Source organism: Paenarthrobacter nicotinovorans (assembly GCF_007670255.1).
Classification (GTDB): domain Bacteria; phylum Actinomycetota; class Actinomycetes; order Actinomycetales; family Micrococcaceae; genus Arthrobacter; species Arthrobacter nicotinovorans_B.
This window is the reverse complement of sequence record NZ_SZVS01000004.1, coordinates 1-55,598: the sequence shown is the minus strand read 5'-3', so window position 1 is coordinate 55,598 and position 55,598 is coordinate 1. Positions and strand designations below refer to the sequence as shown.

Annotated in this window: 54 protein-coding genes (1 of these 54 running past the window's edge); 28 read left to right on the top strand and 26 right to left on the bottom strand. The window is 62.9% G+C overall.

Translation table 11 applies throughout. The features are described 5' to 3' along the window. The 3 genes from FDP28_RS07410 to FDP28_RS07400 form a co-directional block, all read right to left on the bottom strand. Positions 1-1,102, bottom strand: the 5' portion of a protein-coding gene (locus tag FDP28_RS07410; RefSeq protein WP_144660072.1) for a VanZ family protein. The gene continues 20 nt to the left of window position 1, outside the view; 1,102 of the gene's 1,122 nt are visible here — the first part of the coding sequence; the start codon lies at positions 1,100-1,102; its stop codon lies off the left edge, out of view. 113 nt (positions 1,103-1,215) lie between these two features. Beyond that, positions 1,216-1,767 carry a dihydrofolate reductase family protein gene (locus FDP28_RS07405; protein WP_144660071.1) on the bottom strand — a complete coding sequence of 184 codons (552 nt, stop codon included), beginning with the start codon at positions 1,765-1,767 and terminating at the stop codon, positions 1,216-1,218. A gap of 11 nt (positions 1,768-1,778) precedes the next feature. Next, entirely contained in the window at positions 1,779-2,087 is a 309-nt protein-coding gene (locus FDP28_RS07400; protein WP_260842381.1) for a hypothetical protein, read from the bottom strand. Between the two features lie 56 nt (positions 2,088-2,143). On the opposite strand from FDP28_RS07400, the gene FDP28_RS07395 reads away from it, so the two are divergent. Continuing rightward, positions 2,144-4,156: an FG-GAP repeat domain-containing protein gene (locus FDP28_RS07395; protein ID WP_260842380.1), complete on the top strand. Its 2,013-nt coding sequence runs from the start codon at positions 2,144-2,146 to the stop codon at positions 4,154-4,156. Positions 4,157-4,251: 95 nt separating this feature from the next. Here the strand turns inward: FDP28_RS07395 and FDP28_RS07390 are convergent, their stop codons facing one another. The 11 genes from FDP28_RS07390 to FDP28_RS07340 all read right to left on the bottom strand — a co-directional run bounded on the left by FDP28_RS07390 (position 4,252) and on the right by FDP28_RS07340 (position 13,671). Continuing rightward, positions 4,252-4,818, bottom strand: coding sequence for a type 1 glutamine amidotransferase domain-containing protein (locus FDP28_RS07390; protein ID WP_144660069.1), 567 nt, complete (start codon positions 4,816-4,818; stop codon positions 4,252-4,254). 210 nt (positions 4,819-5,028) lie between these two features. After that, positions 5,029-5,826 carry a hypothetical protein gene (locus FDP28_RS07385; RefSeq protein WP_144660068.1) on the bottom strand — a complete coding sequence of 266 codons (798 nt, stop codon included), beginning with the start codon at positions 5,824-5,826 and terminating at the stop codon, positions 5,029-5,031. Beyond that, the gene (locus FDP28_RS07380) at positions 5,823-6,539 is read right to left on the bottom strand and encodes an ABC transporter ATP-binding protein (protein WP_144660067.1); all 717 of its coding nucleotides are present in this window, start codon (positions 6,537-6,539) and stop codon (positions 5,823-5,825) included. Before FDP28_RS07380 ends, FDP28_RS07385 begins: the two co-directional genes overlap by 4 nt. A 29-nt stretch (positions 6,540-6,568) precedes the next feature. Further along, complete coding sequence (locus FDP28_RS07375) at positions 6,569-7,390, bottom strand: hypothetical protein (protein ID WP_144660066.1); 822 nt, start codon at positions 7,388-7,390, stop codon at positions 6,569-6,571. A 65-nt stretch (positions 7,391-7,455) separates the two neighbouring features. Next, positions 7,456-8,109, bottom strand: a complete 654-nt coding sequence (locus tag FDP28_RS07370) for a response regulator transcription factor (protein ID WP_144660065.1) — start codon at positions 8,107-8,109, stop codon at positions 7,456-7,458. Further along, on the bottom strand, positions 8,106-9,260 hold the full coding sequence (locus tag FDP28_RS07365; protein WP_186313546.1) for a sensor histidine kinase: 1,155 nt from the start codon (positions 9,258-9,260) through the stop codon (positions 8,106-8,108). Before FDP28_RS07365 ends, FDP28_RS07370 begins: the two co-directional genes overlap by 4 nt. Next, positions 9,223-11,043 carry an ABC transporter ATP-binding protein gene (locus FDP28_RS07360; RefSeq protein WP_144660063.1) on the bottom strand — a complete coding sequence of 607 codons (1,821 nt, stop codon included), beginning with the start codon at positions 11,041-11,043 and terminating at the stop codon, positions 9,223-9,225. The genes FDP28_RS07365 and FDP28_RS07360 overlap by 38 nt, the downstream gene beginning before the upstream one ends. Continuing rightward, entirely contained in the window at positions 11,040-11,438 is a 399-nt protein-coding gene (locus tag FDP28_RS20975; RefSeq protein WP_397321051.1) for a lasso peptide biosynthesis B2 protein, read from the bottom strand. The genes FDP28_RS07360 and FDP28_RS20975 overlap by 4 nt, the downstream gene beginning before the upstream one ends. 29 nt (positions 11,439-11,467) lie before the next feature. Next, a complete protein-coding gene (locus tag FDP28_RS20970; protein WP_397321050.1) occupies positions 11,468-11,620 on the bottom strand; it encodes a PqqD family protein in 153 nt (50 codons plus the stop codon). A gap of 146 nt (positions 11,621-11,766) precedes the next feature. Next, a complete protein-coding gene (locus tag FDP28_RS07345) occupies positions 11,767-13,389 on the bottom strand; it encodes an asparagine synthase (protein WP_186313544.1) in 1,623 nt (540 codons plus the stop codon). Between the two features lie 144 nt (positions 13,390-13,533). After that, positions 13,534-13,671 (bottom strand): lasso RiPP family leader peptide-containing protein, encoded by a 138-nt coding sequence (locus tag FDP28_RS07340; protein WP_144660059.1) that lies wholly within the window; start codon positions 13,669-13,671, stop codon positions 13,534-13,536. Positions 13,672-13,922: 251 nt separating this feature from the next. Between FDP28_RS07340 and FDP28_RS07335 the strand changes: the two genes are divergently transcribed. Continuing rightward, positions 13,923-14,552 (top strand): recombinase family protein, encoded by a 630-nt coding sequence (locus FDP28_RS07335; RefSeq protein WP_260842378.1) that lies wholly within the window; start codon positions 13,923-13,925, stop codon positions 14,550-14,552. Positions 14,553-14,710: 158 nt separating this feature from the next. Here the strand turns inward: FDP28_RS07335 and FDP28_RS07330 are convergent, their stop codons facing one another. Next, entirely contained in the window at positions 14,711-16,063 is a 1,353-nt protein-coding gene (locus FDP28_RS07330) for a uracil-xanthine permease family protein (RefSeq protein ID WP_144660058.1), read from the bottom strand. An 82-nt stretch (positions 16,064-16,145) separates the two neighbouring features. Further along, positions 16,146-18,623, bottom strand: a complete 2,478-nt coding sequence (opgC, locus tag FDP28_RS07325) for an OpgC domain-containing protein (RefSeq protein WP_144660057.1) — start codon at positions 18,621-18,623, stop codon at positions 16,146-16,148. Between the two features lie 205 nt (positions 18,624-18,828). Between opgC and FDP28_RS07320 the strand changes: the two genes are divergently transcribed. Next, entirely contained in the window at positions 18,829-19,434 is a 606-nt protein-coding gene (locus FDP28_RS07320; RefSeq protein WP_144660056.1) for a malonic semialdehyde reductase, read from the top strand. A 147-nt stretch (positions 19,435-19,581) separates the two neighbouring features. Here the strand turns inward: FDP28_RS07320 and pgm are convergent, their stop codons facing one another. Beyond that, positions 19,582-21,243 carry a phosphoglucomutase (alpha-D-glucose-1,6-bisphosphate-dependent) gene (pgm, locus tag FDP28_RS07315; RefSeq protein WP_260842377.1) on the bottom strand — a complete coding sequence of 554 codons (1,662 nt, stop codon included), beginning with the start codon at positions 21,241-21,243 and terminating at the stop codon, positions 19,582-19,584. Between the two features lie 246 nt (positions 21,244-21,489). On the opposite strand from pgm, the gene FDP28_RS07310 reads away from it, so the two are divergent. Beyond that, positions 21,490-22,092: a DUF4190 domain-containing protein gene (locus FDP28_RS07310; RefSeq protein ID WP_144660054.1), complete on the top strand. Its 603-nt coding sequence runs from the start codon at positions 21,490-21,492 to the stop codon at positions 22,090-22,092. Positions 22,093-22,170: 78 nt separating this feature from the next. Here FDP28_RS07310 and FDP28_RS07305 read toward each other — a convergent pair whose 3' ends face one another. The 3 genes from FDP28_RS07305 to FDP28_RS07295 are packed head-to-tail and all read right to left on the bottom strand — an operon-like array spanning position 22,171 to position 25,896. After that, positions 22,171-23,670 carry a peptide MFS transporter gene (locus tag FDP28_RS07305; RefSeq protein ID WP_144660053.1) on the bottom strand — a complete coding sequence of 500 codons (1,500 nt, stop codon included), beginning with the start codon at positions 23,668-23,670 and terminating at the stop codon, positions 22,171-22,173. Between the two features lie 41 nt (positions 23,671-23,711). Next, positions 23,712-25,145: an amidase gene (locus tag FDP28_RS07300; RefSeq protein ID WP_144660745.1), complete on the bottom strand. Its 1,434-nt coding sequence runs from the start codon at positions 25,143-25,145 to the stop codon at positions 23,712-23,714. A gap of 7 nt (positions 25,146-25,152) precedes the next feature. Next, complete coding sequence (locus FDP28_RS07295) at positions 25,153-25,896, bottom strand: Type 1 glutamine amidotransferase-like domain-containing protein (protein ID WP_144660052.1); 744 nt, start codon at positions 25,894-25,896, stop codon at positions 25,153-25,155. A gap of 154 nt (positions 25,897-26,050) precedes the next feature. Between FDP28_RS07295 and FDP28_RS07290 the strand changes: the two genes are divergently transcribed. The 3 genes from FDP28_RS07290 (at position 26,051) to FDP28_RS07280 (ending at position 27,679) form a co-directional block, all read left to right on the top strand. Next, positions 26,051-26,377 carry a rhodanese-like domain-containing protein gene (locus tag FDP28_RS07290; protein ID WP_144660051.1) on the top strand — a complete coding sequence of 109 codons (327 nt, stop codon included), beginning with the start codon at positions 26,051-26,053 and terminating at the stop codon, positions 26,375-26,377. Positions 26,378-26,409: 32 nt separating this feature from the next. Beyond that, complete coding sequence (gene pheA, locus FDP28_RS07285; protein ID WP_144660050.1) at positions 26,410-27,342, top strand: prephenate dehydratase; 933 nt, start codon at positions 26,410-26,412, stop codon at positions 27,340-27,342. A gap of 106 nt (positions 27,343-27,448) precedes the next feature. Then, positions 27,449-27,679 (top strand): hypothetical protein, encoded by a 231-nt coding sequence (locus tag FDP28_RS07280; protein WP_144660049.1) that lies wholly within the window; start codon positions 27,449-27,451, stop codon positions 27,677-27,679. On the opposite strand, the gene FDP28_RS07275 is transcribed toward FDP28_RS07280, so the two are convergent. Beyond that, positions 27,676-28,737, bottom strand: coding sequence for a diacylglycerol/lipid kinase family protein (locus FDP28_RS07275; protein ID WP_144660048.1), 1,062 nt, complete (start codon positions 28,735-28,737; stop codon positions 27,676-27,678). The two genes, FDP28_RS07280 and FDP28_RS07275, sit on opposite strands and share 4 nt — an antisense overlap. A 32-nt stretch (positions 28,738-28,769) precedes the next feature. Here FDP28_RS07275 and serS point away from each other — a divergent pair, with 32 nt between their 5' ends. From serS to FDP28_RS07240, 6 genes are all read left to right on the top strand, one after another. Then, positions 28,770-30,050: a serine--tRNA ligase gene (gene serS / locus FDP28_RS07270; protein WP_144660047.1), complete on the top strand. Its 1,281-nt coding sequence runs from the start codon at positions 28,770-28,772 to the stop codon at positions 30,048-30,050. Between the two features lie 251 nt (positions 30,051-30,301). Beyond that, positions 30,302-32,485 carry an RNA polymerase recycling motor ATPase HelR gene (helR, locus tag FDP28_RS07265; protein WP_144660046.1) on the top strand — a complete coding sequence of 728 codons (2,184 nt, stop codon included), beginning with the start codon at positions 30,302-30,304 and terminating at the stop codon, positions 32,483-32,485. Between the two features lie 81 nt (positions 32,486-32,566). Then, on the top strand, positions 32,567-33,412 hold the full coding sequence (locus FDP28_RS07260; RefSeq protein WP_144660045.1) for an HAD family hydrolase: 846 nt from the start codon (positions 32,567-32,569) through the stop codon (positions 33,410-33,412). A gap of 288 nt (positions 33,413-33,700) precedes the next feature. Beyond that, the gene (locus tag FDP28_RS07255; RefSeq protein WP_260842376.1) at positions 33,701-34,018 is read left to right on the top strand and encodes a hypothetical protein; all 318 of its coding nucleotides are present in this window, start codon (positions 33,701-33,703) and stop codon (positions 34,016-34,018) included. Positions 34,019-34,063: 45 nt separating this feature from the next. Continuing rightward, on the top strand, positions 34,064-34,528 hold the full coding sequence (locus tag FDP28_RS07250; RefSeq protein ID WP_313955644.1) for a DUF5956 family protein: 465 nt from the start codon (positions 34,064-34,066) through the stop codon (positions 34,526-34,528). A gap of 733 nt (positions 34,529-35,261) precedes the next feature. Continuing rightward, positions 35,262-36,359 carry a hypothetical protein gene (locus FDP28_RS07240; RefSeq protein WP_144660043.1) on the top strand — a complete coding sequence of 366 codons (1,098 nt, stop codon included), beginning with the start codon at positions 35,262-35,264 and terminating at the stop codon, positions 36,357-36,359. Positions 36,360-36,424: 65 nt separating this feature from the next. On the opposite strand, the gene FDP28_RS07235 is transcribed toward FDP28_RS07240, so the two are convergent. After that, positions 36,425-36,868 (bottom strand): hypothetical protein, encoded by a 444-nt coding sequence (locus tag FDP28_RS07235; protein WP_144660042.1) that lies wholly within the window; start codon positions 36,866-36,868, stop codon positions 36,425-36,427. Positions 36,869-37,511: 643 nt separating this feature from the next. Here FDP28_RS07235 and FDP28_RS07230 point away from each other — a divergent pair. Further along, a complete protein-coding gene (locus tag FDP28_RS07230) occupies positions 37,512-38,351 on the top strand; it encodes a helix-turn-helix domain-containing protein (protein ID WP_144660041.1) in 840 nt (279 codons plus the stop codon). A 71-nt stretch (positions 38,352-38,422) separates the two neighbouring features. Beyond that, positions 38,423-38,818 (top strand): DUF1761 domain-containing protein, encoded by a 396-nt coding sequence (locus tag FDP28_RS07225; RefSeq protein WP_144660040.1) that lies wholly within the window; start codon positions 38,423-38,425, stop codon positions 38,816-38,818. 3 nt (positions 38,819-38,821) lie between these two features. On the opposite strand, the gene FDP28_RS07220 is transcribed toward FDP28_RS07225, so the two are convergent. Next, positions 38,822-39,562, bottom strand: coding sequence for a GAF and ANTAR domain-containing protein (locus FDP28_RS07220; protein WP_144660039.1), 741 nt, complete (start codon positions 39,560-39,562; stop codon positions 38,822-38,824). A 138-nt stretch (positions 39,563-39,700) separates the two neighbouring features. Between FDP28_RS07220 and FDP28_RS07215 the strand changes: the two genes are divergently transcribed. Continuing rightward, a complete protein-coding gene (locus tag FDP28_RS07215) occupies positions 39,701-40,474 on the top strand; it encodes a sigma-70 family RNA polymerase sigma factor (protein ID WP_144660038.1) in 774 nt (257 codons plus the stop codon). A gap of 1 nt (position 40,475) precedes the next feature. On the opposite strand, the gene FDP28_RS07210 is transcribed toward FDP28_RS07215, so the two are convergent. Next, on the bottom strand, positions 40,476-41,438 hold the full coding sequence (locus tag FDP28_RS07210; protein ID WP_144660037.1) for a glycosyltransferase family 9 protein: 963 nt from the start codon (positions 41,436-41,438) through the stop codon (positions 40,476-40,478). An 86-nt stretch (positions 41,439-41,524) separates the two neighbouring features. Here FDP28_RS07210 and FDP28_RS07205 point away from each other — a divergent pair, with 86 nt between their 5' ends. From FDP28_RS07205 to FDP28_RS07175, 7 genes are read left to right on the top strand one after another with little or no spacing between them, the layout of a single operon-like run. Next, positions 41,525-42,097 carry a D-glycero-alpha-D-manno-heptose-1,7-bisphosphate 7-phosphatase gene (locus FDP28_RS07205; protein ID WP_144660036.1) on the top strand — a complete coding sequence of 191 codons (573 nt, stop codon included), beginning with the start codon at positions 41,525-41,527 and terminating at the stop codon, positions 42,095-42,097. Beyond that, positions 42,094-43,182 (top strand): glycosyltransferase family 9 protein, encoded by a 1,089-nt coding sequence (locus FDP28_RS07200; RefSeq protein ID WP_144660035.1) that lies wholly within the window; start codon positions 42,094-42,096, stop codon positions 43,180-43,182. Before FDP28_RS07205 ends, FDP28_RS07200 begins: the two co-directional genes overlap by 4 nt. Continuing rightward, on the top strand, positions 43,179-44,213 hold the full coding sequence (locus tag FDP28_RS07195; protein WP_144660034.1) for a glycosyltransferase: 1,035 nt from the start codon (positions 43,179-43,181) through the stop codon (positions 44,211-44,213). Before FDP28_RS07200 ends, FDP28_RS07195 begins: the two co-directional genes overlap by 4 nt. Beyond that, positions 44,210-45,478 (top strand): glycosyltransferase, encoded by a 1,269-nt coding sequence (locus FDP28_RS07190; protein ID WP_144660033.1) that lies wholly within the window; start codon positions 44,210-44,212, stop codon positions 45,476-45,478. Before FDP28_RS07195 ends, FDP28_RS07190 begins: the two co-directional genes overlap by 4 nt. Further along, positions 45,475-46,170 carry a D-sedoheptulose-7-phosphate isomerase gene (locus FDP28_RS07185; RefSeq protein ID WP_144660032.1) on the top strand — a complete coding sequence of 232 codons (696 nt, stop codon included), beginning with the start codon at positions 45,475-45,477 and terminating at the stop codon, positions 46,168-46,170. Before FDP28_RS07190 ends, FDP28_RS07185 begins: the two co-directional genes overlap by 4 nt. Continuing rightward, positions 46,167-47,600 carry a PfkB family carbohydrate kinase gene (locus tag FDP28_RS07180; protein WP_144660031.1) on the top strand — a complete coding sequence of 478 codons (1,434 nt, stop codon included), beginning with the start codon at positions 46,167-46,169 and terminating at the stop codon, positions 47,598-47,600. Before FDP28_RS07185 ends, FDP28_RS07180 begins: the two co-directional genes overlap by 4 nt. Positions 47,601-47,629: 29 nt before the next feature. Then, positions 47,630-48,325, top strand: coding sequence for an SDR family oxidoreductase (locus FDP28_RS07175; RefSeq protein ID WP_144660030.1), 696 nt, complete (start codon positions 47,630-47,632; stop codon positions 48,323-48,325). Here FDP28_RS07175 and FDP28_RS07170 read toward each other — a convergent pair. Continuing rightward, positions 48,294-49,466, bottom strand: coding sequence for a glycosyltransferase family 9 protein (locus FDP28_RS07170; RefSeq protein WP_144660029.1), 1,173 nt, complete (start codon positions 49,464-49,466; stop codon positions 48,294-48,296). The two genes, FDP28_RS07175 and FDP28_RS07170, sit on opposite strands and share 32 nt — an antisense overlap. Positions 49,467-49,611: 145 nt before the next feature. Here FDP28_RS07170 and rfaE2 point away from each other — a divergent pair, with 145 nt between their 5' ends. Both rfaE2 and FDP28_RS07160 read left to right on the top strand, forming a co-directional pair. Beyond that, positions 49,612-51,153 carry a D-glycero-beta-D-manno-heptose 1-phosphate adenylyltransferase gene (gene rfaE2, locus FDP28_RS07165; RefSeq protein ID WP_144660028.1) on the top strand — a complete coding sequence of 514 codons (1,542 nt, stop codon included), beginning with the start codon at positions 49,612-49,614 and terminating at the stop codon, positions 51,151-51,153. An 11-nt stretch (positions 51,154-51,164) separates the two neighbouring features. Then, the gene (locus tag FDP28_RS07160) at positions 51,165-52,199 is read left to right on the top strand and encodes an NAD-dependent epimerase/dehydratase family protein (protein WP_144660027.1); all 1,035 of its coding nucleotides are present in this window, start codon (positions 51,165-51,167) and stop codon (positions 52,197-52,199) included. A 3-nt stretch (positions 52,200-52,202) separates the two neighbouring features. Here FDP28_RS07160 and FDP28_RS07155 read toward each other — a convergent pair whose 3' ends face one another. Beyond that, complete coding sequence (locus FDP28_RS07155) at positions 52,203-53,285, bottom strand: FUSC family protein (RefSeq protein ID WP_260842375.1); 1,083 nt, start codon at positions 53,283-53,285, stop codon at positions 52,203-52,205. A gap of 185 nt (positions 53,286-53,470) precedes the next feature. Between FDP28_RS07155 and FDP28_RS07150 the strand changes: the two genes are divergently transcribed. Genes FDP28_RS07150 through FDP28_RS07140 form a run of 3 tightly spaced genes read left to right on the top strand, consistent with a single transcriptional unit; the run spans position 53,471 to position 55,451 of the window. Continuing rightward, the gene (locus FDP28_RS07150) at positions 53,471-54,451 is read left to right on the top strand and encodes a hypothetical protein (RefSeq protein ID WP_186313543.1); all 981 of its coding nucleotides are present in this window, start codon (positions 53,471-53,473) and stop codon (positions 54,449-54,451) included. Further along, a complete protein-coding gene (locus FDP28_RS07145; RefSeq protein WP_144660025.1) occupies positions 54,448-54,879 on the top strand; it encodes a phage holin family protein in 432 nt (143 codons plus the stop codon). Before FDP28_RS07150 ends, FDP28_RS07145 begins: the two co-directional genes overlap by 4 nt. Then, positions 54,876-55,451, top strand: a complete 576-nt coding sequence (locus FDP28_RS07140; protein ID WP_144660024.1) for a DUF3618 domain-containing protein — start codon at positions 54,876-54,878, stop codon at positions 55,449-55,451. The genes FDP28_RS07145 and FDP28_RS07140 overlap by 4 nt, the downstream gene beginning before the upstream one ends. Positions 55,452-55,598: the final 147 nt, after the last annotated feature.

Here is a 55,598-nt window from a genome sequence, read left to right as displayed (position 1 = left end):
GGCCAGCCACCCGGCGTCGTGCGTCTTCGCGGGAATCAACCATCTGCGCGCCGGTGAGCACGGCCGACAGTCCCCGCGCTTTGGTCAGCGGGACGGCCACGAATGCAGCCAGGAGCAGGAGTGCGGTAAACGGGCCGAAGGCCGTCGCCGGCAACAGTGCGCCGAGGAACAACAACACCACATAGAGTCCGCCCGTGGCACTTGCCCGGAGCAATGGCCGACGGCGGGAAGCTGGCCACTGCGGTTGCAGCCACACCGCGCGCTGGCCGAGTGAGGCCCCCGAGCCGGCGAGGGCAGGCAGGTAGAAGACCAGAATGCCGGGAATGAGGTGCATGAGGACCAGGGAGATGGGGTCGTTTGCTCCGGGGAGGTCGGCGCCAAGCGTGAGTAGTCCGATCCTGTAGGTGACAACCAGCGCGAAGCCGAGGAACGTCACTGCTGCGTAGTCGATGATCATTCCCAGCCAGCGCCGCCAGACGGTGACGGGGCGGCTCTGGCCCCGGGCTGCCAGGAGCTCGCGGCGCTGGGGCATGAACCAAAGCACCAAGGGCGCGATAAGGGCGCCGATCAGGGCACCAAGGGTGTTGGTGATGAAGTCATCGACGTCAGCCAGGCGGTAGGCGCAGTCGTAGATGCCCCACAGGCCAGTGAATTGTGTGGCTTCAATGAGTGCCGAAGCCAATGCGCCGGTGATGGTGGAGACGGCGATGTTCCAGGAGAAGTAGCGCCGCGCTATGACGCCCCACGGGATGAACAGCACCACGTTGAAGACAACTTGGAGCGTCGCGCGGCTGGTCAGCGTCCCGGTGATCCCTAAGCCGGATGTTTCGCGCTGGATGTCGTCCACGAATTGGAACGGGACGGCTTGGAAGGCGCTGCCGCCAGGACCGCACTTCAAGAGGGTGGGGTCGGGCAGGGGCAGCAAGGTGTACGCGACCAGCGCGACGCCGTAGATGCTCAGTCCTGTGGCCCCCAGGAAGCGCCGCCACGTGAACCGGCCATACATTCTGTATTGGACTGCGACGATCGGCACCATGAAGACGCCAAAGAGCAGCACCCCTCCCAGCACACCCATGTATGCCGGCCACACCCATTCCCCCATGACTTCCTTTCACCCGGTGCCTTAATGGTCGCAGGGCTACGGGTGAAAATGCTCCGTCCGCGTGGTGATGTTGCTCGCGGCCGGCTCATGCCTGGGGTGGAGGGTGTGGCTGCTTAGTCCTTGCGGAGGCTGTAGGTGCTGACGACGTTGCCCTTGCTGGTGGCGTACTGGTCCTCCAGGACCAGCCGGTTCAGGGGGTCCCCGTCCTCGAAGAGCCGCCGACCTGTCCCGGCGATCACGGGGTGGGTCATCAAGGTCAGCTCATCCAGAATGCCTGCGAACAGTAGTTGGCGTACCAGGGAGATGCTTCCGCATACGGCGATCTCGCCGCCGTCGCGGTTCTTGAGCTCGGATACGAATTGCTCCACGTCGCCCTTGATCAGCTGCGAGTTCTGCCATTCCAAAGGCTCTGACAAGGTGCGGGAGGCGACGAACTTCTCGACAGGGTTGATGAAGGCGGCGAACTCATCGTCCTGGGTTGCGTTCGGCCAGTAGCTGGCCCACTCCTGGTAGCTGACCCGGCCCAGCACCACGGTATCCACGGTGTTGATCATCTTGTTCAGGCCCTTGCCCAGGTCCTCGTCGAAGCTGTCGAACTGGAACTTGAACGGGTCCTGGACCACGCCATCCACGGAGTGGAACAGTCCGGCGGTTACCTTGCGCATGGGTTCTCCTTCTAGGCTGCGGCCGTGGCGAGGCGACGACGGGACGGCAGTTCAGTGACGTTGCTCAATTCAGTGTTCAAGCGGACAGGAACTTCGAAGAGCTCAGCGTAGACCTGAAGCTCGCCGAGGGCGTCGGTATCAACGATGGCTTCGGAGAGGTCCATTTCGACGTTCAGGCCGCCGCCAAGGCTCTTGGTTCGCTGCACCACCGGGTAGAGGCCCTGCACGCTCGCGGTAGTGACGTGACCGGTTGCGGCTATCTGGATCTGTTCGCCATCAACGTCGACTCGAACTACTACGGAGAGCTTCTCGCTGGTCAATGTGCTGCCTTTCATCAGGTTGCTGCCACGCTGCAGCGCACCCCAGCGTATGTGTCATGTGTGACCTGCGCAACATTATGGCGCCGCGGCTGGGGTCGGCGGTGCAGTCACATAGCAGCCATTTCTGGGAGAAAGCTGTATCCTCAGCGAGAGGCCTCTATCAGGCCATCCAAAGCCTGAATATTGGGGGAGAAGTGCGCTCACGTGCTGCTGCCGGCGTGCCGGAAAAAATACGTTACCTTGGTTCTTCGTCGAGGCTGGTGGCCTCGACGCTGGCTTTGCTCCTTTTGATGGTTGCGCTGCCGGCTTCGCCCGCCAGTGCCGTGACGGTGGTGACGGAAGCCCCTAAGCTCACAGCCGTGGAGTTGGTCTCTGCGCCGACGCTTGCGCCTGGGCAAACCGCGAGGGTGCGGTTTACGCTGAGTCAGCCCGCGCAACGCGTTGAGTTCAACTACTACGATGAGTCGCTCTCGACCGCGCGCAAACTGACGTGGTCGGGGAACCCTGGAGTGGGCGCCTTTACGGCAGAAGCGACGGCAACTATCGGCGCTGACGACTATTACGACGGCCCGCAGAGGTTGTCTTCAGTCGCTGTCACATACCAACAGTCGGGCTGGGACTACCCGCTAACTACTCAATTCCTCCGTGACAGTAACAGAGAAGTCGTGACGGTAGACGGGCGAGGGGATCCGCGTCTTCAGCTGCTGGACTTTTCTGTGGCGAACCCGTCTCGTCTCTTGCTGGTGCCGCAGAACATCGTTCCGCCCAAGTTTGAGCCGAGGATGGATCGGGATTGGAATGGGGCGGTGGATGGAACGGTTTCTCCGGGTTCGTGGACGCCGGGAATCAAGCAGATCTGGATGCAATGGATTGTGGACGGCAGGGTCGTCGATTACGGCAGCTTTGAGGCAAATGAATCCTTTCCTGTGTGGACATTTTCAGGAGATCAGGGCAACCTCAAGGTACGTATTATCACTACCACGCCCGGTTACAAGTCGGTATCCGCAGATTCAGAGTCGCAGTTGTTCGTGACTGCCAACCGTTTCGCGATAACAGGCAAGCCGTGGATTGGTTCCACGCTGAATACTGACTTCGACATTGCGTCAATAAAAGGTATTCCTGTCGGGGCGTCTCCGAAAGTGGAAGTACTTTGGAGAAGCGAATCCACCTCTTATCTTCCGACGACGCTGGCGCTCGGCGAAGGCTACCGTCTCAAGGGGGCCGATGGCGGGGGAATTGTGAGAGCATCCGTCGTAGTTACTTTTGACGGCAAAGTGGTCGGTCGATTTTCAACGGATTCGAGTGCCTACGTAACCAACCCGACCCCGTCCCGGAATTATGTAAATCGGGAAGTCAGCGACTTTCTGATGGCCCGGACTACTGACGGCAGGCTCTGGATGTGGGGACGGCAATTCGGAGCGTTTCCCAAGGAGGTTGGCTCGGGTTGGAATGTCTTTGACAAGATCTTCTCGCCCGGAGACTTCAATGAGGATGGATACGCCGATGTACTCGCCCGGAAGCCCTCGGGGGAGCTGTGGATGTACCCCGCTGATGGTCAACATTGGTGGAAACCCGCGTCCCGTGTGGGGGTCGGTTGGCAAGGAATGACCGAACTGATCGCCCCTGGTGATTTTGATGAAGACGGCCACGATGACGTGCTGGCAAGAGATCGCGAAGGAAGGTTGCTCCTCTATCCAGGTAACGGCAAGGGTGGCTGGCTGGCCCCACGACAAGTTGGAGCTGGCTGGAACATATTCAACAGGGTCTTTTCAACCGGCGACTTCGATGGTGACTCGCACGCAGACATACTTGCCACCAACGTGGGCGGGCAGTTGTTCCTCTATTCCTCCAACGGCAAGGGTGGTTGGCTCGGCTCGAAGGTGATCGGCTCCGGTTGGCAGTCCTTCAAGGGCGTGTTGAACGCAGGCGACCGGGACTACGACGGCTGGACCGACATTTACGGCATTGACGGCGCGGGGTACATGTACCTCTACCCGTTCAAGTCCGGAAGTTGGAAGCCCCGGACCTTGGTCGGCGCCGACTGGGACGTCTTCACCGCACTGTTCTAAGAGGCAGGCGACTTCGTAGCGAAACGCAAGTGCCGCCGTCGTACTTCTTGTGAAAGTACGACGGCGGCACTTGACGTTTGTCCCGGTCCTGAACGCTAGGCGGTCTGGCCTGCGTGCTGGCCCTCGGAGATTTCCTCGACCACCTTGGCGTTGAAGGCGGGGAGGTCGTCCGGGTTGCGGCTGGTGACCAGGCCCTGGTTCACGACGACTTCCTCGTCCGTCCAGTTGGCGCCTGCGTTCTTCAGGTCCGTCTGGAGCGTGTGGTACGAGGTGACGTTGCGGCCCTTGATCACTCCGGCCTCGATGAGAATCCATGGCCCGTGGCAGATCGATGCCACTGGCTTGTGCTGCTCAAAGAAGGCGCGTGTGAAGTTCTGGGCGTCCTTGTCCACGCGGAGGTGGTCCGCGTTGACGACGCCGCCGGGCAGGATCAGCGCGTCAAAGTCCGAGGCGTTGGCGTCCGCGACAGCGAGGTCGACGTCGAAGGTGTCACCCTTTTCCACGCCGTTGAAGCCCTGGAGCTTGCCCTTTTCGGGAGCGATCAGAGTGGGTTCGCCACCTGCGTCCTTCACTGCCTGCCATGGGCTGGTGAGTTCCACCTGCTCGACGCCGTCCGTCAACAGGAAGGCGACCTTCTTGCCGGCGATGTTGTGTTCTGACATTGTTCCTCCTCTTGTACGGCTGCTTTTTGGGCGTGTGCCGCTGCTGCGAGAGTTGTTTGTCTGACCCGTCCAAGCCTAGGGAAGGTTGAGTTAGTAAGCAAGCTGATTATTGAGGGTTTGTGTCTTCAGTAGGGAATCCACGTCGTCGGAGACTGAAACTGGCTTTCGCGCCGGCTTCAGAGTTCGGCGAGGACCGCCGTCGTGGTTCAGCTAGCCACGGACATCGCGCGTGCTGAACTTGAATCCAGCAAAGGCCACAAGGCCGGCTGTCCAGGTGAAACTGACTATCGCAGCGGTGAGGGTACCCAGGTCCGCGTCCGGGTAGGACCCTGTAACCAAACCTGGGTCGAACAGCAGGACCCCGGCCACGGTTGGTAGATAGGCAAAAGTTGGAGTCAGCAGGAGCAACATCAACGACAGTTGGGACACCACAATCAGCGCAAACAGGGGTATCAGCGTCTGCTTGAGCAAGATGCCCAGTGCGAACCCGAAGAGGGCGATGGCATCCCAGAAAGCGATGGCACCAAGCCAGCGGAGAATGAGGCTTGCTGGAACGGTCCCGTTCACGACAGAAAGTTCGCCGAGACCGGATTGGGACAGCAGGCTCAACAGCGGGATAGTCACCAGACCCAGCACCGTGACGAGCACGGACAACGCAGCGCATTTTGCCAAGTACAGGCGCTCGCGGTTAGGTGCGGCCACCAGGCTGCTCCGCAGTTGGTCCGACACATACTCACTCGATGCGGAAATAACGCCGATAACAATGATTCCAATCAGTCCCAGCGCAACCCAGTCGAAGCCCACCGTCTCTGGGGTCGCCCCTGGGGCAAGCCCGGGGTCGTTGGTTCGGAGCGCATCCCCAACCGGGCCCGCCTGGGACCACCCAATGAGGACGACGATGAGCCACGTCAGGGCTGCGGTGATCCGCACGGACCTTAGAGTGAGGAGCTTGGTGAGCTCGGCGCGGAACAGACTGGGTTTTCGGGCAGTCGCCACCAGGGTACTCATGCGGCATTCCCCTTAGCTGCCTTGCCGGTCCAGTCGAAGTAGGCGGCTTCCAGATCATGGTGACCGGCTACCAGATCATCGACGTTTCCGGACTGAACAATGCGGCCACCGGAAATGACGACAATGTGGTCAGCGACGTGCTGGACCTCATGAATGAGATGGCTGGAAATAAGGACAGTCTTGCCGTTTGCAGCAAGGGTCCTCAGGAGCCCACGGATCCAGCGGATACCTTCGGGATCCAAGCCGTTGGTGGGCTCATCGAGAACAATAATGCGTGGATCGCCGAGAAGGGCGGCGGCGATCCCCAGCCGCTGACCCATACCCAGTGAGTATGCTCCCACGCGCTTCCGGGCGGCGTCTGAAAGTCCGACGAGCTCCAGAACTTCACCAATCCTCGAGAGCGGAATGCCGTTGGATTGAGCCAGCCAGGTGAGATGGGCCTTGGCTGTCCGGCCCTTGTGGGCTCCTGAGCCATCGAACTGAGCTCCCACGGTCCACAGGGGGGCGATGAGGTCCCGGTAAGGCTTTCCTTCGATGAGAGCGGACCCGCTGTCCGCCCGATCGAGGCCTAGAAGCAGACGGAAAGTGGTCGACTTGCCCGCCCCGTTCGGGCCGAGAAAGGCGGTGACTTTCCCGGGCTCGGCCGTCAGTGAGACGTCGATGATTCCGTCCGACTGCCCGTATTTCTTGCTCAAATTCTTGATCTCGATCACTGTCTGATCTCCTTGGTAGTCGATGTCACTTAGCGGCGAACTGGTTGGCGGCGGAACAGAACAAGAGCAGCGATCAGCGCCGCGACCACCCACACCGAGAGGACCAATCCGCCCGTCGCAGGTCCCAAGTCACCCGGCGCAGAAGGTGGCAGTTGGTAGAGCTGGGCTCCCGCCTGGTCCGGCAGGAACTTGGCGAGGGGGGTGATGTTCACCATGTAGGTGGAGACAATGAGGGCCATCGCCAAGACCGTGCCCATGGCTGCGAGCCCGCTGCGCAGGACAACCGACAAGGCGTAGGTGAACAGGGCGATGAGTATCCAGTAAAGGACCAGGCCCCAAAGGATTCCTGATGCCGCTTGTGGAGTTGCTGCTATCTGGCTGCTTTCGGCGGTGCAGTCGATGACCACGCAACGAATCCCTGCAGAGCCAAATACGCTCAGAACAGCCGTGATGAAAACGGCAGCGACAATCACGATCGCTTTGGCCGCCAACACGGCACCGCGCTGCGGGAGGCTGATCAAGGTGCTTCGAAGAGAGCCGCTGTCCGATTCCTGGTGCATCGACCATGCCGCAAGAAGGATGACCCCTATTTGTCCATAGTGAAGGATGACCAAAAACGCTGTGCCTCCCTCAAGGCCAGCTGCCTCCTCCGGTCTCCCTGCCTTATGGGCAGCGTCGATCAGGCTTGTCAGTATCCAGGAAAGAAGTACGGTGAGCAGCACCGTTCCCGCCATGGTGTTGAAGCAAAGACGCAGTGTCAGGAGTTTGGTGGTCTCGGCCCTGACGGCGCGGGCCATGGTGGTTCGTGACCCCGGCTGCACGTCGAAGGTCTCTCTGGAAGATGCTGGCATTACTCAAGTCAATCCGGACCAGCATCATTTGTCTGTCTGCAGGTGTTGACAGTCGTGGCACGTTCTTAAACGGGCCAAGGGCCCATCAGGCCGCCTTCGTAGGCGATGACAACGAGTTGGGCTCTGTCCCGTGCGTCCAGTTTCGTCAGGATCCTACTCACGTAAGTCCGCACAGTGGTTCGCGTGAGAAACAGGGCGGCTGCTATCTCGTTGTTGGAGGCGCCTTGTCCGATGAGGGTCAAGGTTTCGCGTTCGCGGACTGTCAGTTCGCTGATGCGATCGTGTGCGGCCGGGCGCAGGGTGAAGCGGTCTATGAGGCGGCGGGTAATCTCCGGGGCGAGGAGCGCGTTTCCTTCATGTGCTGTACGGATTGCTTTGAGGATGTCGGGCAGCGGCGCGTTCTTGAGGAGAAAGCCGGAGGCGCCCTGGCGAAGTGCCTGGTAGACGTAATCGTCCATATCGAAGGTTGTCAGCATGACCAGCCGGGTGCTGGACTTCCGGGAGGCCAGAATGCCTGCAGCTTCAAGGCCTGTCATCCGTGGCATTCGAACATCCATGAGCGCCACATCCGGTTGATGCTCCAGAATGGATTCCACGGCCTCCGCGCCGTCCACAGCCACGGCAGACACCGTCATGTCCGGCTCATCGTCGATCAAGAGGCGCAGCGATGCCCTGACGTGGGCGTCGTCGTCTGCGATGAGGACACTGATCTCAGTCATCGGGTGTGCACCCTCCCTGCAGTTCCCGGCAGTGAAACAGCCACACGGTATCCATTGGTGTCCCGTCCGGCTTCAAAGGTTCCGCCCAATAACTGAGCCCGTTCACGCATTCCTGTGAGTCCGTGACCGTTCCTGGAAGCCAAAGCCGCCCCCGGACCGTCGTCGAGGACGCTGATTCTCAGGTCGCCGTCCTCAGTCCTGATGGTGATCCGGCAGGTTTTTGCTCCGGAATGCCGGATCACGTTCGTTAGGGCTTCCTGAATGATTCGATACGCGGTGGTTCGCTGCGCGGCAGGAAGGTCGTGGGCACTTTCATCGGCGTCGATCACGACAGATATACCGGCCCTCATGGCCGGCTGTGACAGCTCGTGCACCAGTTCAGGAAGGCTTCCCGGAGGAGCGTCATCAGCCGTTTCACTTCGTTCCTGGCGCATCAAGACTTGCAGTTGGCCTAACGCATCACGGGCATCGGACTCGATGCCCTGCAGCGCAGATCGCAGATCGTCGGTGGTGGACGACTTCACATGGGCCACGACGCCCGCCCGCACCCCAATCCCTCCCAGGGTGTGGGAAAGCACATCGTGGATATCCCGGGCGAGGCGAAGCCGTTCCTGCGCCCGGGCATTGCGCTCGGTTTCGTAACGCATGCGTTGGGTGCGGATCCCCAGGACCCACGCTGCCCCGATGATGACAGCGCCCAGGATGATGCCCCTGATGCGCGCTTCGGCGCCCTCCGCGGAGACCAGAAGCAAGGACGTGAAAAGAAGAATTTCCAGCACGATCAGCCATGCAGGAAAGAGGCGTGCCCCGAATCGCTCCGCGGCAACGTACAGGCAGAGCCCTGTCACCAGGAAAGGGTCCTCTGTCATTCCCAAGCTCCAGCCAACGGCCGTCACAACGCCGGTCCACGCCGCAGCAAACCAGGGGAACCTTGACCGAAGGCAGAGCCCCAGGACAATAAGGCCACCCAAAGCCAGTTGGAACAGCCTGCCAGGTGAGTCCGGCGGAACCACGGTGATCCAAAGCCCTGCCACCACGACGAGGCCCACCAGACCGTTCAGCAGAACGGGAAGGATCGTTTCCCGGACCACAGAGAGGCGAACGTTTTCTGGATCAGCGCTTTGCGTCGTGCTCGGGTGTCGTTGCGTCATAGGCCATCTCATTTGTCAGGAATTGGTTCTGAGCGAGTTCCCGATAAAGAGGCGACGTCTGCATCAATTCTGTGTGGGTACCGCTTGCCACGACCTTGCCTTCATCGAGCACCAGGATCAAGTCAGAGCTTTGCACGGTGGCGAGGCGGTGGGCAACGATGACCAAGGTGCAGCCCGAAGTTACGTCGGCAATGAGCTCCCTCACCTTTTCCTCGCTCACCCCGTCCAGGTTGGAGGTTGATTCGTCCAGAAGAAGCATTGAAGGGTTTGCCAGCAAGGCTCGGGCCACAGCAATTCGCTGCCGTTCTCCTCCGGAGAGAAGCACGGCTCCCTCGCCGACTTCCGCGTCGAGGCCAAGTTCTGACCTCAGAAGGACCGCCGTGAGATTCAGTCGTTCGAGAATGGCCATCATGTCCGCGTCGGAGGCATCCGGATTCCCTATCTTCAGGTTGTCCCGGAGCGTTCCGGCCACAGCAGGTGCATCCTGCTCGACATAGGCGATGTTGGCCCGGACCGCCGACCTGGCTACCTGGTCAACGTTGGTTCCGCCGAACAGGATTTGCCCATCGGAAGCATCGTAGAAGCGGGCGATAAGGTTCAGGATGGTGCTCTTGCCGGCCCCGGATGGGCCGACGATTGCAACCCGCTGACGGGGTGCGATCTGGAACGAGACATCGCTCAGCGTTGACCGCGGAATGGACCCTTCCGTCTCCCCGGAAGGACGGTCGTACTCAAAGCTCACACCACGGAAAACCAGGCTGGAATCTCTGATGGTGGGGACCACGTTGCCCACAACGACGGGCGCGTCCTGCTCAGTAGGGAGCTGCAGGATCTCGTTAATGCGGGCCACGCCTCCAAGGGCTTCCCCGATGGCACTCATGGTTCCGAAGAGTTGGCCGAGGGGCATGATGAGGAGGAACAGGAAGAGTATGAACGAAACGAGGTCCGCCACCGTCAGTTCGCCCGATGCCACTCTTAGTCCGCCAACTCCGATAACGGCAAGGAAGGTCACTTGCATGGCGATGGAGGAAATCGGGGATACCAAGGCTGTGGTGGCCGCAACACGCAGTCCAATGGTCCAGACTCCGTTCGCGTCTTCCTTGACGCGTTGGGATTCACGTGTGCTTGCGTTGGCTGCACGCACAGTTCGTGTCGCCCGGATGGCGCGGTCCATGGAGGAAGAGAGTCTGCCCAAGGCAGTTTGAACCCCGAGGCTGGCGCGTTCGATGTAGGAAGTGACCCAGACGACTGCTGCGACCGAGACCAGGGCGGCTCCCAGTGCAATGATCACCAGAACCGGGTCCAGGAAGAGCATTGCCACGAGAGCGCCGATGATGGTGAAAACGCCTGCGAAGGATTCCACAAAGCCTTGGCTGAGCATGTTCCGGATCACTGTGGTGTCGGTGGTGACACGCGCGACGAGATCGCCTACGCGGCGCTGGTCCAATGTGGGCACCGGCAGGTGAAGTATGTGGTCGATGAGGTTGTGGCGTGACCTCCTAATGGCCGTCTCGGCGGTGCGCTGGATCAGGTACTGCCTGATGCCACCAAGAACTCCCCCCACCAAGATGAGCCCACCGACAAGCCACGGCAGGAGTTCCAATGGTTTGGAAGCGCTGACTCGGTCGATCACTTCACGGACCAGCAAAGGTTGCGCCAAAGACAGCGCTGATCCCAAAAGACTGAGGAGCACGACGAGGATAACGAGCCGGCGTTGAACGGCCACGTGGCGGAACAGTTCGGTCAGCCCGGCGCCTCGAGACGTGTTGGCTGTGGTGTTCATTTGTTACTCGCTTCTCCGGGCTGAGCCACGGTGAGGACGGGGACGTAGCTGCGGATTCGATGGGGCTCGTCGATCGGGAACCCGTCCACTTCAATCCATGCATGGGCAGCGAATGGCTCAAGTTGGTAGCCCGTTGTCCATCCCGGAGAGTGACCTTCCATCCGGCACAGCATGAAGGCTGCGATCGACCGCTGCAGGCACCCCTCGCCGGCGCAGCGGGCGCTGACAGCACAAACGGCTGCCCGCATGAGGCGTGCTTGGTGGGCGTTGGTGGAACGGTGCGAATGTGAAAGGCGATGGAGAACTGACTGAAGAAGCGTGGGCGGCAGCAAAGTCATCACCCAGGCGACGCCCACAACGGTGTGAGTCCGCAACCGGAACAGCCCCCGTGGCATGACGGCTGGCTGTGAACTAATCGGGAGGCTCATGGGCTGACCCTCCGAATAATTCCGGAACGCTGTAGTTCAACAATCAGAGCGTGGACGTCCTGACGCACCCGGTGGTGGTCAACTCCGTAGGACTCGGAGATTTTGTCAACGACGTCACCCACCTCGAGATTTTGCTCGATTGCAGCCATGACGTCGGCTGCTGTGGCGTTTCCACGCCAGTAGGTGCCGCCTCGGGCGTCGAACACCGTTACCCCGTCATCATCTACGTTGAAGGTAATTTTCGGTGAAGGTTGGAATACATCTCCAGCTTGGACGGTGGGGGTCGTCTTCTTCCTCATTGAATGGCCCTGACCCATCTCTCGACGCCGGCGAGTTGTTCGATTTCAAAGAGTTCGTCCGTGCTGACTACCGGCATACTCAAGGCATCGCGTACAGCGTCAGCGTTGATATGACCCATATCCACCAAATAGCTTTCGTCGAAAAGGCGGGACAGATCGTCACGACGCTTCTTGTACTCGGTGAACAGGTCGGAGCTGTATTCACCTTTGTCTTCGCGAGTGAACAGCCAACGGGGGGCAACAGGCTCCGTTGCCCGCGCCAGGAGCGGTTTGTTATCGCGGGTTCCAATGAGGATGTCTGTCGGCAGGCTCAGAATGAGACGGACTACCGCATCGTCCAAGTAGGGCGCCTCCCAAGCGACGCCGAGGTGTTCGTAGGCATGGCCCACTTGCCGCACAACTTCGCCTTGGAACATGACGGCCTCGGTCATCTGATGCCTGAAGCGATCTCTATGGTGCGGGCGGGCTCCTTGTGTGAGCGCATCCTTCACTTTTTGCGCCACTACTTCCCTGGTTTCTGCTGTGGCAAATTTAGAGATGCCGAATCCGGGCGCCCATGAGAAGGCCTCAGCCGGCCCCACGATGTTCCCCGCTGGGGCTTCGATACGCCGTAGCATCTCAGTTTCAAAGTTGACGTTGGACCCCACCGCTCGGGCTACTGCGAGCGTAGACCACCGCTGCATTTTGCCTAGCCGGCGGATTATCCGGAGACCGGCTTTCCACGATGAAGTCGAAAGGAGATCCAGGGCTGTTGCGGGAAGTGGGTCAAACAGTTCGTCGCCGCCGACGCCCGTAAGGTGAGCCTTGACGCCACGTCGGGAGGCATCCTTGAGCAGTAATCCGAGGTGCTTGGAATTCCCGGCCCATGCCAACGGACCGTCATCTAGGCCCTGGATGTTTTGGTCGAATTCGCTGAACGCGCCGGATGTGGCGGTCAGTGACTCCAGCTCAGTGAATTGCCCGCGTAGTTCCGATGCTGCTCGACGCGCGTACTGGCTATCCCGGTTATGGGGATCGTCCGTACCGGCATGGTAATAGATGCTCTCTTCCTGAATTGAATCCAGAATGTAGGACAGGCTGGTTGAGTCCATGCCGCCGGACACATCAGCGCTCAGTTTCCCGTAGGATAGGATGCGGCGTTCCATGGACCGTGTCAGCTCGGCCAGCAGCAGTTCAGCCGCCTCGGATAGATCCAGGTTGGGGTGGTCCGCCGCAACTTCCTGGTCCAGCACCTTGGGACGCCCATTGTGGTAGGTGAGCGTGGAACCTGGTTTCACTGCATTGATTCCTTCCCAGAACGGAAGGTGGCGCAGGAAGCCAGGCAAATTTGTGCACAGGGCTAGACGGACCCTGCTGTCATCGAGCTTGCTGTGGGCAATTCGCCGTAGTGCTCCCTGGGATGTCGAGGCAATCGGCACTCCCCCGAATTCAGTCCAGTACAGCGTCTCCGCGGTTGAGATTGATCCGGTAATGGCGCGAGCGTAGCCCGGGGTTGCGTCATGATCATCACGGAAATGATGGTGGGAGACAGCGGAATCCCTCACTTGCCACTCAGTGAACCTGGAATCGAGGATGGTGACATCGGCGCTGGACGGCAAAACCGTGGATTCGTCGATCAATCCTGAGGCACTGCCCCTGTTGGCTAAGAAGAGTTGTGGCATTGTGTCCTGGCACCTGACGTGTGATGGAGCGAATGAAAGCCTGATGCAGAACGGGAGCCTCGTCACGATGACGAGGCTCCCGCTCGTTCCTCTGTACTGCTATCAGCCGATGTCGACCTTAACGAATGCCCGACCGCCGAAGATGTCGCGCCAGCGTCCGAACCAAACACCGTTTGTCACTTCACGGAACGAACCGACCCGCGCTACACGCGGAGCAGAATACTTGTTCTTCATCATCATCCCTCCTCCCTAGGTGATAATTACACGGCTACCTTGCCGGTTGTAGCTTGAGTTTTACTAATTTCGAATAACAAGGCAAGTGTATCCACAGCTTTCCTACAATCGTTTTATTTTCTAAATCTAATATGTCATACTGGCCGCGCGGAGGCTGTGCCGATCATTGCATGCCGGTGCGTTTGAGTGCTTGTCTAATCTCATTCCCGGTGGTCGTGGGATGCAGCGGATCGTCGGCCACGTACCTCGAATTCTAAGTGTCAAAACTCGATATCAGAACCAAACTCCGATACTCAAAAATGGGGGTTTTTGGGAAATTGTTGAAACAAAATATTTCTATTGGTTACGCCAGGGAAAGCTCTTCGGGGGCATCTCTTTCCGATCAAGTTGCTGCATTGAGGGACGCAGGAGCGGAAAAGGTCTTCGAGGAACGGGCGGCCGGTGCCACAGAACCCAGGGAGCAATGGAGTGCCTGTCTGGAGGCCCTTGAACCCGGGGACGCGTTGTTGGTTAGCGACCTCACGAGAGTAGGCCGAAGCGCGGCAGATTTGGCTGGCGTTATCGCGCTCTTGAGCGAGCGAGGGATCAGCTTTCGCGCTCTATCGGACCCTTGGCTCGACATCGGAGGTCAGCATGGTCGGCTGATTCTCAGCATGTTTGAAGCTATTGCGAGATACGAACGCAGCCGCCTGTCGGAGCGAACCATCGCGGGGTTAACTGCTGCCCGTGCCCGTGGCCGTCTCGGTGGGCGCCCGCCCGCGATGACGCCGCACAAGCTCGAAGTGGCGCGCAACCTAAGGCGAAACAAGATGACGCTCAGGGACATCGCTGGCACGCTCGGAGTCAGCGTATCCACGGTCGCGCGGGCCCTAAGCGGTCCCATGTGAGGACGCCGCCGTCGCGGTCAGCTGGTTGCTGTACCGGACCCTCCGTCACGCGTTCGTGGAAGGAACCACGGACAGGGACGCGGGGTATACATGACAATGAAGAGCGACGCTCAGAAGAGATTTTGAAGCCGTCTTTGACTGCGTCCCGCCGCGCACCCCTACTTCTTCTTCCCGCCCCGCTTCGCCGCAGCATTCATCGCCGACTTCACCGCAGGCGGCAGCCCCGCCGTCTCGGTCTCCGGCTCGGCAACTGTTCCGCGCCAACGGGCCAGGCCCTTCATGCCGTGGTAGATCACCAGGGCGGCAGCTGACCCCAGGGCGATACCCGTGAACTTCAGCTCGCCAATGGTCCACGTGTAATCGGCGATGCCGATGATCAGGGCAACAGCAGCCGTGGTCAGGTTGATCGGGTTGGAGAAGTTGACCTTGTTCTGGACCCAGATCTTCACACCGAGGACGCCGATCATGCCGTACAGCATCGTGGCCGCGCCTCCCAGGACACCGGCCGGAACAGTCGCGATCAGTTCGCCGAACTTGGGCGAGAAACTCAGCAGGATGGCGAAGATACCGGCCACCCAGTAGGCCGCCGTCGAATAGACCTTGGTGGCAGCCATGACACCGATGTTTTCCGCGTAGGTGGTGGTACCGGAACCGCCGCCGAGCCCGGCAAGTACCGTCGCGGCGCCGTCGGCCATCAGCGCGCGGCCGGAGACGCCGTCGAGGTTTTGGCCCGTCATCGCGGCCACCGACTTCACGTGCCCGACGTTCTCAGCCACCAGCACCAGCACCACCGGAACGAACAGACCTACGACGCCGAGGTGGAACTCAGGCGTCTGGAAAGTGGGCAGGCCAACCCAGGCCGCGGCGTCCATCTTTTCGTAGGAAACCTCGCCGCGCATCATCGCAACGAGGTACCCCACCACAACGCCCACCAGAATGCTGAGGCGCCCCAGGATTCCCCGGAACAGGACGGATACCAGGATGATCGTGACCAAAGTGATGAGTGCGGTGACGGGGGCGGCGTCGAAGTTGTTCTTCGCCGCCGGCGCCAGGTTCAAGCCGATCAGCGCGACGATCGCGCCGGTAACGATCGGCGGCATCAGCCGGTTGATCCATTCGGCGCCGAACTTCTGGACGATCGCACCTATAAGCGCCAGTACGACGCCGGCAAGCACCACGCCGCCCAACGCGCCGGCAACGCCGTACTGCTGCTGGGACGCCATGATCGGGGCGATGAAGGCGAAGCTCGATCCCAGGTAGCTGGGTACGCGGCCCTTGGTGATGACCAGGAAGAGCAGCGTGCCGATGCCGGAGAAGAACAGGGTGGTGGCCGGCGGCATGCCCGTGATGATGGGGACAAGGAACGTCGCGCCGAACATCGCCACAACGTGCTGCATGCCGATGCCGATGGTCAGTGGCCAGGCAAGCCGCTCATCAGGGGCCACCACGTGGCCTGGGCGGATGGACTTGCCGTTGCCGTGGAGCTTCCATTTGGTGCCGAGCATGCTCATGGCGGGGCCTTCCTCAGAAGAGTATTGGGATTCGGTGCAACATTACCGCCAAACCGGACACAATCGCCGCGCGCAGACTGCGCTACCTGGGAACCAGCTTGAAGAGGAACTTCGTTTTCACCATCACCCAGAGAACTGCGAGCAATGCGACGTAGACGGCGGTGTTCAGCCAGAGGTTGCCATCGCGAAGGACGGGGATGTTGGCAATGGCCACAATGAAGAACACGTGCATGATGAACACATACAGCGTGGCTTGCCCGAGTGGCACGAAGAACCAGCCCACAGCGCGTGAGAGCGGCTTCCAGAACGCGCTGAGCAGTGCGTACAAAGCGATGGTGATGACGATGACGTTCAACACGCGTCCTATGCCGAGATAAGTGCGGCTGAAGAAGGTGTCGTAGAGGTACCTGAAGGTGGCGTCGGGGATGAGCGCGAGCCGCACGTCGAGCTGGTTGGTCAGGTAGGGGCCGCTCCAGGAGAAGATCGCGCATGCAGCAGCCAAGAAGATGCACACCCCAAGAAGAATCCGCTGACGCGGGTGCGCGAACCAGTCGATGATCCGTTGGCGGTGGAAGCCTGCCGTCATGCCGAGGACAAACAGGACCTGCCACACAAGCAGGGGAAAGGAATCCTCGAACTGCGAGGGGAGCAGCCGGAACCGGAAGACCGACCCGGCGATGTGCAGGGCCGCGCTGATGGTGAGCACCAGCCACGTCAGTCCCCGGGAAAGAGCCACCAGGATCAAAGGACTGATCAACAACAAAACCACGTACAGGCCCATGATGTTGAACTGCCACGGGCCAACCTGCAACAACAGCAAGGCAGGAATCAAGCCCTGTGGAACCGGGAACTGCAGCAAGCCTTCCATCCCGGCATACAGGTCGTAGGTCGTCCCGGCCGCTGAATGCCCCGCAGCACCCGTTCCTTGATCCGTGAAAGTGGTCACTGCCGCCGCGTTGATGAAGGGGAGCAGACTCAAGACATACACGATCAGGACGACCGCCAACGCGGTGAAGTACAGTTTCGAAGCGCGCTTGGTGGTCCCGTCCACCACATCTCCCAGGTCCGTGGCGATGCGTGGCCCGTAGACCATGCCCAGCACCGCTCCTGAAAGCATGACGAAGAGCTCCGCCCCTGACACGACGCCAATGGTCTCTTGGCTCAGCAACTGGAAGACAGAATTGATGCCTACGTGATTCACCACCACAAAGACGATGGCCAAACCACGAAGCATGTCGATCCGGGCGTCACGCTTTCCGGACCCGGTATAGGACCACCTGTTCGGCGCAGCCCTCGAGGAGAGAAGCCATAACACGGCCACTGCCACCAGGACAGACCCTGCAGTCGCCCATGCAGCCCACCCCCGGAGAGTTGTCCCGGACTTCGCTTGTGGGGCCTCCAGGCCGGGAACGTCCTTCAAGCCCTTTTCGGTGACAGGACCCACTGCCAGGCCCGAGGTGTCCAGGGAGGACCTGAAGGGAGAAGCCAGGGATGGTTGCGTGGTGGCACGCCAGTCGATGGAAACCTTGCTCTGATCGCGGGCATCGGTGGTTTCGTTCCAGACCACTGCGCGGACGGCACCGTTTTCGGGCTGAGCCACGGAAGAGAAGACCTGGTGCCACCACGTTTGCTTGACGTCAATCTCGGCCGCGCCCCCGGCCCCGGGGGAGTAGAACGCGCCGGTCTCAATCAGGAGCGGCTTGTTCCTGGCCTGGACATAGCTTCCATAAAAGTTGTCCGTTCCTGTGCCGCCACTGGAGACATGCAAGGCGTCATTGAACTCGCCGGCGTCGGGGAGGGTGTTGTTGGCGGCTCCAGCTCCTGTGGTGTCGTGGTAAATCGACAGGCCGATCCAGTCCACAACGTCATCGCCGGGGTAGTACGGGTCAAAGGCCGAGTCGTCCATGTCCCAGATCCCGTTGCCGTTGGTGTCCAACGAACCCAGGGGAACTCCCTTGGGCGGGGTGGAAGTAGTCGCCCGGAAGGGGTAGTCCTTCTCAGCTGTCGGAGACCACACCATCACGGGATCGGCCAGGCTGCCCCGGAGGGCAACAGCAACCCGGCCGAACGCGGCCCGGTAGGCGTCCGGTTCCTGGCCCCAGCCCACCCAGGGCGTGTTCATGTCCGGACCGAAGCGGACGAACACCTTCCCCCTGAAGCCGGCTGCCGCCGTCGTAATTTGACGCGCAAAAGTGGTGGCGACGTCGTCGGTAATGTCCTGCAAGGGGATGCCCGGGCGGACGGTCAGGAGCGCATGTGAGCCTTGGTCGGCCACCTGCGCGAAGTAGCCCTTGAGGTATTCGCGGCCGCCGTCGTCCGCGGGGAGGGACACGTTCTGCCCGTAGAGGGCCGCGGGGGCTCCCAACCGCTGTGCATAGTCCGCGGCCGAGTCCTTGTTCCAGTCGAGCAAGGCGCCGAAGTACCGCTTGCCGGGGTCGTCGCTGGCACCGTCCTGTCCCACTGAGCCCCAAGCCTGGGCGGATGGAAGGAGCAACGCGAGGAGCAGCAGCAGGAGAACTGCCAGCGCCCGTCGAGGGGCCGCTAGGGGAAAGGTAGGCATCAGGCCCCTTCTGGTGTCGTCATTCCCGCGGCTGCGGCTTCCGCACATTTGCGCGGCAGCCCACAGGCACGATGGTACCGACTTTCCCGCTGTGCCCAATGTCACGCACCGTCATGGGAAGAGGACAGGGGAAGTTGAAGTTGCAACCATGGAAAGCAGAAGTGCCCGGCCGGCTCAGTGTCAGGGCCCAGCGAAAGGTTCACGAATGACGATCGCCCACGAAGAAGCAGTCATTGACGCCGCAGCAGTCGACGCCATTTTTGCCGAAGCCCGTACCGCCAACAGCTTCTCCGGTGAGGTCACCGAAGAGCAGGCCCGGGCCATCTACGAACTCACCAAGTTCGGCCCCACCGCCTTCAACTCCCAGCCCCTCCGCGTGACCTACGTCCGCTCGGACGAGGCCCGCGCCAAGCTGGTTGACCACCTGTCCCGCGGAAACCAGGCCAAGACCGCCTCCGCGCCGCTGGTCGCCATCCTCTCTTACGACACCGACTGGCAGGGTCAGTGGGACAAGTTCCTCCCCGCCTACGGCGCCCCCAAGGCCATGTATGACGAGAACGCCGAACTCGCTGCTGCCACGGGCAACAACAACGCCCACCTGCAGGCTGGTTACTTCATCCTGGCCGTGCGCTCCCTCGGTTTCGCTGCCGGCCCGATGACCGGTGCCGACTTCGCGGCCATCGACGCCGAGTTCTTCCCGAACGGCGACCAGAAGAGCTTCCTCATCGTCAACATCGGCCAGCCCGGCCCGGACGCCTGGGGCGAAGCCAAGCCGAAGTTCGCTTACGAGGACGTTGTCCGCACGGTCTGACCCTCGCGGTTCCAGCAACGCTCCTGCACTTGAGTGCAGGAGCGTTGTGGTTTAAGCGGTTGGGATGTGAGAGAGCGTTGGGGGGTGTTAAACGCTCCCTCACATCCCGGGGGTTTGAAAGGGAACGCTCGATCACATCCCGCGCGGTTAGGCGATGACGCCGTCCACCAGGGCCTTGGCCTCCTGCTGCACCTGTGCCAGGTGGTCCGCGCCTTTGAAGGACTCGGCGTAGATCTTGTAGACGTCCTCGGTGCCCGAGGGGCGTGCCGCGAACCAGGCGTTCTCAGTGACAACCTTGAGCCCGCCAATGGACGCACCGTTGCCCGGAGCCTCCGTGAGCTTGGCGGTGATTTCCTCGCCGGCAAGGGAAGTAGCGGTAACGTCCGCTGCAGAGAGCTTGCCCAGCTTGGACTTCTGCTCGCGCGTGGCGGCGGCGTCGATGCGGGCGTACACCGGTGCACCGAACTGGTCCGTCAGGCCCTTGTACAGCTGCGACGGAGAAGATCCCGTGACAGCCGTGATTTCCGAAGCAAGGAGGGCCAGCAGGATGCCGTCCTTGTCGGTTGTCCAGACGCTGCCGTCGAGCTTGTTGAACGAGGCACCGGCTGACTCCTCGCCACCGAAAGCACCTTCGCCGGAGAGCAGGCCGGGCACGAACCACTTGAAGCCCACGGGCACCTCAACGAGCTTCCGGCCGAGGCCCGCGGCTACGCGGTCGATGATCGAGGACGAAACCAGCGTCTTGCCCACCACGGAATCGGGGTTCCAGCCACTGCGGTTCCGGTACAGGTAGTCGATGGCGACGGCGAGGTAGTGGTTCGGGTTCATGAGCCCGCCGTCGGGCGTCACGATGCCGTGGCGGTCGGCGTCGGCGTCGTTACCGGTGGCGACGTCGTACGCAGCGCCGCCGGAACCGCCCGCGGACATCCGCTTGATCAGCGATGCCATGGCCGACGGCGAGGAGCAGTCCATGCGGATCTTCTCGTCCCAGTCGAGGGTCATGAAGGCCCACTGCGGGTCGACAGTTGGGTTCACCACGGTGAGGTTGAGCTGGTGGCGCTCGCCGATCTCACCCCAGTAGTCCACGGAAGCGCCGCCCATGGGGTCGGCACCAATGCGGACACCGGCGTCGCGGATGGCGTTGAGGTTCAGCACGGACGGGAGGTCATCGACGTAGCTGCTGAGGAAGTCGAACTTGCCGGTGGTGTCAGCGGCCAGGGCATCGTTGAGCGGGATGCGCTTGACGCCGCGCAGCCCGTTCTCCAGCAGCTGGTTGGCGCGGTCCGCAATCCATCCGGTGGCGTCCGTGTCTGCCGGGCCGCCGTGCGGGGGGTTGTACTTGAAGCCACCGTCAGCGGGAGGGTTGTGGCTCGGAGTGACCACGATGCCATCGGCCTGCGGAGTGCCGGGGGCTGCTTCGCGGTTGTACTTGAGGATTGCGTGGCTCAGCGCAGGCGTGGGCGTGTAGCCGTGGCGGGCATCAACCAACACGGTGACGCCGTTGGCGGCCAGCACCTCGAGTGCGGAATTCTGCGCCGGCTCGCTGAGGGCGTGCGTGTCGCGGCCGATGAACAGGGGACCGGTGATTCCCTGGCGTCCACGGTATTCAACGATTGCCTGCGTGATCGCGAGGATATGGGCCTCGTTGAAGGAGGCCTTCAAACTGGATCCGCGGTGTCCCGACGTTCCAAACGCCACGCGCTGCGCGGGATCGCCCAAATCCGGAGCTACGTCGAAATACGCGTCCAGCAGGGCTGTGATGTCAACAAGGTCCTGGGGAAGGGCAACTGTGCCCGCTCGGCTAGCCATGGGGTCCAGCATGCCAGACCAAAGGCCCGGCTGACACGAAATGTCCGTGATCCGGCCCCTGTGACGCCGAATGGCGGACATCCGTGGAGATTTCGCCCAAAGGTTCACTTCGCGTTTACCATCAGTGACCTTAGTGACTGATTCCCTCTGCATTGCTTGTCCACACCCGGCAAGCGCGCTGCCTTATATGCAGGCGCCCACGGCGGTAGTGTTGGGATCAAAGACCACTTTTTCAGGGGGATTCCTATGACAGATCAGCCAGCCAAGGGCAACGAGGACAAGCCGGCCGGGTACGAGCCGCCGCAGTACGTTCCGCCGGCCCAGTTCAGCGCTCCCGAGCAGAGCCAGCCGAGCGCTCCCGTTCCGCCGTCGTTCGACCAGGGCAATGCCACGCAGCCGATTCCGCCGTACGAGCAGAACTCCTACGGCCAGCCGCCCGCGCAGGACCCGTACACCCCGGGTGACTACAGCCAGCAGCCCGCCTCGCCCTACGGCCAGCCCCCGAGCCCTTACCAGCAGCAGGCTTTCGGTCAGCAGCCCTACGGCCAGCCGCAGTCTCCGTACGGCCAGCCCGCCTACTATGCCATGCCCGCCCAGCCAAAGGGCCTGAGCATTGCGAGCATGGTCTGCGGAATCGCCATCTATGTAGGTTTCGGCTTTTTCATCCTTCCGCAGATTGCGGCCGTCGTACTGGGCCACCTCGCTCTGAAGCGCGAACCCGCGGGCAAGGGCATGGCGATCGCCGGTCTGGTGATGGGCTACCTCGGCATCCTGTTGACGGTGATTTTCGGCATTTTCATCATCATTGGCATCGGTGCAGCGAGCACCAGCAGCCGGTACGGCTACTAGAAACGCACGACGGCTCCCCTCGCCTCAGGCGGGATTCCCACCTGACGCAAGGGGCGCCGTCGTCGATTAACGTGCTTCCTAGCGGACGCCGCCCATCAACTTCTTGATGGCGGGGGTGGCTGCAGCCAAGGCAGCGGCCAGGACCACTGCAACGCCGCCGATGCCCAGGAAGTACGGGAGCTCGTCGGCCGGGTTGTAGAGCCCGGCCAGGATCCCGGCGAGAGTTGTGCCGAGCGAGACCGACAGGAAGAACAGCGCAACCATCTGCGTGTGGAAGGCTTGCGGGGCCAGCTTGGTGCTCACCGACAGGCCGATGGGGGAGAGGCACAGTTCCGCGAGGGTGAACAGGAACAGGATTCCCACGAGTGCGAGCAACGGCGTCTTGCCTTCACCAGCGAGCGGGATGAACGCCAGGAACGCCAGGCCCATGATGAACAGGCCCATGGCGAACTTGAGGGGCGAACTCGGCTGCTTGGAGCCCAGTTTGGTCCACAGCGCGGCCATGACACCGGCGAAGATGATGATGAAGACCGGGTTGATGGACTGCACCCACGCGGCAGGCATTTCCCAACCAAACAGGTTGCGGTCCAGCTTTTCCTGCGAGTAGACGGCAATGAACGTGAACTGCTGCTGGAACAGAGCCCAGAACGCAGCTGATGCAATGTACAGCGGGATGAACGCGACAACGCGCTTGCGCTCCACGCCGGTGACCAAAGGGCTGCGGAAGATCAGGAACAGGTAGATCACCGAGGCGCCGATGGCCGCGTACGCCATGCTGCGGGCGAGGTTGTTGGCGTTGACGATACCGGTGCCCAGCAGTACACCGATGACGATCAGGATGGCCAGGAAAATGAGCCCGTAACGCATCCGGTCCTTGCTCGGGAGCGGGTTGGGAACGCGGTGTGCTTCCTCGGGCAGCCGTTTGCGGCCCAGGGAGTAGATGATGAGGCCGATCGCCATGCCCACGGCTGCGGCGCCGAAGCCAACGTGGAAGCCGAAGCTTGTTTGCAGGAAACCGGTGACCAGCGGGCCGATGAGGCCGCCTATGTTGATGCCCATGTAGAAGATGGAGAAACCGGCGTCGCGGCGCTCATCCTTCTCGCCGTACAGGCTGCCGACCAGCGCCGTGGCGTTGGCCTTCAGGCCGCCGGAACCGATGCCCACCAGCACCAAACCTGCAATCAGGCCCGGAATGCCCGGCAGGAGTGCCAAGGCAATGTGGCCGGCCATGATCATGATGGCCGAGCCGAAAAGCACCTTCTCGGAACCGAAGACGCGGTCGGCGAGCCAGGCGCCGAGGATCGTGGAAAGGTAAACACCGCCACCGTAGGCGCCCACCAGGCCGGCGGCGAGGCCCTGGTCGATGGAGAGGCCGCCCTGCTCGGCGGTGAAGTACATGTAGTAGAGCAGGATTCCCTGCATGCCGTAGAAGGAGAATCGCTCCCACATTTCCACGGAAAAGAGGCTGGCCAACATCTTTGGGTGGCCGAAGAATGACGTATCGCCCGCTGCTTTTACGGACTCAGCCGTGGTTTGGGGTGTGCTCATTTTCTTAATGCTGGCACTGACTGCGGGCATTGTCACATCGATGAATGCCCCAGGCAACCACCATCCATATGCTAGACAGCCTCTGTCGCAGCCTCGAGGGAGCGGGCAATTTGGAGAAGCCGCAGCTCAGAACCGGTGTGCCCGATGAGTTGGATCCCCATGGGCAAGCCCGCGGCAGTGGTGTGGACCGGAATGCTGATGGCGGGCAATCCGCACACGTTCACCATGGAACTCCACGGCGCGTACTGGCATTGCCGTTTGTAGTCCTCATCCGCGTCGCCTGCCCACGCGCTCGGCCAAGGATCGCCGCTGTGCCCTCCGCCCGTGAACCACCCGATGGGCCGGGGCGTCTGCGCCAGGGTAGGCATCAGGATCAGATCCCACTGCGCGTACTGGGCGATGGTGTCGTGCTCGAAGTGCCGCAGGAACCCCAAAGCTTCGTTCACCTTCAAGACGCTGCGCTGCTGCGCCCGGCGCCTGAACGTCCTGGTGAGGGGCGTCAGCAACGGCTCACGCTGGGGTGCTATCCGGGCGCTTCCGACGCCGGCAGTCCAAGCTGCGGTGAACGCTTCGGGATAGCGGTTGTCATAGCGGATTTCGGCCTCGCCAACACTGTGACCGGCTTCCGACAACAGCTTAATGCCCAGGTCCAGGGCGTCCAGTGCATCCTGCTCAATCTCGAAGGGGTACACCCCGGCCCATGGACTGTCCAGGCTAACCCCGATTCTCAGGGGATCCGGCGCCCGCCCAACGTTGGCGAGGTAGCCGCCGTCGGGCGCTTGATCCCGGGGGACCAGCGCATCCATGAGCAGCGCGGCGTCCGACGCGTTCCGCGCGAGCGGACCGGCCACCACCAAGCCGGCGGCGTCGCCCGCGCTCACCCCGGCAGGGACCAACCCGCGCCCCGGTTTCAACCCCAGCAAGCCGCAGGCGCCGGCAGGAATCCGGATGGACCCGCCGCCGTCGGTTCCGGGTGCGAACGGCACGAGCCCTGCGGCCACCGCGGCAGCGCTGCCACCGGACGACCCGCCGGAGCTCCGGGCCAAGGAATGCGGATTGCGCGACGGCGGTGCGATGCGGTTTTCGCTGTAGGCCGTCAGCCCGAATTCCGGCACCTGGGTCTTGCCCAGCGAGATCACGCCCTGCGCCTTCAGGGTTGATGCCAAAGCCCCGTCTTCGGGCGCTGGTTTGTGTTCCAACGCCGCGCTGCCGTGGGTGGTCGGGACGCCAGCAACATCGGTGAGGTCCTTGAATGCTGTGGCCAGCCCGTGCAGCAGCGGCAGCTCCTCCAGGCGTCCTTCCTTGGACAGCCGGGCATGGTGGGTATCGGCTGTGGCGGCATCTTCAAGGGCTTGGTCCGCTGTGACGGTGATGAAGGCGCCAAGCTGTGGGTTGCGTGCCTCTATTACGGACAGGAAATGCGCTGCTGCCTCGCGGGCGGAGAGCTCGCCGGTGGACAAGGCGTCGCGTAGCTGGACGGCGGTTTGCTCGGAAAGGTCCTGCATCGATGGATCAGCCAAGGAAACGAGACTCCAACCGTTCCTCCACGGCAACAGCGTCCACGCTCTCGCCGGCTCCTGCAGTCACGCGGAAAGCGGCCTTGTTCTTGATCTCGGAGACTACCTCCACGAGTTCCGTGCCCCGGTAAACCAGCCCTACGCCGTCGTCCGTGCAGTGCGTCTCGCCGAGCGTGCCGTTGGCCACCAGCTTGTGGATGGCGGGAGCCCGGCGGAGCTCGGAGTCGTAGTGGACCCCGTTGCCGTAGGGGAGGAAGCCCAGTGAATCCGTGACAGGCTGCAGCTCGGGACCGTAGGAATCGGTCACGCCGCCCTGGTACCAACAGATGGACCCGGCCGAAACCCCGGCCAAAACCACGCCGCCCTCCCAGGCTTTGCGCAGGATCCGGTCCAGCCCGTGGGCGCGCCACACGGCCAACAGGTTCACCACCGATCCGCCATTGACCCACACCACGTCCTGCTCCAGGAGGTGGGCTTCGGGGTCGTCGATGTTTGGCATGGTGAAGAGGTTGAGGTGGCTGAAGTCGAACCCGGCGATGCGTGCGGCCTGGTCCATTTCCGCGGCCCACCAGCGCTGATCGCCGGAGGCTGTTCCGATGTGCGTCACCTTGGGCGCACGGCCGCTTACTCCGGAGAGTTCCACCGCGTAGTGCATCAGGTGGTTGAATTCGATCCTGGTCCTGGCGCCCGGCTTGTAACCGCCGGAGGTGGCGAGGATCGTGGGTTGCCCAGCAGCCATGGGTTCCTCCTAGTAGCCGGAATCGGGGGTGTGCTTGGAACCTAAGTCTTAACGCCGTAGCCACTGTGTGCAAGCGAAGACAGCAGTCCCGTGCCCGCGGCAGGTCCATGCGACTAGGCTGGATGCTGACCTTGAACGATGGGAAGGATCCACCATGAGCGACTTCGATACCGTGCCTGTGGGCGACATTCCGGCCGATGCCAGCATCCTGGACGTCCGCGAGGACTACGAGTGGGTGGCCGGCCACGCGGAAGGGGCACGCCACATTCCCATGGACCAGTTGCCGGCACGTCTGGACGAACTTGATCCGGACGAGGACTTCTTCGTGATCTGCCGGACGGGTGGCCGGTCGTTCCGCGCAGTGCAGTGGCTGGTGGGCCAGGGTTACTCGGCCGTGAACGTGGCCGGGGGCATGGATATGTGGTTTGAAGCGGGCAAGCCGATGGTTTCGGACAACGGCCTCAAGCCGGTAGTCCTTTAGTCTCCACGTATATAACCAGCAAGGAATACTCGATGTCAGCAGCCACGTACACCTTCCTCGGACCTGAGGGCACGTTCACTGAAGCGGCCCTCCTGCAGGTTCCAGGCGCTGCTGAGGCAACCCGTATTCCGTGCACCAACGTCAATACGGCGCTGGAACGCGTTCGCGTCGGCGAAGCAGACGCAGCCATGGTTCCCATCGAAAACTCGGTGGAGGGTGGCGTCACGGCTACCTTGGATGCGATCGCCACGGGACAGGAACTCCGGATCATCCGCGAGGCCTTGGTTCCCATTACCTTCGTGCTGGTGGCGAGGCCCGGCGTCGAGCTTTCCGACATCAAGCGCGTCTCGACGCACGGCCACGCCTGGGCGCAGTGCCGCTTGTGGGTGGACGCGAACCTGCCCGGGGTGGACTATGTGCCAGGTTCGTCGACGGCGGCGGCAGCCATGGGACTCCTGGAGGATGACGCCCACTATGAGGCTGCCATCTGCGGCCCGCTGATCGCCGCCGACCAGCCCGGACTCAACATCCTGGCGACGGACATCGGGGATAACCCGGACGCCGTAACGCGGTTCATCCTGGTGAGCCGGCCCGGTTCGCTGCCGGAAAGGACCGGAGCGGACAAGACCACCGTTGTTGTTCCCCTTCCGGAAGACCACCCAGGTGCGCTCATGGAGATCCTGGACCAGTTCGCCTCCCGCGGCGTGAACCTCAGCCGCATCGAATCAAGGCCTACCGGGCAGTACCTGGGCCACTACTTCTTCAGCATCGACGCCGACGGTCACGCCTCGGATTCGCGGGTGGCTGATGCCTTGGCGGGGCTGCACCGGATCAGCCCCGCGACGCGCTTCCTGGGCTCCTATGCCCGCGCGGACAAGCAGGAGGCTGTGGTGGCTCCGCACACGTCGGACGCCGCGTTCGCCTCGGCACATGCCTGGGTGGACGCGATCCTAAAGGGTTCCTAGCCCTTCTCCACAGGGCGCGGCTGGCCTACTTTCCCCTTGGTGGTTCTGTGCGTATGCTTGCCTGATCCATAAACGATGGATGAATGCGTCAACGAAAGGAGCGGTCATGTCTGTCCACCGGGATGACAAAGACGGCCAGGGCATGATCGTCAATCCGAAGCCCTCAGGCGAGAACCAGGACGACTGGAATGGCGATGAGGCCGATCGTGCGGACCGGCTCCGCTTTGAAGAAGAACAAGCAATGATCAAGGAGCAGGCCGAGGCCCGTGCGGCTGCCAAAGCCGCTACTGAAGAAGCCGAGGAAAACGCTGCCGAGCCGGACGTGGGCTCGATCTAGGCGATCTGCACCTTGGGTACCCGCACCAGCAGGGACCCTGGCTCCACTTGGACGGTGACCGTCGTCGCTTCACCTGACGGATCGCCGTCGAGCTGTGTGGCCATGGGTTCTTGGCTGCGGATGACAACCTTCCCTGAGCGGTAGAAGCTCATCATGGGCAGGTTCCTGTTGTGCTTGAACAGGATCTTTGCGTACATCGCGATCCAGCCGAATGCACTGCGGGGGCTCATCACCACGATGTCCAGCATCCCGTCGTCGATCATGGCCTGCGGGATGAAGTCGATGCCCCCGGGGATCAGACCACAGTTGGCGAACAGGACGCTGCGGATCTTGCGGGCCTGCTCCGGCTCGTCATCCAAGGTGATGGTGACGCGTTTCCGTCTCCCGGGCAGGTGCCGGACACCGGCCTCCGTATAGGCCAGCCAGCCGACGCTTTTCTTCAGGTCTTCTTTGGTGTCGCCAACGACCTCGGCGTCCAGGCCCATGCCGGCGATGACCAGGAACGTGTGTTCCCCGGAGACTCCCGTGATGTCGTTTTCGATCCCCATGGTGGCGGTGTCGATGTAGCGCTGATGGCCGAACAATGCCGTCTGGATGCATTCGGCGAGGTTGGTGACGTCCAGATCCACGTTGCGGGCCAGGAGGTTTCCTGTGCCCAGCGGAACCAAGCCCATGGCTACGTTCTTGTGCGCCAGCGACTCAGCCACCACGCGCACGGTACCGTCACCACCGCACGCAAGAACGACGTCGGCCCCGAACGCCAGCGCTTGGCGCGACTGTCCGTAACCGGGATCTTCCAGGGTGGTTTCGAAGAATTTCGGGGCGTCCCAGCCTGCCAGGTCGCAGGCTTCGATGATGGCCTGGCGTGCCACCTCAGCGTTGTTCTTTACGGGATTGAGGATCACGGCGACCTTCTGGTCGCCCGGGCCGGGCTTGTGGGCGTCCTCGCGGACCGCGCTCCTGATATGCCTGGCTTTCAACCGGCGCACGCCCCACCAGCTCGAGACGGCAAAAGCCACGCCCCCAGCGAGAATCACATACAGGATCCAGTCGTTCATTGTGCTTCAACACTATTCGATACTCTTGTGTGGTGATCGACGTAAAAGACCTCACCGAAAATCCGGACAAGTTCCGTGCCAGCCAGCGCGCCCGTGGCGCCGACGAGTCTGTTGTGGACGCGATCATCTCCGCTGACTCCGATCGCCGTGCTGCACTGGTTCGCCACGAAACCCTCCGTGCCGAGCAGAACGCTTTCGGCAAGAAGGTGGCCCAGGCCAAGGGCGAGGAGAAGCAGGCCCTGCTGGCTGAGGTCAAGGAGCTCGCTAACTCGGTGAAGGCTGCGTCCGCGGAAGCCTCCGCTGCCCAGGCCAAGCAGGATGAACTCCTGCGTGTCATTCCGAACCTTGTGGTGGACGGGGTCCCCGAGGGCGGCGAGGACGACTACGTGGTGGTCAAGACCGTTGGCACTCCACGCGAATTCACGGACTTTGAACCCAAGGACCACCTGGAAATCGGCGAACTGATCGGCGCGATCGACATGGAGCGCGGCGCCAAGGTGTCGGGCTCGCGGTTCTACTTCCTCCGCGGCGTCGGGGCCCGGCTGGAAATGGCGCTGCTGCAGATGGCCATGGACCAGGCGATCGAGGCCGGCTTCGTGCCCATGATCACCCCCACTTTGGTGCGTCCCGAGACCATGCAGGGCACCGGTTTCGATGTAAAGCACGACGCCGAGATCTACCGTCTCGCTGAAGACGACCTTTACCTTGTGGGAACCTCGGAGGTGGCCCTCGCCGGTTACCACGCCGACGAAATCCTGGATCTCTCTGCCGGCCCCATCCGGTACGCCGGTCAGAGCTCCTGCTACCGCCGCGAGGCCGGTTCGCACGGCAAGGACACTCGCGGCATCATCCGTGTGCACCAGTTCAACAAGGTGGAGATGTTCATCTACACCACGGTTGAAGAGGCTGCTGCCGAGCACGAACGCCTGCTTGCCTGGGAAGAGGAGATGCTGGCCAAGTGCGAGCTTCCTTACCGCGTCATTGACACTGCTGCCGGCGATCTCGGCATGTCCGCGGCCCGCAAGTTCGACTGCGAAGCCTGGGTCCCCACGCAGAACGCCTACCGCGAGCTCACGTCCACGTCCAACTGCACCACCTTCCAGGCCCGCCGCCTGAACATCCGCGAACGCGTGGTCAACGACGAAGGTGTAGCCAAGGGAACCCGTGCAGTGGCCACGCTGAACGGCACCCTGGCCACGACCCGTTGGATCGTCGCCATCCTTGAGCACCACCAGAACCCGGATGGTTCCGTCAACGTGCCCAAGGCGCTGCAGAAGTACCTTGGCGGCCTCGAGGTCCTGCCGGTTCTCTAGTTTCCCTCTGCGGGCGGATCCCGTTCTTGTTCGTGATTCACGGGCAAGGGCGGGATTTTTCGTTTCCCGGGAATGTTGCGGGGACTGCGCTCCGGTGAATAGCCGGACGGTAAACCAGGCACAAAAAGGAAGGGAAAATAATCCCTTCCATATTCAATGTATAACCCACCCGGGGGCTTGCGGCAAGGCCCCCTTGGTGCCGAACAATTGATCCTCGAACCCCATCACCAATGTCAAAAGGGAGTCGTGGGATGCCTGAAAACAACCGCCTCGGAACCAGTGTTTTTGACCTGCCGGATCACTTGGAGCGCAAAGCCGATCCCCAGCTCATAGGCGCCGATGAGCGACAGTTCGACGCCATTGCAACCAGCCTCGAGGAAGCGATCGCGGAGTTGTCCGCCCAGTTGGAGGCCACCCGCAAATTGCCCGGCGGCAGGGGACAAGCCGCGTTGGACCGCGATCAGGAGATCCACAGGCTGACGTCGCGGTTGAGGGCACTCCGCCGTTTCGGGGTGGATTTGTGCCTGGGCCGCATGGTTGCTGAGGGGAACCCTGAGCCGGTGTACGTGGGCAGGTTGGGCCTCACGGACAGCCAGGGGAAGAGGCTCCTGATCGATTGGCGGTCACCAGCGGCCGAGCCCTTCTTCGGGGCAACGCACGCCAACCCGATGGGACTGATGAGCCGGCGCAGATATCGCTGGACCCGGGGCCGTGTGACGGACTACTGGGACGAAGTGTTCACCGCCGAAGGGATGGAGGGAAATGCCGCACTGGACGACCAGTCGGCCTTCATCGCCAGCTTGGGCAGCAGCCGCTCTCCACGAATGCGGGATGTTCTGGGCACCATCCAGGCCGATCAGGACAGGATCATCCGCGCCAACTCGCGTGGGGCATTGGTGGTCGACGGCGGTCCCGGCACAGGTAAGACGGTGGTCGCCTTGCACCGAACGGCTTATCTTCTCTATTCGGATCCCCGGCTCAGCCACCGCAACAACTACAGGCGAAGCGACGTCCTCTTCGTCGGCCCGCACCAGCCCTATCTGGCGTATGTGGCCGATGTCCTTCCAAGTCTTGGGGAGGAGGGAGTTCAGACGTGCACTCTGCGGGACCTCGTCCCGGAAGGTGCCGCGGCCGCCGTCGAACGTGACCCTGAGGTGACCCGGCTCAAATCCACGGTCGAGATGGTCAGAGCCATTGAACGCGCCGTGAGGTTTTACGAGGAGCCGCCCACCGAGGGCATGGAAGTGGAGACGCCCTATGCCGACATTTGGCTGGGCAGCGATGACTGGGCCGAAGCCTTCGACGCCGCAGAGCCGGGAACGCCGCACAATGAAGCCCGGGACGAGGTGTGGGATGCGTTGCTCGAGATCCTGGCGGACAAGTTGGGCGAGCACGATGTGCCGGAGGCCATGCGGCTTAGGGCTTTGAGTCAGAGTCCGGAGCTGCAGTCGGCCTTTAACCGGGCGTGGCCACTGCTCGATTATGCGGCGCTGGTGGCGGATTTGTGGCGGGTTCCCGCCTACCTCCGGCTGTGCGCTCCACACCTGCAACCCTCCGAAAGGGATCTGCTTCATCGCGAAAACCCGGAAGCGTGGACCACTGACGACCTCCCTCTGCTCGATGCGGCGCGGCTGCGCCTGGGCGATCCGGAGGCATCCAAGCGCAGGCGCAGGCAGGCGGCAGTCCTTGCGGCGGAGCGTGAGCTTATGGACAGGGTGGTGGATGATCTCATCGCAGCTGATGATTCCGAGAACCTGGAAATGTACATGCTCCGCGGCGACGACATGAGGGAGAAACTGACCGGGCAGGATGTTGTGGAAAGGCCCGATCCGGATGTTCTGGCCGGACCTTTCGCGCACATCGTGGTCGACGAGGCCCAGGAACTGACGGACGCGGAGTGGCGAATGCTCCTGCTGCGCTGCCCGTCTCGTAGCTTCACGGTGGTGGGGGACCGGGCGCAGGCCCGGCACGGTTTCACGGAATCGTGGGAAGAACGCCTTCTGCGCGTGGGCATGGACAACGTGTCGGTGGCGGGCCTCAGCATCAACTACCGCACGCCGGAAGAGGTCATGCTGGAGGCCGAGCCGGTGATCAGGGCCGCCCTCCCGGACGCAAACGTGCCAACCTCGGTGAGGAGCAGCGGGCTCCCGGTGGTCCACGGTGCGGAGCGGGAGCTGGAAGCGATCCTGGAGAAGTGGCTGGATGGGCACAGCGAGGGGACGGCGTGCGTCATCAGCCAGCCGGCCACGGAAGTGGGTTCGCAGCGGGACCGGGTCAGCCTCCTCACTCCGGAGTTGGCCAAGGGCTTGGAGTTCGATCTTGTGGTGCTCCTCGACCCTGACGATTTCGGCGCAGGGATCGAAGGGGCCGTGGACCGGTATGTGGCGATGACGCGGGCAACCCAGCAGCTGGCCATCCTCACGAGCACGTCCTGAGGACAGTATTCATGCGCCGTTAATCCTCCGCTGTGGCGCCCGTCCTAGTTCAGCGTCGGAGGTGTCTGGTCTACTGGAAGCATGACTATTTTGACTGATACTCCAGTTGCTGGCATCGAGGACCAGCCCAATAAGAACAACAAGCTCATGATCGCCCTGGACGTCGATGGCACGCTGGTTGACCACGATGGCCACATGACTCCCGAGGTTCGCTCAGCCGCGCAGGCGGTGGTGGCCAAGGGACACGACGTCATGATCGCCACCGGACGTTCCCTCAACGCAACCCTTCCCATCATCGAGAAAATCGGGATGGAACGCGGGTACGCGGTGTGCTGCAACGGCGGTGTCACCCTCCGCCTGGACCCCACTCTTGAGGCCGGGTACGAGATCATCCACAAGGCCACGTTCGATCCCGCCCCTGCGTTGAAGGCGCTCCGGGAACGGCTGCCCAACGCCAAGTACGCGCTGGAGGATGAGGACGGGAACTTCCTTTCCACGGAGCGCTTCCAGGACGCCAGCTTCGGCGTGGAGTCCATCGGCGTCGATTTCCAGACCATGCTGGATTCCGTGGCCGTCCGCGTCGTGGTCTTCAGCAGCGAGAACACGTCGGATGAGTTCAACGAGGCCATCAGCCACATCGGACTTTCCGGGGTGACCTACTCCGTCGGTTGGACGGCGTGGCTGGACATCGCCGCTGAAGGCGTCACCAAGGCCAGCGCCTTGGAGGCCCTCCGCCGGAAGCTCGGCACGGACCAGGCCAACACGGTGGCCGTGGGCGACGGCCGCAACGACATCGAGATGCTCACCTGGGCCGGCCGCGGCATCGCCATGGGCCAGGCTCCCGATGAGGTGCTCGCCGTTGCGGACGAGGTCACCGCGTCAGTGCTCGACGACGGCGCCGCCTTGGTTCTGCGCGGCCTGCTGTAGGTGCGGGTCGGCGCGGCTGGAGGTAGCCGGGGTGGAATAACAATCGGGACAACCCGGTTCAACGGGTTCTCGCGGCTTTTGTTGTCAGATTTCGACGTCGGCTGCACGGGGCGTCCGTAAGGGGATGGGCATGCGTGCGGTAAAGGATTCTTCAGCGGGACAGGTGGGCTGACTGCGTACTCTCCTTGTATGGGTGAGTTCATTCGGTATCAAAGCGCCGCCCCGAATCGTCGGGGTCGTTTTCCTGGAGTCTTCGCGATGGCCAACGGTCTTAGAGACGCAGGCCTCTTGAGTGAGGCAGATAGGCAGTGGCTCCAAGTGGCCAATGCAAGCGCTTCTGCCACCTACCAGGACCCAGCAAAAGTCGTTGCTGATTGCTTTCAGCCGGAGTTGAACCCTGGCGCCAGGTCATGGTTCAAGGTCGAGGCCACGCACCTTCTCGATATGACCGCTGCCTACCTGGAGCTGCTCTCCCGATACAACGTCCCTTGGACGGCGCTTCGCACCTACACCCCCGGCAGGATCGTTTACGAAGACACCGTGCAGGTCGTCGCCGTTCCTCACATCTACCCAGATCATTGGCCGTTCCACGCAGCAGCCCGCTAAGTTAGCCCTACCGATTTCAGGGTTGCCGGCTTCAAGCAGTGGTGAATGATGGTGAACATGACACTAGATCCGTGGGAGTGCGCTGAATTGTCGGAGGCTCCTCAAGATTGGATACTTGCCACTGAGAACGGCTGGGGAGCTTTGGTCCTTTGGGCTGCAGGACCTGGCAACTTTGCGCGAATACCCCGCGGCCCACGTGAGCGCTTCGGCAGTGTGGTCTATCCGCTAGCGGGGGTTGGAGCGGGCAGGCAACAATTCATGTTGTCAGAGGCCGACTCAACCTCCATCGATGACGACATTGATGCCTATTTAGCTGATGCCGGCATTTCTCCCCGACCGCGCGGGTTCGATTGGTTTATCCGTCGGCCGTCCAACAAGGATCTCGACGACGAGACGTTCTGGGCCGACATTTGGGCAGCCACGGTCGAGCATCTTCCTGTTGATGGGCTGAGGCCGTCGACGATGGCAGGCCCAGCGAGGAACGCCGTGGCGAGCCTTTACAGTGATTGAGAGCGGCGCCGCGCCAGGAAGATCGAAACAACGCACGCTGAAGGATCCATCTCTGGACGTTCTAAGAAGTTGGGGACCGCCACTGGGAGTAGTTTCCGGGCCGGAGTGCCCTAGGTAGCTCAGCCGACGGGCGCAGCGATTACCGCTTCCCTCCGATAGGCACGGTCTTCCCGAGTTTGAGATTGTTGCCGTTTGGCCGATCGAGGAGTGCGCGTTAGCTTCTTCCCAGGACCCGACAGCGTATATTTCGACGTCGACCTTCGGGAGCTGTAGACCAAGCGGCAATGGACGGGTTGACCAACTTGATGCGCAAGCTCGGAGCAACGTTTCGTCGAGATGTCGTGCTTAGAGACGAAGGGTCAAGAGGTGCCCCATTCATTCGTTACGCCACTGCGACAGACTTGTTCACAATAAGTTAGATAAAAAAGACCCCTCAAACACCCGTCATGGCAACCTCAGCCCGCCCGGCAAAGGATCCTCACCGGATATCGCTCACACTCCCTTCTCCGTCTCCGTCTGGCTCTTAAGTGAGGGGGTCGGCCCACCAGTCTGCTCCGGCACATCACTTCGGGCTTGACCGTCCTGAACGAAAATCATCCGTTGATCATCCAGTTCATAGGATGAACTTCCCACGAAATCCGCCCAACGTTCCACTAAAGAGACAATGCGAATTTTCTGCGGTATCTTTAGTCCCGTCACTACTTAAATCTTATATTGGGGAAATTTGCGCATAATGCGTGCAATCGCCTGTGTTCCAGTCACAGCAGCACTATTACTCGGAGCTCTTGCGCCGACGGCTTGGGCCGATTCATCAACAGAGACCCTCGGTAACGCTTCCCAGCTCATCCAAAATGTCGTTCCCGAAGTCCTTCATGAAACGGACCGTTCAACTCAGCCATCCGATGTCGTGGTTGAGGGCGGAACTGAACACCGGGCGCCCGTCATTGAGCCTGTACCAGTTAGCGAGACCGCCGAGAAGATCAGAATTCAACCAAAGCAAGCAAAGTCTGAAACACGCGAAGACAGTGGAATCGCTGTCTTCAGGACTGAGTCTAATTCGACAAAAATCTATGTTCAACCAACCCTCAACGGGGTCAGACTCCTATCTGCGATAGGTGATGCTTCTTCCCCTCGGGCATTCAGCTACGAAATCGACGCGGGTGACAACGTTACTGCACAAGAACGGCCCGATGGCGGCATTCGGCTCTTCGCGGCCAACGGTGCGCCACTCGGTGCCTTCGAGGCTCCTTGGGCCGTGGACGCTGCCGGGAAAAAGTTGAACACCACCTACACTTGGGAAGATGGCATTCTGACTCAATCCGTAGAGGTCACGTCCTCCACTAAGTATCCGGTGCTCGCTGACCCCTCTTGGGGATACACAACAAAAATTGAGATCGGCGCAACGACAGGCACAGCCGTCCGAAACCTTCTTCACGGCTGCTTCAATTGCAACTTTCCGATTGACGGCGCCCCGCAGGCGTTTCCCACCTACGGCCAGTATTTGCCACTCACTGTGGCTGGAGCCAACTTCAACTGCAAGTTCATGTACGAAACCCCACCCACTTCCAATCTGTACGACTTCACCTTTGAAGCGCTGCCAGGTCATGTCGATGGTGCTGGCTCAACGATCGACTTCACGTTCTACAAGGCTCCTGGCGAGTCCAGCATGTATCTCTACGCACAAGGATGGATTGTTGGGATGGACCCAGGGCCTGGCCGATACCTCTATGCGGAAGCAGCATCGAAGTCATGGGTTCAATTTGCTCAAAACGTAAAATGGAACTTGGGCATCAAGGAACTAGTGGCAAGATACGAGATCTCGTTCTGGTAAATTTTTTCATAGGAATCGGACCTTGCGGGATGAGGTCCGGTTCCTTCCTTACTATCGCATAGTGACTAAATTTTCATATCACGCATAAGCTGGGTCTGCACCCTTATCCTACGGGCGGCGAACAAAGCCCATACGGCTGAAACTAGCGCCCAGACTCCGCATACGAAAATGCCTACGAAGTTCCCGTTCTGAAAAAGGCCCAGAAGGAGGCCAAATAATCCCCAAGCGCTGAGTAAAGTAGCGCTGAATGACATTACGTTAATCCGCAGGTTGACGGCTGCTTTACTATAAAACTGAAACATCACACCAGCAATAACTAAACCAAATGTTGCCCCACCAACGCCTGAAACTATGAGCACAAGGCCCGTCAGAGCAATGCTGGATAGGTAAGTGGGCAGGAAAGCTCCTACAAGCATTAGGTTCAGCACGCACATGGCAGCGACGACCGCGCCAGCCAGCGTTCCTTGCCGAGTAAACCAGCTCTTTTCATCCACACGCACACTACCCATGGAATGATTCCATCACACTACCGGCCATATCCGCGCAGTCTCATGCCTCGGAGGGGGAACCAGCCGAGACGTCTTTGCGGTCGCTTCGCTGCCCGTAAGCCGGTCCTCCACCGGCCGCCCGGCAGCACCCTATAGCGCCCATCAAAATTCCCGGTGTTCCGGGGTTCGTAATTTCCCGTAAGACCCGCCCGCAAAACTGCCCGGTGAAGGTGCCCTAAACGCTACACATTTTCGCTTCCCACTTCCTGGGAAATAGGACGGTTTAGTGGGACCGTGGCAATCGATGTGGAGTTTGACGAGACCAGAGGGAAGGGCCGCGAAGTATCAATACACCGTCGTGGGCTGCGCGTTCAGCTTTGCAATACCGGCGGAATTCGCTGCGTAAGCGACTCCTGGATCGCCACACGGGATGATCAGCAGCGTCCCTGGCCAACTCCGCATTCTTGGCAGCATCCGCCCCGCTTGGACAGGTCCAGGAACGCCCCGCAGCAGTGACCTCGCACAGCCCAGGCTGCGGAAAGACCAACAAGGCCTTCTGCAGCAAGCTCTACTAGCCCGCCAGCCAGCAGCTTGAGCATCCCTAAGAGAAAGCGAAATTCGCTTCATTGAGCCGGGCTGCGTCACTGCTGCCTAGACTGAGGCTGTGTTCTACCAAGAGTGCCCCGCGCCGCCGAGTCTGCAGCCATTCGTCACCCAACTCTGGTTCGTGCGCGCGGAGCCGCAGGCCCGATACGAGAAAATCCTTCCGGGCCCTGAAGCACACCTGATTCTGAATCTTTCGGACCCGTACCGGCTCATCAGTCCGGCCGGGCACGCACAGGAACCGCGGGCAACCGAAGTTTCCACGGGTTTCTACGCAGGCCTGCAGCGCAGTTACCTCATCAGCGAGAACCCGGAACAACTCTTCAACGTCGGTGCCCGCCTGACTCCCTACGGCCTTGCAGCGTTCACCAGCCAGCCGCCGTCGGACTTTCAGAACCGTGTGGTGGACGCCGAAAGTATCCTTCCGGGTTTTACGGAACTGCGCTCGCGGCTCACGGATGCCGGACCGGGTCAGGCTTTCGAGGCTTTGACGGATTTCCTGCAGCAGAGGCTCAGGCCTGGTTACCAGGCGGACTCCCGGACCACAAGGGCAGTTGCGGCGCTTGCCCGGGAAGACGTTGAAATCAAGGTGCTTGCGGACGAACTGGGTATCAGTACGTCGACGCTCGAACGGGTCATGATGCGGGACTGCGGGACCACTGCCAAGACATACTCGGACGTGTGCCGCTTCAACAGGATCGTGATCCAGGCAGCCGCGCTGCCCAAAGGTTCGGTGCCGGGCCGGGCGCTCCTGGAGCTGGCCGACTACTACGACCAACCACACCTGATCCGCGCTTTTCGCCGGTTCAGCGGCTTCACTCCCACTGAGTATCTCCGTGTACTGCAAAGTTATGGGGCGGAATATGCCACTTTCGTCCCATTGGAGGAAGTAACCATTTAGCCTGCGGCTTTTTTACAAGACCGCCGTCCTGCCCCGGGGTACTGTCCACTCAGGAACTTGGAGAGGACAGAATGGACATTCAGATTAGTTGGCTCGCAGTGCTTTTCGCTGCATTGGCAACGTTCGTGGTGGGTGGGCTGTGGTACTCGCTGCTCTTTGCCAAGCCCTGGCAGAGAGCCGCCGGAGTGAGCGATGAGCAGCTGAAGTCCGGCACGGCACGGGTGTTCGCAGGCTCGTTCATTCTGGCCGTGGTGATGGCAGTCTTCCTGGCAGCGTTTATCGGCTCAGGCGGACCCGCATTCGGGACCTTCGCAGGCCTTGCCGCGGGCGTGGGATGGGTGGCCACCGCGCTCGGGGTGAACTACCTGTTCGAACGCCGCAGCCTGGCTCTGTTCGCGATCAACGCGGGCTACAACGTGGTCACGTTCACTGCAATGGGCGCCATCATCGGCGCCATGCAAGGCTAAGCCCTACTTAAAGTACGTCTGAATGTGCCCGCCACCGGCTGACTCAACGATTGCCTGCGCCACCGCCCGGAGCTTGACGTTCCGGTTGCTGGAAGCCTTCTTGATCAGCTCGATGGCCTCTTCCTGCGTGCACCGGTTCTGGGCAATGATGATTCCGGTCGCCACGTCTATGACTGTGCGTGACTCCATGGCGGCCCGGAGGTTGGCAGCCGTCTGCATATGTTCCGCGATGCGCACGGCAAGGCGAAGACCCTTGGAGGACTGCTCCACATAATCGTTGGCGCGTTGGACTGCTGCTTGATCGAACGCGTTCGGGTGTTCTGAGTAGAGGTTGAGTCCGGCAGTTGCCGCGGTATCGCTCAGGGGAAACGGGACGGCCAATACCGACCGAATGCCATTCTTGGTGACGAGTTCGTTGTACTCGGGCCAGGTGTTGTCTTTGGCGAAATCCGGAATGTGCACCTGCGTTATTTCGCGGCAGGCGCGAAGGCAGGGGCCGTCGTCGAAGTTGTACTGGAGTTCGTCCAGCATCCGGGCGCGCTCGCCGCTGCTGGCCACGGTGCCGGCGGTTCGGTGGCGCATCAGGGTGATGCCGCAAAACACTTCGTTGCCGGGTGTGCTGAACATGGCGGCAGAGTGCCTGGCAAGTTCCTCCAGGAACACTTCAACATCCGGGGTATCGAGCAGCAGATCCTGTATGTCGGCCACCACTGTTGTCGGCCCGGCAGTTTGCGGGTCTTCCATGAGGAACTCCGATCCATGGTTATGGCTTCTCTTCGAGACTAACTCCGAAGACCGTTGAAAGCTAATAGTAAGTGTGCTTCTCTTTTTAAGGAGTCTTGCCGTGGGCTCACCCTCACCAGCCGGTTAAGGATTGAGCCCATGCGTCAAAACCGACCCCTCACCATCCACGCCGCGCCGCCCCGCGCGCCGGAGGGCAGCATCAGACAGAGCTTCCAGGACGGCCTCGTCCTGGACCACCTCAACCTCGCCAAGTCGATTGCGGCGAGATATTCCGCCCACACCCACGACCTCGACGACGTCAGGCAAGTTGCGTACATGGGCCTCATCAAGGCCTCCCGCGGCTACGACGAGTCCCGGGGAGTCAGTTTCCCCGCCTACGCCGCGCCCACCATCGCCGGGGAAGTCAAGCGCTATCTTCGTGACCATTGCTGGGTGGTACGGCCGCCCCGGACCATCCAGGACGTTCGACGCCAAGTACTGGCCCGGACGGAGGAGTTGACCCAGGCCCTGCAACGGACGCCGTCGCCGGAAGAGGTGGCAGAGGACCTCAGCCTGGAACCAGGGCAAGTCCGCGAAGCACTCATGGCCGGCACCAGCAAACGCCCCGATTCCCTGGACGCGCCGGCAGGGGAGGGCCGGGACGGACTGCAAGGCTCGTTGTCCGCCTTCGGCTGCCCCACGGATCGTCTTGAGGATGTGCTGGCCCTGAGGAACGCCATCCGCGGGCTGAGCTCCGAGGACCGTCACCTGCTGTACCGGCGCTATTACCGGGAAGAGACGCAGTCCACCATCGCCGAGGCCCTGGGTGTCTCCCAGATGCAGGTTTCGCGGAAGCTCTCCAAGATCCTGGTCTCGCTCCAAACCCAGTTGCTGGACGATGAAGCACGCCAGCAGGACAGGGCGGTCCACTGACCTAGCAGCCGAGCTGCTCCACGGCCTCCAGGACATCGTGGACGGTAACGGCCATCAGTGCCGGGTCAGGTTCGGCTGAGAACACATCACCCCGGCGGAGTTCGACGGCGGTCAGCACCACGTGCGGTCCGGGCGGCGGTCCCCACTCTTCCGCGGGTGCAGGACCGAACAAGACCACGGACGGGCGCTCATACGCGGAGGCCAGATGTGCCGCGCCCGTATCGGCAGAAATGACCAGGCGGGCTTCCGCGATGGTTGCCGCGAACTCGGCGAGGCTTTGCCGCCCGGCCAGCACGCCGTCGTCGAGGTTTGCTCCCTTGAGTTTCGCCAAAGCGGCTGTCTCCTCGGCCCGGGCGCGTTCCGAGGTGCCCCCGGTGAGGACGATGTCGTGGCCGGCGGCCGCGAGCTGGACGGCAACGTCCGCGAACCGTTCCACGGGCCACAACCTGCTGCCGTAGGCGGCACCCACATGGATCACGGTGGCTCCGGGACGCGGCGAGGAAACCGCAGGGCGGTTGAGGCGGTAGTCCAGGGGATCGGCGTCGATTCCGTGCCAATTGAGCAGCCGGGTCCACCGTTCACGTTCGGGAACGCCCGTGATCCACGAAGGCCCGTCGAGGCCGTCGGAAGCGTGCGCGATCACCCGGTTGGCGCCCAGTTCCTTGATCCGGAGCCGGCTCTCAGGCCCGTTTCCGTGCAGGTTGACCGCCACGTCCACGGCACCGTGAGGCACCGTCAGGGGGTCGTCCAGCCCGGGCGTGGGCAGGTGGCCGATTCCGCCAACCAACTCAAGTGCCTCGGCGATCCACGCCGGCCCCGCGTAAACAATGCGATGCTCCGGAAACGCTCTCCGCAAGCCCCGCAGCGCAGGAACAGCGACCAAAAGATCGCCGAGTTTCAGGGCGCGAAGGGCGAGCAACAGGGGTTGATCCTGGTCGCCCTGGCTGTTCAATGCTGTGTCCATAGTGGCCTCCCGCTGAGAGTCTAGCGGCATGAAACTTCTCACGGCCGCGTTGTTTAGCGCCCGGAGAACTGGGGAACGTTGCGGGTATGGGAGGAACCGGAACGTTGAAGGCGGTCCTGTTTGACCGCGATGGAACACTCGTTGTTGACGTGCCATACAACGGCGATCCGCAGCTGGTGCGGCCCATGGACGGCGCTGTTGTGGCGCTGCAGAAAGTCCGGGAGGCCGGGTTGGCTACGGGAGTGGTGAGCAACCAGTCGGGCGTGGCGCGTGGGCTGTTGACCCTGGACCAAGTGGCATCCGTGAACCGGCGGGTGGATCAGTTGTTGGGGCCGTTCGATGTGTGGGAAGTCTGCCCGCATGGACCGGCAGACGGCTGCGCATGCCGCAAGCCCGCTCCCGGAATGATCCTGTCCGCCTGCGAAACGTTGGGCATCGCGCCGGAGGAAACTGCTTTCGTGGGCGATATCGGCGCCGACGTCGAGGCTGCGACGGCGGCCGGCTCCCGTGCCGTGCTGGTACCCACACCTGTGACCAGGCAAGAGGAAATCGACGCGGCCGAAGTAGTCGCTCGGGACCTCAGCCATGCTGTGGAGCTTATCCTCGGCGGCACCATCGCGTTCGAAAAGGACACCGCCGGACAGGAAGCCCCTGCATGAGCCGCGTCCTGGTAGCCCGCTTGGACAGCATGGGAGATGTCCTGCTCTCAGGGCCCGCTGTGCGTGCAGTGGCGAACGGAAACCGGCCCGACGGAAGCCGCCCCAACGACGTCGTTCTCCTGTGCGGCCCCGAAGGTGCAGCCGCGGCGGAGATGCTGCCCGGGGTAACCCAGGTGCACACCTGGGCCTCCCCGTGGATAGTGAATCCTGCCCCACAGGTCACGGAGGAAATGACCAACGGGCTGGTCAACTTCGTCCGGAGTTCCCGTATCGAGGAAGCCGTGATCCTCACGTCCTTCCACCAATCCCCACTCCCGCTGGCGCTGCTTCTGCGGCTGGCCGGCGTCCGGAAAATCACGGGGGCATCGACGGATTACGCGGGCTCGCTCCTGGACGTCCGCCTCAAACCGGGCGAGGACTTTCCCGAAGACCAACCGGAAGCGGTGCGTGCCCTCACCATTGCTGAGGCCGGCGGCTACGTCCTGCCGAACGGTGACGACGGAAAACTACGCGTCACCCCTGGCCAGGATGCTGACGGCCTGGCCGATGAACTCGCCGAAGAGGGACCGTACATCGTGGTCCACCCGGGCGCCGCGGTGCCGGCCAGGGCGTGGCCCGCCCTCCACCACGCAGCGGCTGTGGAACTGCTGGAAGCCTACGGGCATCGGGTTGTGGTCACAGGTGGGCCCAGCGAAGCGTCCCTCACGGCCACGGTCGCAGGCCCCTCCGCCCGGAACCTCGGCGGTGGCACGGACCTCCGGACGCTGGCAGCGGTACTGGCCGGGGCCGCCGTCGTAGTTACCGGCAATACCGGACCCGCCCACCTCGCGGCAGCGGTAGGCACGCCCGTGGTGTGTCTGTTCGCCCCCGTCGTCCCGGCCATCCGCTGGGCTCCGTACGGGGTCCCCCTGGAACTGCTCGGCGACCAGGAAGCGCCCTGCAAAAACTCCCGGGCACGCGTGTGTCCCGTCCCCGGCCATCCCTGCCTGAGTTCGGTAACCCCGGAACAGGTGGTGGAAGCGGTCGAAAGGCTCCTCGGAGGCGTTTCCTCCCTGGCAACCCGACGAAAGGTGTGGAAACCATGAGGATTCTGGTGTGGCACGTGCACGGCGGGTGGATGGAGGCTTTCGTCCGCGGCCGGCATGAATACTTGCTTCCGAAAACGCCCGACGGCGGCGCCTGGGGTTTGGGGCGCGGTGGCCGTGACTGGCCTGCCGCGGCGCAGGAAGTGGACCTGGACACTCTGGACCCCGAGAGCGTCGACGCAGTGGTGCTTCAAAGGCCCGAGGAAATCGCGGCAGTTGCACGGACTCTGGGACGGCGGCCCGGTGTCGACCTGCCAGCCGTCTACCTCGAACACAACACGCCCAAAGGCGACGTTCCCTTCACGCTGCACCCCATGGCGGACCAAAGCTCCATTCCCGTGGTCCACGTGACCCATTTCAACCAGCTTTTCTGGGACACCGGCTCGGCGGGCACCACGGTCATTGAACACGGCATCCCCGACCCTGGACGGCTTTACACCGGTGAACACGAAGAGATGGGCGTGGTGGTCAACGAACCCGTTCGGCGTGGCCGGGTCACGGGGACGGACCTGCTGCCCGGATTCGCCGGGGTGGGGCCGTTGCGGGTGTTCGGCATGGGAACGGAAGCGCTGCCGCAAGCCCTGAACCTGAGGGGCTTGGGCCTCAGCGATGAAAGGCTCCGCATCGCCGGTGATGTGCCCGCCCCGCAACTGCACCAGCAATTGGCCCGTTGCCGACTCTACCTGCACCCCCTGCGGTGGACCTCGCTGGGGTTGGCTTTGCTGGAAGCCATGCACCTTGGCATGCCCGTACTGGCCCTGGCCACCACCGAGGCGACTCGCGCCATACCGCACGGCGCAGGCTTGGTGTCCAACGACGTCGACGATCTCCAAAAGTTCGCCAAGCGCCTGCTGGACGATCCCGATGACGCCTTTGCCATGGGCATGGTGGCGCGTGAGGCCGCGCTGGAGCGATACGGGCTGGACAAGTTCCTCCGTGCCTGGGACGAACTGCTGGCCGAGCTTCCAGCCACCCGGGTGCCTGCAGGGCATGCTCCCGCGAACCATGACACAGAGAGGACACACCCATGAAAATCTCCATGGTTTCCGAACACGCCAGTCCGCTGGCAGCATTGGGAGGCGTTGACGCCGGAGGGCAGAACGTCCACGTTGCCGCTCTGTCCTCCTCGCTGGCAGACCGTGGACACCAGGTCACTGTGTACACGCGGCGCGACGACCCCGACCTTCCGGCCAGGGTCAAGGTTGGTCCAGGGCTCACTGTGGTCCATGTGGATGCGGGTCCGGCCCGAAGGGTCCCCAAGGACGAGCTTCTGCCGTACATGGGTGAGCTGGCGGACGGAATCTGCGCGGACTGGGCCGGTCAAGTGCCGGACGTGGTCCACGCACACTTCTGGATGTCCGGCCTCGCAGCAATCCAGGCCTCGCGCAGGGCCGGCGCCGCCAACCCCGTACCCGTGGTCCAGACCTTCCACGCCCTGGGATCGGTCAAGCGCAGGCACCAAGGCGCCGCGGACACCAGCCCTCCTGCCCGCGAGTGGCTGGAACCATGGGTCGGCCGGACCGCGGACTGGGTCATCGCGACCTGCCCGGATGAGGTCTTCGAACTCAAAGCCCTGGGCATCAGCAGGTCGAAAATCTCCATAGCCCCCTGCGGTGTGGACCTCGACCTCTTCCCGGGAACGGCCGACGCCGAGCCCAAGTCCCGCACGCATCGGATACTCAGCGTGGGGCGCCTGGTACAACGCAAGGGCGTGGACCTGATCATCCGGGCACTGCCGCTTCTGGCCGAGGCCGGCTTCGACGACGTGGAGCTGCTGATTGTTGGCGGTTCCGGTGACGCGCTCAACCTGGAAGAAGATCCCGAAGCCCAACGGCTCAGGTCCTTGTCCAAGGAGCTCGGCGTTGAGGACAGGGTGACCATGCGTGGACAGGTGCCGCGCGATGCCATGCCCGCGATTTTCCGCAGCGCTGACGCCGTGGTCTGCACACCCTGGTATGAACCTTTCGGCATCGTCCCGCTTGAGGCGATGGCGTGCGGTGTGCCCGTGGTGGCTGCGGCGGTAGGTGGACTGCGGGAAACCGTAGTGGACCAGAAGACGGGGCTCCACGTCCCGCCCCGTGACCCGGAAGCCCTTGCCGAAGCGTTACAGAAACTTCTGGCAGACCCGGAACTCCGCGCGGACATGGGCCGGGCCGGTTCCCGCCGGGCACGCTCACGGTACTCCTGGGAACGCATCGCAGCTGACACCGAGAAAGCGTACAGGTCCGTTCTTGCCGCCGGATTGTCCCGGCAGGCCGACGAAGGTTTGGAACCATTGGAAGGAACGGCGCTGTGACAATTCAAGGCCGCGTGACCACCGAATCCACCCTGCCGGGCTTCATTCCCGATACCCTGCCGGCGCGTTGGGGATCAAGCCCCACCCACAACGACGCCGTCACCACCCATCTGGACAACGTCCTGCCGGCGCTTGATTCCCTGCGCTCGCAATCCCACGTGTTGTCCGCTTGGGGGACCGAGCTCGCCACCAGGCTGCTCTCCGGGCAACGTCTGCTCGCGGCAGGCAACGGCGGCTCGGCGGCCGAGGCGCAGCACCTGACGGCTGAACTCGTCGGCCGTTTTGACGAAGAACGCGCCCCGTTTTCGGCCATTTCATTGCACTCGGAGTCCTCCGCGGTCACGGCGTTGTCCAACGACTATGGCTACGACGAGGTCTTCGCCCGCCAAGTCAGGGCGCACGGCCGGGCAGGCGACGTGCTCATGCTGCTCTCCACCAGCGGGCGCAGCCCCAACCTGCTCAACGCTGTCCGGGCAGCGAAGGAACGCGGCGTTGTCACCTGGGCCCTGACAGGCGCCGGTCCCAACCCGCTGTCCGAAGCCTGCGATCAAGCCGTCACCGTCGAAGCCATCGCTGCCAACGCCCAGGAAGGCCATTTGATCGCCATCCACGCTGTGTGCCGAGCTTTTGATGCAGAGGTGGCCCGGCGCACCGACAGGGGACCGGGATCGTTTGGGGGCGGTCAGCCATGAGGATCACGGTAGTGGGCGACCTTCTCCTCGACGTCGACATCAACGGGACCGCCACCCGGCTCAGCCCCGATGCGCCGGTTCCGGTGGTCGACGTCGGTGATGTCCGGCGTCGGGCAGGCGGCGCCGGGCTGGTCGCCACCGTACTGGCGCGGGACGGCCACGACGTCTCGCTGGTCACCGCGGTATCGGACGACGACGGCGCAAGCCACCTCAGGCGCGCACTGGCGGGCGTGTCGGTACTCGCCGGAACGCCGCAGGCTCCAACACCCACCAAGACCCGTGTGCGGATCGGGACGCATCCGATGGTCCGCTTCGATCAAGGGTGTGCCCCGGCCCCCGTCCCGTCCAGTACAGGGGAGATGCTCGCAGCCATCGCTTCGGCGGACGCCATTGTGGTGGCGGACTACGGCCGGGGAATCACCGCCAACACCGACATCCGGGGAGCCCTCACGGACGCGGCCCGGCGCATCCCCGTGGTGTGGGATCCGCACCCTTCCGGTTCCGACCCCGTGGCTGGAGTGTCCGTAGTGACGCCCAACCTCGCCGAGGCAACAGCGTCCGCGAAGGCAGGCGGATCCGGCAGTGGCGCTGAAGAAGCCGGCCGGTACCTTTTGGACAAGTGGGGAAGTGCGTCCGTGCTGGTCACCAGGGGCGAGGACGGTGCGCTGCTGATGTGCTCGGACGGCTCAGCCGAGAGCATCCCCGCGCCGACCACCAACGTGAGCGATCCGTGCGGGGCAGGTGACCGCCTGGCAGGCAGCCTCGCCGTGCACCTTGGCTCAGGCTTGGACCTGGCGCAGGCCGCTGCCCGGGCTGTGGAAGATGCTTCTGCGTTCCTCGCCGCCGGGGGAGCTGCCGCACTGGCCGGCGCGGACGCGGCGGACCCGGCGGACCCGGCGGACCCGGCGGACCCGTCCGAAGTAAGTCCCGTCGTCGAACTTAAAGGTCTGGAACTGGTGGACACCGCAGACCTTCACCCCGACGGCGTCCGGCTCGCCCGTTCAGTCCGCGAGTCCGGAGGGACAGTGGTGGCCACAGGAGGATGTTTCGACCTCCTGCACGCAGGCCACGCACGGACCCTGGCAGCAGCGCGCAGCATGGGCGATTGCCTGATCGTGTGCCTGAACTCGGACCAATCCGTCCGCCGGCTCAAGGGCGCGCATCGACCGATCGTCAGTGTGGAAGACCGCGCAGAGTTGCTGCTCGCCCTCGAATGCGTCGACGCCGTCGTGGTTTTTGGCGAGGACACCCCCGAAGCCTGCCTCACCCAAATAAGGCCCGACATCTGGGTCAAGGGCGGCGACTACACCCCCGAAGAATTGCCGGAAGCCCGCCTCCTGGCGGGTTGGGGAGGGCGATGCGTCACTGTGCCCTTCCACCCGGCACGCTCCACCAGCGGCCTGGCAGCAGCATTGGCCAAGGTCAGCTGAACCTTGCTGGAATCAACGAAAGGAACCGCATGAACACGCAAACACCTGGACGCGTCATCGTCACCGGAGGCGGGTCCGGCTTGGGCGCTGCGATCGTGGAGGCCATCCGCGACGCCGGTGGCACGCCGTTCGTTTTCGACCGGGACGTCAGCAACGTCTCGGGCGCCAAAGCCCTGGAAGTGGACGTCTCCAACCGCGAGGCCGTGGAGGCGGCAGTGAAGGAAGCCGCCGAAAGCCTTGGCGGCCTGGACGGAGTTGTGACCGCTGCGGGCATCGACCGGTGCGGCAAGCTGGGCGACGTCGCCGCCGAAGAATGGGAAAAGGTCATCGGAGTGAACCTCCTGGGCACCGTTTCCACCATTCGTGCGGCCCTGCCGTACCTCAAGGGATCCCGTGGCCGGGCCATCACCATCGCCTCCACGCTGGGGCTCCGGGCACTCCCGGATGCCACGGCCTACTGCGCCTCCAAGTTCGGAGTGATCGGCTTCAGCCGTGCCCTGGCCGCAGAAACGGGCGGTGTCATTGGCGTTACCACCATCATCCCGGGCGGCATGAAGACCCACTTCTTCGACGACCGCGACGAACAGTACAAGCCGCAGGACGATTCCAAGCTCAACGATCCCGCCAATGTGGCGCAGGCCGTGGTGTTCGCACTCTCGCAGCCGTTCGGCAGCGAGGTCCGCGAACTCCTGATCACCCCCGCAGAAGAAGGCTCGTGGCCGTAAGGTCCAGCACGTCCTGAACAACATCGGCCACGGCGATGCCCTTGATGAGGGTGTCGTCGTGGCCGCAGTGCGGAGCGGTCCAGCCAACCTGCGTCACGTCCGCACCGCAGCGCGGGCATCGGGTCAGCCAGGACATGTGGATGCGGTGAAAGCCGCGGCCGCGTGGGCCAGCGTTGAACACGTTTCCCACCCAGAAGATCCCCACAGTGGGAGTTCCCATGGCCTGCGCCAAATGACGGGGACCGCTGTCGCTGGCCAGCATCACAGTGGCCTCGGCCAGGAGAGCGGCCAGCTCGCCGATTTCGAGTTCACCCGCGACGGACCGCACGGCCTGGCGCTGTCCCTCCGGCAGGTGGCGGCCGGCAAGCTCCGCCACTTCCTGGGCCAAAGCCTTCTCGGACCTGTCCCCGACAATCAGCACCTGCGCCCCTTCGGTGGCTATGCCCGCCGCAGCTTCGGCAAAGTACGACGCCGGCCACCGCCTCCGCGGATCGGTGGCACCCGGGTGGACAACCACCAGCGACGAGCGGTCAGGGTCCTTCAACGCCATGATGCCTTTTTGGTGCTCGGGCTTGGGGAGCAGGGGAGGGAAGATGATGGTGGGAGCTCCGGCCAAGCCAGCGACTTCCAGCCAGCGGTCGGGCTCGTTCTGGTAGTAGACGTAGTCCAGGTTCCGCTCCAACAGCTCGGCGTCCCTGGTGCGGGTTCCTACTGTGTGCCGCGCACCCAGCCGGAGCAGGAAAGGGTTGGAGTACCGGCCGCCGCCATGCATTTGGACGGCAATATCGAACCTCCGTGCCCGCATGGCGTCGAAGAATGCCTCCTGTGCGGCCACGTCTTCCGCGTCATCTTCGAAGCGCTCGCCGTTGCGGGGACCGTCATGCACGCCACGCGCCACCGGGAGAAGTTCGACGTCGTCCACCGGACCGTCCGTGGCCGCCGCCAAGGCCGCGTGAACCGGAGTGCCCAGCAACGTGATTGTGGCTTCGGGGTAGGCGCTCTTCAGCGCATTCAAAGCCGGGTAGGTGTAGATCAAATCACCCAGGCCACCACCCCTGAGCACCGCAATCCGCTGTACGTCGCGGAATTTTTCCAATACGGGTCCTATGCCTGACGTCAGGTCCACCAGCGGATTGTCCATGGATACTGTCCTCTCGGTGCGTGCTGTTCGTCTGTTGCAGGGCCACTGTCGAAACCCTGCCGAAACTCTCCTTCGCGGCGTGTGAAGCACCAGCCGCGGGGTACCTGAGGGGAACAGGAATTGTTGCCCAACCGGAAGGTACCCCATGGCACGCCTATCCAATCAAGAAGGTCTCGCCGACTGGCTTCCCGGCCGCTTGGCCGAGGAACGACCTGTTGTGACGGTCATCGGCGATTCAATCCTGGACGGGTGGTGGGACGGAACCATCGACCGTTTCTGCCGCGAAGCCCCCGCGCCCGTAGTCCAGGTCCAACGCCGGGACTTTGCCCCCGGCGGTGCAGCCAACACGGCGATGAACCTTGCGGCACTGGGGGCGGACGTCCGCTTCGTCTCGTTGACGGGTGAAGACGAGGCCGCGAAAACGTTGAAGGAAGCACTGGAAGCGGCAGGTGTGGACGTTTCCCACGTCATTTCACATCCTGGCATGACCACCACCACCAAGTTCCGGGTCAGCAGCGCCGGACAGGTGATGCTGCGCCTGGATGACGCCGCCACGGAGGTACCCCCGGGCGGCCTTTCGGACATGGCCGCGACGCTGCCCGAAGCCCTGCGCGGTTCCGCGGCCGTGGTGCTGTGTGATTACGGCGCAGGGGCATTGGAAGGCCCGGTCCGGAGCGCGATTCTTGACCGTTTGGCCCCCGGCGATGACGGCGCAATGCCTGCGTCCCGCCAGAACATGCTGGTAGTGGTGGACGCCCACCACCCCGGCCGGTGGGCCGGTCTCCAACCGGACCTGGCCACGCCCAATGCCCAGGAAGCGGCAAGGCTGCTCGGCACGGACTTCCCGGGCGGTGCTGCCCGGTGCCCCTTCGTGGAAGCACACGCGGAACAGCTCCTCAGCGCCTCAGGTGCGGCCGCCGTCGTCGTGACCTTGGACCGGGAGGGGACGCTGACCATCCGTCCGCAGGGCACGTCACCGCAGGCGGCGACCCACAGGACCTGGGCGCGGCCGCAGGCCGAAAAGCAGGCTTCGGGGGCCGGAGACACGTTCGTTGCCGCCCTGACCCTTGCCCGGGCAGCAGGCTTGCCGCTCACCACCAGCGTGGATCTGGCGCAGGCCGCCGCCGACGTCGTGGTCCACAGGCCGGGCACCTCCGTGTGCACCACCGAGGAACTGGCCACGCACCTGCGAGGCTTCGCTGATACCGCACTGACGGACACGGAACTGGCCAGGCACATCCAGGAGCATCGCAGCGAAGGGCGCAGGATCGTGCTGACCAACGGGTGCTTCGACGTGCTGCACCGAGGCCACACCCGGTACCTGAACCAGGCCAAGCAACTGGGGGACGTCCTGGTGGTTGCCCTCAACAGCGACGCGTCGGTGCGCCAACTCAAAGGCCCGGACCGCCCGGTGAACCACGAAGCCGACCGCGCCGCCGTCATCGCCGCCCTGAGCTGCGTCGACCACGTGACCATCTTCGACACCCCAACGCCCATACCGCTTATCGAGCTCCTGCATCCCGACGTCTACGCCAAGGGCGGGGACTACACGCCGGAGATGCTCCAGGAAACCGAAGCGGTCGAGCAGTACGGCGGCACGGTCACCATCCTGGACTACGTTCCGGAGCATTCAACCACCGCGGTTCTGGAACGCATCCGTTCAAGCGGCGAGACCCCGCAGGACTGAGGAGAGACCTCATGCGCATCGCGATCATTGGAGCCACCGGGCACGGCGGCACGGAACTGCTCAAACGCCTCCAGCGGGCGCGATCCGAGGAGGGCGCGGATCTGGAACTGGTGGGCGTCGTGCGCCGCGAGCCTGACCCGGACGCCGCGCCCTATCACGGTGTCGAGTGGCACACGCTGGACATCGGAGCCGCAACGGACCAGCCCGCCCTGGAAGCAGCCCTGGCCGGAGCCGACGCCGTAGTGCATTTGGCATGGCTCATCCAGCCCAACCACAACCGGGAATTGCTGCACCGGACCAACGTGGAGGGAACGGCGAATGTCCTGGCGGCCGCCCGCAAAGCCCGAGTGCGGCAGTTTGTATGCGCGTCCTCGGTTGGCGCCTACTCACCTGCGCCCAAGGACCAGCGGACCAAGGAGGGCTGGCCGACCGGTGGGATTAAAAGCTCGCATTACAGTGCGGACAAAGCGGAACAGGAACGGCTCCTGGACCGGTTCGCCACAGAGAATCCGGACATCGTGGTGGCCCGGCTCCGTCCGGCCCTGATGTTCAGCTCGGGCGGTGGAAGCGAGGTGGGGCGCTATTTCCTCGGCCGGGTCCTGCCCCGCCTGGTACCGCGCAAACCGTGGCTTCCGGTGCTGGCCCTTCCCAAGGAGCTGGTGTTCCAGGCCGTGCACACCGCCGACGCCGCTGACGCCTATTGGAAGGTGCTGCAGCACAGGGCCGAGGGCGCCTTCAACATCGCAGCCGAGCCCGTTATCGATCCCAACGCGCTCGCCTGGATCTTCAAGGCCAGGCGACTGTTGCCGTTCCCGCTTCCGGTGCTTCGCGCCGTCGTCGAGTTTTCGTGGCGTTTGCGCCTTCAGGTGACCGACGGCGGCTGGGTGGACATGGCGGCCAACGCGCCGATCATGGATTGCGCGCGGGCGCACAGCTTGCTCGGTTGGTCTCCCAAGCACTCCTCGCTGGAGTCCTTGGCGGAAATGCTGGAGGGAATCGGCGCGGGCAAGGGCCGAAGGGGCTCACCGCCGCTGAGGCCACGGTGAGGCCTACTCCGCAGTCATCACCACTGTCAGGATCCGGCGCAAACTCATGGCCACTGACGCCGGCGCGTTCACCGGCGACTGTTCGGCGGCGGCCTCGGCCACGGCGTCGCTGAGCGCGGCGATGCTGTCCTTGGCGTGTGCCAGGCTGTTGGCGAGTTCGCCGGATCCGGCGTCGCGCCAGTGGTCCACCACGGCGGCCACGGAATCCAGTGCGTCGGAAAGCGGCTTGATCGCGGTGTCCGGGATGACTGTCCCGGCGCCTTCTTCCCAGATGGCGCTGGCCAGGACGTCGGTGATGTCCTGGACGTGGAATGTCAGCCGTTCAAGGGTTCGCAATCCTGCAAGGTCCGACGGCAGGCGGGTCGCACGACGACGGGACCTGGGGTTCGCTTTGGCGCTTAGTTCCGCTTGATGCACCGCTGTCCGCACGGCCGCCGCGGTCATGGACAGTTCGTCGCTGCGGCTGGCCCAGGCTTCGTGGTTGGGCGGCCATGACTCATCCATGGCTTGCGCCATGTCCTTGAGCTGGCGCGACAAGGCGCCTTGGTGCCCCGCGATGGCTGGGTCGATGTCGTCCAGGTGCAGCGGCGGGAAGACCAGCCAGTTGATGGCGAAGCCCACCGTGACTCCCAGGGCCATCTGGAGAACGTAGGCGAAGGAGAATCCTTCCGCATTCGAGTCGCCCAGCACCAAAACGAACAGTGCGGCCATGGGGATCCATTCGGAGGCGCTTCCCAGCCGTGGAAGGCCTCCGATCAGCACGCCAAGTCCCACCACCACGGCTACCGCCAGTGCTGTCGGTGCAGCGACGGTGGTGATGGCGAAGGCCATGCCGATCCCCAGGACCAGGCCCGCCAGGCTTTGGAGGCCGTGCCTGGCGGAGTCCGCCACCGTGGGGTGCATGCTGACCAGGGCACCCAGCGGCGCATAGTACGGGTATTCGGCGGCGGGACCGGGCATGAATGGTGCAAGGTACCAGGCCAGGCCTGCTGCCACGGCTGTCTTGGCAGCGAAGAGCAGGCGGTGGCGGGTCACAGTTTTACGAAGCGCGGGAATCAGCCGTCGCCTTGAGGGCAGTTGGCTCATGGCATCTACGTTTGCAGGTATGCCGTGCTGTGTCGAGCCGCGGACACCGGATTGCCGGGGCCTCACATTTTTCGAAAAAAGGTGTGATTAGAACCAGGACAACCGGGTACTCACCCATTGATAGTAACGATACTTACTATCCCGGCTGCTGTCCGCAGCCTGCCAACTGTGGAAAGAGAGCGACAATGACTGAGAGCCAATCGCCGCAGGACGGAAGCTTCGCGGCACCAACCACTGGTGCCCATGCAGGCACCGAACCCTTCGCCGGAAACTACCTCGATTCGGACGTTGATACGCAGACCGCCGGAACCACTGGAATCGGTGGAACCCCAACCGGTTCGGGAACCGGCTCTGCGGGCTCCGGCAAGGTGGACGCCGCCAAGGAAGAAGCTGCGGGTGTTGCAGAAACCGTATCTGATGCCGCCGGTGGTGTTGTCGACACTGCAAAGTCCGAGGCCAGCCACGTGGCCCGCGAAGTCAAGGTGAATGCGCGCCAACTGCTCACCCAGACCAAGGGCGAATTGACCGATCAGGCCCAGGTGCAGCAACAGCGCGTCGCTGAAGGCCTGCGGTCCATCTCCGACGAACTGCACACCATGGCCAACTCGAGCCAGGACGGCGGAGTTGCCACGGACCTGGTCCAGCAGGCAGCCCAGCGTTCCTCCGCTGTGGCCCAGTGGCTGGAAGGCCGGGATCCGGGCTCACTGCTTGATGAGGTCAAGGGCTTCGCCCGCCGCAAGCCCGGAACATTCCTGTTGCTGGCCGCAGGCGCTGGCGTCCTCGCCGGCCGTCTTGGCCGGGGGATGGCCGACAACTCACCGGCTGGTGGATCCACGGGCGGAACCGACGGCACCGCTTCCGGGACACCCCGCGCCGCGTACTACCCGACGCAGGGCTACCCCGGGCAGGGTGGCGCAGTAACGCCTCCGCCAGTGGACCTTCCGGGACCGGCCACCACCACGGCCGGCTATGGAACGGCAACCACGGGTGCTGCATCCACCGGATACGGTGCCGCTACAACCGGATACGACGCCGGAACCACCGGCGGCTACGACGGTTCCACCCAGCCGTACCCCGAAACTGACGCCGGTGGAGTCAAGGCCCAGGGCGATCCTCTGGCAGGACCCCTTGATCCGGACGACCCCCAGTACGGAGGTCACCGATGAGCAGTCCCGCCGACCTGCCTCCCACAGAGGCCCACGTAAAGGCGGAAACCCTTCCCCTTGGGGAACTGCTGAGCGACCTGACGCGCGACGTCTCAACGTTGATGCGCCAGGAAGTGGAGCTGGCCAAGGTGGAACTCAAGGAATCCGCCACCAAAGCAGGAAAGGGCGCCGGCATGATGGCTGGCGCCGCGTGGGCCGGCCACATCACCGTGTTGTTCCTGTCCATCGCTCTTTGGTGGGCACTGGGCCAACTGGTTGGCCTCGGGTGGTCCGCCGTGATCGTTGCGGTCATCTGGGGAATCATCGCGGCTGTCCTGGCCCTCATGGGCCGCAAGGAACTCAATGCCATCAAGGGCTTGCCGCGAACCGCTGAGACTGTCAAGGAAATACCCCCCGCTTTGAAACCGAACACCGAGGAGACACGATGACGCAGAACCCCGACGCCCTGCGCGCCGATATCGAAGAAACCCGCCGGCGGCTTAGCACCAACGTTGATGCCGTGGCCGACAAGGTCACGCCCTCGCACATCGTCAACCGCCGCGTCGACAAGATCAAGACGGCCGTCTTCGGTGCCCGCGACGACGTCCAGGACCGCGCCGGCAACGCGGCCCACCAGGCGCACGATGCCGTGTCCGGCGTCGTATCCGACATCGGCGATGCACCGCAGGTGATTGCCCGCAAGGCGCAGGGCAGCCCGATCGCTGCCGGCCTGATCGCCTTTGGTGCAGGCCTGTTGGTTTCGGCCCTGATCCCGCCGTCGGACAAGGAACGCGAAGCTGCCCAGGCGCTTAAGGAAGCGGCCCAGCCGTTGACCGAAGAGCTCAGCCACGCAGCACAGGAAGTTGCCGAGCACCTGCGCGAGCCGGCGCAGGAAGCGGTGCAGAACGTTAAGGAGACCGCTACTGAGGCTGCCTCCAACGTCAAGGACGAAGGCCAGGCAGCAGCTGCCGACGTCCAGGACCGTGCCAGCACGGCCAAGGACAACATCAGCAACCAGTAAGCCACCCCTCTGACCCAACTAGGGGACAGCACTTGTCGCATTGAACCCTCATTGCGACGTTTGCTGTCCCCTAGACTCTTCTATGTCTGTCAAGGGGTTTGGGTTGCTGTTGCGGCAGCGTTGAGTGTGCGGTAGATGTGGCGGGCC

Coding starts and splice junctions, on each gene's coding strand:
- FDP28_RS07405 (WP_144660071.1), bottom strand. CDS start 1,767: ATGCGCAAGGTAACCGCCGGACTGTTCCACTCCGTGGATGGCGTGGTC.
- FDP28_RS07395 (WP_260842380.1), top strand. CDS start 2,144: ATGTGTGACCTGCGCAACATTATGGCGCCGCGGCTGGGGTCGGCGGTG.
- FDP28_RS07390 (WP_144660069.1), bottom strand. CDS start 4,818: ATGTCAGAACACAACATCGCCGGCAAGAAGGTCGCCTTCCTGTTGACG.
- FDP28_RS07385 (WP_144660068.1), bottom strand. CDS start 5,826: ATGAGTACCCTGGTGGCGACTGCCCGAAAACCCAGTCTGTTCCGCGCC.
- FDP28_RS07375 (WP_144660066.1), bottom strand. CDS start 7,390: ATGCCAGCATCTTCCAGAGAGACCTTCGACGTGCAGCCGGGGTCACGA.
- FDP28_RS07370 (WP_144660065.1), bottom strand. CDS start 8,109: ATGACTGAGATCAGTGTCCTCATCGCAGACGACGACGCCCACGTCAGG.
- FDP28_RS07365 (WP_186313546.1), bottom strand. CDS start 9,260: ATGACGCAACGACACCCGAGCACGACGCAAAGCGCTGATCCAGAAAAC.
- FDP28_RS07360 (WP_144660063.1), bottom strand. CDS start 11,043: ATGAACACCACAGCCAACACGTCTCGAGGCGCCGGGCTGACCGAACTG.
- FDP28_RS20975 (WP_397321051.1), bottom strand. CDS start 11,438: ATGCCACGGGGGCTGTTCCGGTTGCGGACTCACACCGTTGTGGGCGTC.
- FDP28_RS20970 (WP_397321050.1), bottom strand. CDS start 11,620: ATGGCTGCAATCGAGCAAAATCTCGAGGTGGGTGACGTCGTTGACAAA.
- FDP28_RS07340 (WP_144660059.1), bottom strand. CDS start 13,671: ATGATGATGAAGAACAAGTATTCTGCTCCGCGTGTAGCGCGGGTCGGT.
- FDP28_RS07330 (WP_144660058.1), bottom strand. CDS start 16,063: ATGAGCATGCTCGGCACCAAATGGAAGCTCCACGGCAACGGCAAGTCC.
- opgC (WP_144660057.1), bottom strand. CDS start 18,623: ATGCCTACCTTTCCCCTAGCGGCCCCTCGACGGGCGCTGGCAGTTCTC.
- FDP28_RS07320 (WP_144660056.1), top strand. CDS start 18,829: ATGACGATCGCCCACGAAGAAGCAGTCATTGACGCCGCAGCAGTCGAC.
- pgm (WP_260842377.1), bottom strand. CDS start 21,243: ATGGCTAGCCGAGCGGGCACAGTTGCCCTTCCCCAGGACCTTGTTGAC.
- FDP28_RS07310 (WP_144660054.1), top strand. CDS start 21,490: ATGACAGATCAGCCAGCCAAGGGCAACGAGGACAAGCCGGCCGGGTAC.
- FDP28_RS07305 (WP_144660053.1), bottom strand. CDS start 23,670: ATGCCCGCAGTCAGTGCCAGCATTAAGAAAATGAGCACACCCCAAACC.
- FDP28_RS07300 (WP_144660745.1), bottom strand. CDS start 25,145: ATGCAGGACCTTTCCGAGCAAACCGCCGTCCAGCTACGCGACGCCTTG.
- FDP28_RS07295 (WP_144660052.1), bottom strand. CDS start 25,896: ATGGCTGCTGGGCAACCCACGATCCTCGCCACCTCCGGCGGTTACAAG.
- FDP28_RS07290 (WP_144660051.1), top strand. CDS start 26,051: ATGAGCGACTTCGATACCGTGCCTGTGGGCGACATTCCGGCCGATGCC.
- pheA (WP_144660050.1), top strand. CDS start 26,410: ATGTCAGCAGCCACGTACACCTTCCTCGGACCTGAGGGCACGTTCACT.
- FDP28_RS07280 (WP_144660049.1), top strand. CDS start 27,449: ATGTCTGTCCACCGGGATGACAAAGACGGCCAGGGCATGATCGTCAAT.
- FDP28_RS07275 (WP_144660048.1), bottom strand. CDS start 28,737: ATGAACGACTGGATCCTGTATGTGATTCTCGCTGGGGGCGTGGCTTTT.
- helR (WP_144660046.1), top strand. CDS start 30,302: ATGCCTGAAAACAACCGCCTCGGAACCAGTGTTTTTGACCTGCCGGAT.
- FDP28_RS07260 (WP_144660045.1), top strand. CDS start 32,567: ATGACTATTTTGACTGATACTCCAGTTGCTGGCATCGAGGACCAGCCC.
- FDP28_RS07250 (WP_313955644.1), top strand. CDS start 34,064: ATGATGGTGAACATGACACTAGATCCGTGGGAGTGCGCTGAATTGTCG.
- FDP28_RS07240 (WP_144660043.1), top strand. CDS start 35,262: ATGCGTGCAATCGCCTGTGTTCCAGTCACAGCAGCACTATTACTCGGA.
- FDP28_RS07235 (WP_144660042.1), bottom strand. CDS start 36,868: ATGGGTAGTGTGCGTGTGGATGAAAAGAGCTGGTTTACTCGGCAAGGA.
- FDP28_RS07225 (WP_144660040.1), top strand. CDS start 38,423: ATGGACATTCAGATTAGTTGGCTCGCAGTGCTTTTCGCTGCATTGGCA.
- FDP28_RS07220 (WP_144660039.1), bottom strand. CDS start 39,562: ATGGAAGACCCGCAAACTGCCGGGCCGACAACAGTGGTGGCCGACATA.
- FDP28_RS07215 (WP_144660038.1), top strand. CDS start 39,701: ATGCGTCAAAACCGACCCCTCACCATCCACGCCGCGCCGCCCCGCGCG.
- FDP28_RS07210 (WP_144660037.1), bottom strand. CDS start 41,438: ATGGACACAGCATTGAACAGCCAGGGCGACCAGGATCAACCCCTGTTG.
- FDP28_RS07205 (WP_144660036.1), top strand. CDS start 41,525: ATGGGAGGAACCGGAACGTTGAAGGCGGTCCTGTTTGACCGCGATGGA.
- FDP28_RS07200 (WP_144660035.1), top strand. CDS start 42,094: ATGAGCCGCGTCCTGGTAGCCCGCTTGGACAGCATGGGAGATGTCCTG.
- FDP28_RS07195 (WP_144660034.1), top strand. CDS start 43,179: ATGAGGATTCTGGTGTGGCACGTGCACGGCGGGTGGATGGAGGCTTTC.
- FDP28_RS07190 (WP_144660033.1), top strand. CDS start 44,210: ATGAAAATCTCCATGGTTTCCGAACACGCCAGTCCGCTGGCAGCATTG.
- FDP28_RS07180 (WP_144660031.1), top strand. CDS start 46,167: ATGAGGATCACGGTAGTGGGCGACCTTCTCCTCGACGTCGACATCAAC.
- FDP28_RS07175 (WP_144660030.1), top strand. CDS start 47,630: ATGAACACGCAAACACCTGGACGCGTCATCGTCACCGGAGGCGGGTCC.
- FDP28_RS07170 (WP_144660029.1), bottom strand. CDS start 49,466: ATGGACAATCCGCTGGTGGACCTGACGTCAGGCATAGGACCCGTATTG.
- rfaE2 (WP_144660028.1), top strand. CDS start 49,612: ATGGCACGCCTATCCAATCAAGAAGGTCTCGCCGACTGGCTTCCCGGC.
- FDP28_RS07160 (WP_144660027.1), top strand. CDS start 51,165: ATGCGCATCGCGATCATTGGAGCCACCGGGCACGGCGGCACGGAACTG.
- FDP28_RS07155 (WP_260842375.1), bottom strand. CDS start 53,285: ATGAGCCAACTGCCCTCAAGGCGACGGCTGATTCCCGCGCTTCGTAAA.
- FDP28_RS07150 (WP_186313543.1), top strand. CDS start 53,471: ATGACTGAGAGCCAATCGCCGCAGGACGGAAGCTTCGCGGCACCAACC.
- FDP28_RS07145 (WP_144660025.1), top strand. CDS start 54,448: ATGAGCAGTCCCGCCGACCTGCCTCCCACAGAGGCCCACGTAAAGGCG.
- FDP28_RS07140 (WP_144660024.1), top strand. CDS start 54,876: ATGACGCAGAACCCCGACGCCCTGCGCGCCGATATCGAAGAAACCCGC.